A 55932-nucleotide genomic window follows, 5' to 3' on the forward strand; every position below is an offset into this window, starting at 1 on the left:
ACGGCGACCGGGAACATCTGCGTGATGAGCAGGGTCCACAGCAGCGGGCGCATGCCGGGGAAGCGGAAGCGGCTGAGCGCGTAGCCGGTGGTGGCGGCGATGAACACGCCGAGGATGACGGTCAGGGTCACCACGAGGACGGAGTTGCCGAACCAGGTGAGGAAGGCCGTCTCGCCGAGGACGTGGGTGTAGTTCTCGGTGGTGAAGTCCTTGACGAGGTCCAGGCTGAAAGCCTCGTTGCGCGGCTTGAACGAGGTCACGAGCAGCCAGAACGGCGGGAAGACGGCCACGAGGACGGCGGCCAGCAGCCCCAGGTGGAGGGCGGCGGAGGCGGCCGGGCCGCGCTCGCCGCGCCGGCGGACGCGGCCGCGCGATGCCACGGGACCGGCCGGCGTGCCCGGGGCGTCCTGGGCGTCCTGGGCGTCCTGGGTCTTCTCGGGTGCGCGGTTGGTCATGTCCGTCACCACTCCTCTCCCTGCTTGCGGAGGGCGCGGCGGTAGAACACCGCGAAGATCATGAGGATGAGCAGGATGAGCACGCCCCAGGTGGCCGACCCCGCGAAGTCGCGTGGGCTGCGGACGAAGGCGAGGTTGAAGGCCTCCGTCACCAGGATCTCGGACGAGCCGTAGGGGCCGCCCTGGGTGAGCAGGAAGATCACCGGGAACATGTTGAACGTCCAGATGGTGCTCAGCAGGATGACCGTGGAGCTGACCGAGCGGATGCTGGGCAGCGTGATGTTGGTGAAGCGCTGCCAGGGCCCGGCGCCGTCCATCTCGGCGGCCTCGTACAGCTCGCCGGGGATGGACTGGAGGGCGCCGAGGGTGGCGACGAGCATGAAGGGCACGCCGAGCCAGACGTTGACCGCGATGACGGCGACCTTGGCCCAGGTGGGGTCCTCGAGCCAGGTGACGCCCTCGATGCCGCCGCCGGACAGGACGTTGTTGAAGACGCCGTCGCCGTTGAACAGCAGCCGCCAGGCGAAGACGGAGACGAACGCGGGCACGCCCCAGGGCAGGATGAGCAGCACGCGGTACAGGGCGCGGCCGCGCAGCTTGCGGTTGAGCATGTTGGCCAGGGTCAGGCCGAGGGTGAAGGTGATGCTGACGCAGGCGACCGTCCACACGACCGTCCAGCCCAGCCGGCTCCAGAAGACGTCGCCGGTGAGGACCTCGATGTAGTTGTCGAGGCCGACGAACTCGTAGCTGGCCTCCAGGGTCCGGGCGCCGATGGTCCGTTCGACGTTGCGCTCGTCGGCGTCCGTCATGGACAGGTAGACGCCGCGTGCCAGCGGGTACCCGATGATCACGCCGATGACGATCACCACCGGGGCGACCATCGTCCACGCGTACCAGTGCTTGGCGAGGGCGCGCCGGATGCGTGCCGGTGTGCTCGCGTCAGCCCCGCGGCGAGGGCCGCGAACGGTGGTGTCACCGTCCGCGGCCTTCGTCACCGGCTGACCGGTGTCGACAGCCATGATCCTCCGTCAGCCTTCTCTTCCCGTCCGGGCCCTGTCCGTTACTTCCAGCCCTCGAGGAGCTTGCGGTACTCCTTGGCGGTGGACTCGGCGGCGCCCTTCGGGGAGGCGGCGTCCTTGATCACCTTGGCCAGTTCCTTGTTGAGCGGGTCGAACAGGGAGGCGGCCTGCGGAATCCAGGCGCGCTGCACGGCCTTGTCGACGGCGGGCTTGAAGAACTGGACCATCTGGTTGTTCTTGACCGAGTCCACCTCGTAGACGGAGGTGCGGGTGGGCAGGAGGCTCAGCTCCTCCGTGGTGCGCTGCTGCACCTCGGGCGAGGACATGTAGGCGGCGAAGGCCTTGGCCGCGTCCATGTTCTCGGGCGCGGTGCCGGCGTAGACCGAGAGGTTCCACCCGCCCTGCGGGGCGCCCTGGCCCTCGCTGCCCGCGAACACCGGGGCCACACCCAGGTTGTCGGGGTTGTCCTTGAACTGCTCGCCGGCGAGGGTGCCCGCGATGGCCCAGGGGCCGTTGACCATCATGGCGACGTCGCCGTTGTTGAAGGCCCGCTCCTGGTTGGCGTAGCCGTCGGTGAGGTCCGTCTCGGCGACGCCGGAGTCCAGCAGGTCCTTGACGGTCTCGAAGGCCGCGACGCCGGCGGGGTCGCCGATCGTCACCTTCTCGGCGCCGGCGTCCACCAGGTCGCCGCCCTCGCCGTAGAGGTAGGGGAGGAACCAGTAGGAGTCGTCGCCGCGCAGGTAGAGCGGGGTGACCCCGGCCTCGTCCTTGATGGCGTCGGCGGAGTTCTTCAGCTCCTCGATCGAGGTCGGCACCTCGACGCCCGCCTTCTTCAGCAGCTCCTTGTTGTAGAAGAGCGCCAGGGTGTCGGTGACCTGGGGCAGGGCGTAGGTCTCACCCTCGTACTGGGTGGAGCCCCAGGCCTGCGGCAGGTAGTCGTCCTCGTCCTCGACGACGTCACCCAGCGGCTCGATGAGCTGGAGGCTGGCGAAGTCCGAGACCCAGGCCACCTCGGTGCGCATGACCTCGGGCGCCTCGCCCGCGTTGGCGGCGTTCTTGAACTTGTTCTGGGCGTCGTCGAAGCCGATGTTGACGTACTTCACGTCGACCTTGGGGTGCTTCTTCTCGAAGTCCTCGGCGAGCGTCTCGAAGACGCCCTTCTCCGCCTCGTTCGAGGTGTCCCAGAAGGTGACGGTGCCGGACAGCTCGCCGGAGGCGTCCTTGCCGGAGCCGTTGCCGCCGTCGCCGTCGTCGCTTCCGCAAGCCGTTGCCGCAAGAGCGATGGCCGCCACGAGGGCGGTGGTGCCTATGCCACGCCGCATGATGAAAGTCCTCCAAGAGTGGTGAGCCCGATCGGAAGCCAGGACCGCTTCCTTTCGGCCGCGCCCCGGGCGGCTGCGGGCCGAGCAGGAACGTAACAGGGCTGCAAGCTTTGCGAAAGACCTTGCGGCAACTTTCCGAAACTCTGGTTTCAGCCACTTACGCAAGAGCTTGCAGCCCTGCTAGGTTCCTCCGAGCCCAGCGAACGAACGGGCAAAGGGGAGATATCGATGAGGCGACGAAGAGGTCACAGCGGCCCGGGCAGTGCCGCCGCGGCGGCACTCACCACACTGGCGCTGGCGGCCGGGGTGGCGGGGTGCGGCACGGCCCCTGGCCCGGACCCGGCGGACGTGACGGGCAGTATCACCTGGTGGGACACGTCGGGGCCGACCGAGGCGCCCGCCGTCCACCGGCTCGTCGCGGAGTTCGAGAAGGAGCACCCGGGGATCGACGTCAGCTACGTGAACGTCGACTTCTTCGAAGCCCAGCAGAAGTACCGGGACGCGGTGCGCGACGGCGGCGAGGTCCCGGACGTGCTGCGGGCCGACGTCGGCTGGATGGCCGGTTTCGTCCAGGACGGACTGCTGGCCGACCTCACCGGCACCCCGGCCGTCCCGGAACCCGAGGGCTTCCTGGAGACGACCACGGCCTCGGTCGTATACGACGGCCGCACCTTCGGCGCGCCGCAGGTCACCGACCCCCTCGCCCTCCTCTACAACAAGGAGCTGTTCGCCGAGGCCGGGCTCACCCGTCCCCCGGACACCTGGGAGGCCCTGCGGGACGCGGCCCTCGAGATCAAGGAGGTCACGGGGGTCGACGGCGTCGCCCTCAACACCGACCCCTACTACGCCCTGCCCTTCCTCTACGGCGAGGGGAGCGACCTCCTCGACCCGGACCGGTCGCGCATCACCATCGCCGACGAGGCGTCCGTGCGGGCCGCGACCACCGCCGCCGAGCTCGTCACCTCCGGTGCGGCGCGCAAGCCCCCGGCCGAGGACGCGTACGGCGCCATGCAGTCCGCGTTCCGCAGCGGCGAGGTCGCGATGATCCTCGACGGGCCGTGGGCGACGACGGGCATCTTCGAGGGCGAGGCCTTCACCGACCGCGCGAACCTGGGCATAGCGCCCATCCCCGCCGGCTCGACGGGCGAGCGCGGCTCCCCCACCGGCGGCCACAACCTCGTCGTCTCCGCCGGCACCCGGTACCCGGAGGCCGCGCAGCTCTTCGTCGGGTTCATGACGGCCGCCGAGCAACAGGAGCGGCTGGCGCTGGAGCTGGGGCTGCTGCCGACGCGCAAGGCCGCCTACACGCGCGCGGTGCTCTCCGACCCGGTGCGCAACTCGTTCTACTTCGCCAGCACCAAGTGCGTGCCGCGGCTGTCCGTGCCGGAGGGCGCGGAGCTGTTCGCGCGCTTCGGGCCCCGCTGGGAAGCGGTCCTGCGCGGGGACGAGCCGCCGGCGAAGGCCCTCTCGGAGACCGCGTACGACTGGCAGAGCTCGCTCCTGCCCGGCTGGTCGGTCACCCGCTGACGCACCCGGCACGGCTGACGAAGGCTCACACCCCGCACCACCCCTGACCGTCCCCTGTGGGACGGGGGCGGTGCGGGGTGCGGGGCATGGCCGGTACAGTCCATGAGCGTGACCGCACGGCTAGCCGACATCGCAGCCCAGGCGGGGGTCAGCGAAGCGACGGTGAGCCGGGTACTCAACGGCAAGCCGGGCGTCGCGGCGGCCACCCGCGAATCCGTCCTCGCCGCACTCGACCTGCTCGGGTACGAACGCCCCGCCCGCCTGCGGCAGCGCAGCGCCGGGCTCGTGGGGCTCATCACCCCGGAGCTGGAGAACCCGATATTCCCCGCCTTCGCGCAGGTCATCGCGCAGGCACTGACCCGGCAGGGCTACACGCCCGTCCTGGCCACCCAGACCCCCGGCGGCTCCACCGAGGACGAGCTGACCGAGATGCTCGTCGAGCGCGGGGTGGCCGGCATCATCTTCGTCTCCGGCCTGCACGCGGACACCACGGCCGACGTGCGGCGCTACGAGAGGCTGCGCGGGCAGGGCGTCCCGTACGTCCTGGTCAACGGCTTCTCCCCCAAGCTGCGGGCCGCCTTCGTCTCCCCGGACGACCGGGCGGCCATGCGGCTGGCGGTGACGCACCTGGTGTCCCTCGGCCACGAGCGGATCGGGCTCGCGCTCGGCCCGGCCCGGTTCGTTCCGGTGCAGCGCAAGATCGAGGGCTTCCGCCAGTCCGTCGCGGAACAACTCGGGCTGATCGGGCCGGAGGCGGACGTCCTCGTACAGCACTCCCTCTACACCCTGGAGGGCGGGCAGGCGGCCGGTGCCGCACTGCTGGAGCGCGGCTGCACCGCCGTCGTCTGCGCGAGCGACATGATGGCCCTGGGCGTGATCCGGGCCGCCCGGCAGCACGGGCTCGCGGTCCCCTCCGACGTCTCCGTCATCGGCTTCGACGACTCGCCGCTCATCGCCTTCACCGATCCCCCGCTGACGACGATCCGGCAGCCGGTGACCGCCATGGGGCAGGCGGCGGTGCGGGCGCTGCTGGAGGAGATCGGCGGCACCCCGGCCCCGCACGGCGAGTTCGTCTTCCTCCCCGAGTTGGTCGTTCGCGGTTCAACCGCCGCGGCCCCCGCGGCTGCGCGCGGCGCGGCGGGCTGAGAAACTGGACGGCGTGGACCCGCACGGCGCGGGCCCCCGCGGGGTGTGACACCCCGACGACTGTGGGGCGGGCGGCTCAGCCCTGGGGATGACGGTCGGTTGCCAGAACCCGACCGGCGTAGGATCCGGGCCCATGACCCGTCTGGCAGACTGACCTGTCATGGGGGTACCGACAACGCGACACGAGGGTGACGACGGGGTGGCGACGGCGACAGCGCTCCAGGCAGGCGGCTCGCCGGAAGGGTCCCGCTGGGCCCGGGGGCGGCGCACTCCACGGCGGCCGGTCATCTGGTTCGAGCTGGGGCTGATCGCCGTCAGCTACGTCGTGTACTCCATGATCCGCAACGCGGTGCCCGAGCACGAGACGGTCGCCATGGAGCACGCCCACTGGATCTGGGACGTCGAACGCAGCATGGGGCTGGCGTTCGAGGAGAGCTGGAACCACGCGATCAACGGCGTCACCTGGCTGATCGTCTCGATGAACTACTACTACGCGACGCTGCACTTCGTCGTGACGATCGGCGTGCTCGTGTGGCTCTACCGTCGCCATCCCGGCCGGTACGCCGCCGCGCGGAGCGTGCTGTTCGCGACGACGGCCGTCGCGCTGCTCGGCTACTACCTGTACCCCCTGGCCCCGCCGCGCCTGATGACCGGCGAGAACTTCATCGACACCGTCATCGTCCACGGCACCTGGGGCTCGATGGCCTCGGGTGACATGGCCGACGTCTCCAACCAGTACGCGGCGATGCCGTCGATGCACATCGGCTGGTCCGCCTGGTGCGGTGTGCTGATCGTGCTGCTGGCCCGGAGTCTGTGGATACGGGCGCTCGGCGCGCTGTACCCGGTGGCGACGCTCGTGGTGATCGTCGCCACCGCCAACCACTTCTGGCTGGACGCGGTGGGCGGGCTCCTGTGCCTCGCCTTCGGCTTCGCGGTGGCCTACCTCTGGTACGGACGGCTCCCGCACCGGATGCCGCGGCTCGCGGGCGCGCCCTCACCGGCGGCCCCGGACGCCTCCGCCCCGGACGCCTCCGCCCCTGCCGGAGCCCGGCGGCCCGGAGCCGCCCCGCTGCCCGTCCCGGCACCGGCTCCCGCCCAGGCGCCGGTGCCCGTCCGGGCCCAGGCCGGGCAGGCGCGGCCGGGCGCTCAGGCCTCGGCCTCGGCGCCGTCCTCGCCGTCCTCGTAGAACAGCCGGTCCACGACGGCCCTGGCGCGGCGCGTCGTGCGCCGGTAGTCCTCCAGGAGCTCGCCCACGTGCCCCGGCTCGTACCCGAGGTAACGGCCGACGGCGGCGAGCTCGCGCGGCTCCGAGGGGAAGGTGTCGCCCGGGCGTCCGCGCACGAGCATCACCGCGTTGCGCACCCGGGTGGCCAGCAGCCACGCCTCGTCCAGGTGGACGGCGTCGTCGGCGGAGATCAGCCCCGCCTCCAGGGCCGCGGCCAGGGCCTCCCGGGTGCGGGTCGTGCGCAGCCCCGGCACCGCGTGGGCGTGCCGGAGCTGGATGAGCTGCACCGTCCACTCGACGTCGGACAGGCCGCCGCGGCCGAGCTTGGCGTGCGTCGTCGGATCGGCGCCGCGCGGGAGCCGTTCGGACTCCATGCGGGCCTTGAGCCGCCGGATCTCCCGCACGGCCTCGGCGGACAGCCCGCCGGCCGGGTAGCGCAGCGGGTCGATCAGCGCGAGGAAGCGGCGGCCCAGCTCCTCGTCCCCGGCGACGGGCTCGGCCCGCAGCAGCGCCTGGCTCTCCCACACCCGTGACCAGCGCCGGTAGTACGCCTCGTAGGAGGCCAGGCTGCGCACCAGCGGGCCGGACTTGCCCTCGGGGCGCAGATCGGCGTCCACGATCAGCGGCGGGTCGGTCGTGGGGAGCTGGAGCAGCCGCCGCATCTCGTTGGCGACGGCGAACGCCGCCTCGGAGGCCTCGCGCTCGCTCACGCCCTCCCGCGGCTCGTGGACGAACATGACGTCCGCGTCCGAGCCGTACCCCTGCTCGAACCCGCCGAAGCGGCCCATGCCGATCACGGCGAACCGGGTGGGCAACGTCGGGCCCCAGCGGGCCCGGGTCGCGGCCCGCAGGGCGCCGGCGAGCGTGGCGGCGTTGAGGTCCGAGACGGCGCGGCCCACCCGGTCCACGCCCGGCGCCGGATCGGTGTGCGCCGGGGAGCCCTCGGTGCCGTAGGCGCCGATGATGTCGGCGGCGGCGGTGCGGAACAGCTCGCGGCGCCGCACGCCCCGGGCGGCGGCGACGGCCTGCTCGGCGGTGTCGGCCCGGCCGACCGCCGCCAGCACCTCCTGCGTCAGGGCCGCCCGGCTGCGCGGCGCCAGCTGGTCGACGCTGCCGAGCAGGGCGACGGCCTCGGGCGCGCGCAGCAGCAGGTCGGGGGCCAGCCGGCCCGCCGACAGGACGCGGGCCAGGTTCTCCGCGGCGGCCCCCTCGTCCCGCAGGAGCCTCAGGTACCACGGCGTCTTGCCCAGGGCGTCGGAGACCTGCCGGAAGCCGAGGAGCCCCGCGTCCGGGTCGGCCGAGTCGGCGAACCAGCCGAGCAGCACCGGCAGGAGCGTGCGCTGGATCGCCGACTTGCGGCTCACCCCCGAGGCCAGCGCCTCCAGGTGCCGCAGCGCCCCGGCGGGATCGGCGTAGCCGAGGGCCTCCAGCCGCTCCCGGGCGGCCACGGCGCTCAGCCGGATCTCCCCCGGCGCGAGCTGGGCGACGGCGTCCAGCAGCGGGCGGTAGAACAGCTTCTCGTGCAGCCGCCGCACCGCCGCGGCGTGCCGCTTCCACGCCTGGTTCAGCTCGACGACGGGCTCCGACCGGAAGCCCAGCACGCGGCCGAGGCGGCGCAGGTCGCGCTCGTCCTCGGGCATGAGGTGGGTGCGGCGCATCCGCTGGAGCTGGATGTGGTGCTCGACGGTGCGCAGGAAGCGGTAGGCGGCCTCCAGGTCGGCGGCGTCCCGGCGGCCCACGTAGCCGCCCGCGGCCAGCGCCTCCAGCGCGTCCAGCGTCGTCGGGCTGCGCAGGGTGGTGTCGCTGCGCCCGTGCACGAGCTGGAGGAGCTGGACGGCGAACTCCACGTCCCGCAGCCCGCCGGGGCCGAGCTTCAGCTCGCGCTCGACGTGTGCGGCCGGGATGCCCGCGACGACGCGGCGCCGCATCTGCTGGACGTCGGTGACGAAGTTCTCCCGCTCGGCGGCCTCCCACACCAGCGGGGAGACGGCGGCACGGTAGGCCTCGCCCAGCTCCGCGTCCCCGGCGACGGGCCGGGCCTTCAGCAGCGCCTGGAACTCCCAGGTCTTGGCCCAGCGCTGGTAGTAGGCGAGATGGCTGGCGAGGGTGCGCACGAGCGGGCCGTTGCGGCCCTCGGGGCGCAGGTTGGCGTCGACGGGCCAGATCGTGCCCTCGGCGGTGGTGTCCGAGCAGATCCGCGTCAGGTGCGCCGCGAGCCGCGTCGCGGCCTGCATGGCCGGGGCCTCGTCCGCGCCCTCGGGAGCGCCGTGCGGGGGCTCGGCGACGAAGATGACGTCCACGTCGGAGACGTAGTTCAGCTCCCGGCCGCCGCACTTGCCCATGCCGATCACGGCCAGCCGGCAGGCGGCGGCGTCCTCGGGGGCCGCCGCCTGCGCGATGGCGAGCGCCGCGCGCAGGGTGGCGGTGGCCAGGTCGGCCAGCTCGGCGGCCGTCGCGGCGATGTCGCTGGTCCCGCACACGTCGCGGGCCGCGATCGTCAGCAGGGCCCGGCGGTAGGCGACGCGCAGGGCGTCGGGGGTGTCGGCCCCGTCGAGGGCGGCCTCGAACTCCTCGACGCCGGGGTTGAGGTCGGCCGTCTCGTAGGTGACCAGGGACTGCCAGTCCCCGGGGTGGGTGGCCAGGTGGTCGCCCAGCGCCTCCGAGGCGCCCAGGACGCCGAGCAGCCGGTCCCGCAGCGGCTTGGCGGCCAGCAGCGTGTCCAGGAGCCGCTGGGCGCCGTCCTCCTCCTGGGCCTCCAGCAGCCGCAGCAGGCCGCGGAGCGCCTGGTCCGGTTCGGCCGTGCCGCCGAGGGCGTCGAGCAGCACCGGGTCGTCGCGCCACGCGGCCAGTTCGGGCGCGGAGAGCAGCTCCGCCGCCTCCACGGGGTCGGTGAACCCGTACTTCAGCAGCCGCCCGAAGGCGCTCCGGCGCCGCCCGCCGCCCGCGCCCCGCCCGTCGTCCCTCACAGGACGGGCAGGGACTTGCGCAGCTCGAACGCGGTGACCTCGGAGCGGTACTCCTCCCACTCCTGGCGCTTGTTGCGCAGGAAGAAGTCGAAGACGTGCTCCCCGAGGGTCTCGGCGACGAGTTCGCTGCGCTCCATCAGGTCGATGGCCTCGCCCAGGTTCTGCGGGAGGGGCTTGATGCCCATGGCGCGGCGCTCGGCGTCGGAGAGCGCCCACACGTCGTCCTCGGCGCCGGCCGGGAGCTCGTAGCCCTCCTCGATGCCCCTGAGCCCGGCGGCCAGCAGGACGGCGTAGGCGAGGTAGGGGTTGGCTCCGGAGTCGAGCGAGCGGACCTCGATGCGGGTGGAGCCCGTCTTGCCCGGCTTGTACATCGGCACCCGGATGAGCGCGGAGCGGTTGTTGTGGCCCCAGCAGATGTAGGACGGTGCCTCGCCGCCCGCGCCCGCGGTGCGCTGGGTGCCGCCCCAGATGCGCTTGTAGGAGTTGACCCACTGGTTGGTGACGGCGGAGATCTCCCCGGCGTGCCGCAGCAGTCCGGCGATGAAGGAGCGGCCGACCTTGGAGAGCTGGTACTCGGCGCCCGACTCGTGGAAGGCGTTGCGGTCGCCCTCGAAGAGGGAGAGGTGCGTGTGCATGCCGGAGCCGGGGTACTCGGAGAACGGCTTGGGCATGAACGTCGCCTGCACGCCCTGTTCGAGCGCGACCTGCTTCATGACCAGACGGAACGTCATGATGTTGTCCGCGGTGGTCAGGGCGTCGGCGTAGCGCAGGTCGATCTCCTGCTGGCCGGGGGCGCCCTCGTGGTGGGAGAACTCCACCGAGATGCCCATGGACTCCAGCATGGTGATGGCCTGGCGCCGGAAGTCCATGCCGACGTTCTGCGGGGTGTGGTCGAAGTACCCGGAGGAGTCGGCGGGGGTGGGCCGGCTGCCGTCCACCGGCTTGTTCTTGAGCAGGAAGAACTCGATCTCGGGGTGGGTGTAGAAGGTGAAGCCGAGGTCGGAGGTGCGCGACAGGATGCGCTTGAGGACGTACCGCGGATCGGCGTAGGAGGGCGAGCCGTCGGGCATCAGGATGTCGCAGAACATCCGGGCGGTGCCGGGGGCTTCGGCCCGCCAGGGCAGGATCTGGAAGGTGCTGGGGGCGGGCTTGGCGATCATGTCCGACTCGTAGACCCGGGCGAACCCCTCGATGGCCGAGCCGTCGAAGCCGATGCCCTCGTCAAACGCCTGTTCCAGCTCGGCGGGCGCGACGGCCACGGACTTCAGAAAGCCCAGCACATCGGTGAACCAGAGGCGCACGAACCGGATGTCGCGCTCTTCCAACGTACGGAGAACGAACTCCTGCTGCTTGTCCATATCCACCCATCCTCGCTGGTCAGGCCGCCCCACTGGCGGATTCGAGGGCCGGATTCGGCGCCGTCGAGCATGCCATTGCGCGGTTTCGGCCGCGTTACCGCCAGGGGCCTTGAGGGCCCACGTCTCATTGTGCGCCACACCCCCGATCTTGGTCGATCTGCCCCGTCCGGCGGGCGCTCCGGGTGGGGGCGGCGCCGTCGCGTCCGACTGGCCCCACGCGCCACGGGTCCTAGGCTGGAAGAGCGGGCTGGGCGGGGCTCTCTTGTCAGGAGTGGTGACGCCATGGCAGTCAATGGGGTGACGAGTACGGCGCTGGACCGCCTGCGCGCCCGTGTCACGGGGGATGTGCTGCTTCCGGGCGCCGAGGGTTACGACGCGGCCCGGACGCTGTTCAACAGCATGTACGACCGCCGGCCCGCGGTGATCGTGCAGTGCGCCCAGCCGTCCGACGTGGTGACCGCGCTGCGCTTCGGCCGCGAGCTGGGGCTGCCGATCGCGGTGCGCGGCGGCGGGCACGGCGTCGCCGGCAAGGCGATGGTGGACGGCGGACTCGTGCTCGACCTGCGGCGGATGCACGAAGTCGAGATCGACCCGGGGGCCCGCACGGCGCGGGTGGGGGGCGGGGCGACGATGAGTCACCTCGACCGGGCGGCCGAGCCGTACGGCCTGGTGACGACGGGTGGACGGGTGTCGACGACGGGCGTGGGCGGCTTCCTGCTGGGCGGCGGCACCGGCTGGCTGGACCGGAAGTTCGGGCTGGCCTGCGACAACCTGCTGTCCGTCGACCTCGTGACGGCGGACGGGACGCGGGTGACGGCGAGTGAGAGCGAGCATCCCGAGCTGTTCTGGGCGCTGCACGGCGGCGGCGGCAACTTCGGGGTGGCCACGTCGTTCACGCTGCAGCTGTACCCGCTGCCGGTGCTGACGGTCATCCTCGGGCTGTGGCCGCCCGACCGGGGACCGCAGGTGGTGCGCGCCTTCCGCGACCTCATGGCGGAGGCGGGCGACGACGTGTCCGGCGGCGTCATCTACCTGACCGCCCCGCCCGAGCCCTTCGTCCCGGAGGAGCTCGTGGACCGGCTCGCCTGCGGGGTGCTGGTCGTCTACACGGGCCGCGAGGAGGCGGCCCGGCGGGCGGCGGCCCCGCTGCTGGAGCTGGAGCCCGCGGGCTCGATGATCGAGGAGATGCCCAACGCGGAACTCGAGTCCATGATCGACGACCCGCCCGGCTACCGGAACTACTGGTCGGTCGAGCACCTGGACTCGCTGCCCGACGACGCCGTGCGGCGCTTCTGCGCCCGGGCCGACGACATGCTCGTGCCCTCTCCCACGCAGCACGCGCTGTTCCCGCAGGGCGGGGCGGCCGGGCGCAGCACCGCCGACTACCCGCTGCCGTGGCGGCACGCCCGGTGGGCCGTCCACCCCTTCTGCCTGTGGGAGGATCCGGCCGACGACGAGCGGTCCCGGCGCTGGGCGCACGCCGTGCGCGAGGACGTCAGGCCGTGGGCGAGCGGCGCCGTCTATCTGAACTTCGTCGGGGACGAGGGCCGGGACCGGATCGTCGCCGGGCTGGGCGAGCGCAACTACCGCAGGCTGGCCGCGGTGAAGGCGCACTGGGACCCGGAGAACGTCTTCCGGCTCAACCACAACATCCAGCCCGCCGCCGCCGACGGAGCTCCCGGTTCCGGCCCGGGGCATCAGGGGACGCGGAGGACCGCGGCGTAGGAGCCGATGCTGACGAGCGCGGTGCCGGGGTACTGGTCGTCGGCGGTGCGGAGGGTCAGGACGGCGCCCGAGTCGGCCGCGAAGTCGATGTCGACGAGCTGGCCCACATCCGTCCCGGCCTCGGTGAGAAGCCGCTTCCCGACGAGGTCCTCGCTGGCCTCGGCGAGCGGCTTCAGCTCGCCGTCCGGGCGGCGGAGGGCGTCTCGGTCGGTGGCCATGACGGCGTCCTCCCCGACGGCCCGGATACCGGACCAGGGCAGCAGGTTCGCCGAGCCGCCCGTCTTACGCAGGCGCAGGGCGGCGACGCGGGCACGGTCAGGGGCGAGCACGAGGCCGTCCACGACGCCGAGGGTGGTGGCCTCGGCGGCGCTCATGACGGTTCGGCCGGAGATCTCGGAGAACAGCATCAGGCCCCCGTCGGTCGGTCGGCCGGGGAGTCGTCGCCTTGGCCCCGGTCCTGGTCCTGGTCCTGGCCCTGGTCCCCTGCGTCCCCCTGCGCCGAATCGCCGCCCATGCGCTCGCGGAAGCCGCGCACGAGGTCCTCGAAGCCCGGCAGGTCGTCGGCGACGTACTCGGCGGCCTTCGCGGGGACGACGAGGGCCTCGCCGGAGACGGCGACCGTCTCGGCGAGCGGCAGGTAGACGGTGCGCTCGGGGTGGCCGAGCGCCTCGGTGGCGGCGATCTGGTAGCCGACGACGACGGCGGTGGTGCGGGTCGTCTGGAGCACGACGTCGGTGACCCGGCCCAGCTCGACGCCGCTGTCGGACAGGACCCGCGCCCCGAGCACGTCGCCGCCCACCCCCGCGCCGGAGCGCTCGGCGAGCTGCTTGCGGCTCTCGAAGACGTGCTCGTCGCGGATCATCACCGCATCCGGGCCGAGCCCGGTGACGCCGTCCATGGGCAGTGCCTGCTTCATGGGCCCGGCGAGCAGTCCGCGCCCGCTGAGGGTGAACCCGGCCACCCGGCCGCCGGCCTCGAAGACGACATCCTTGACCTGGCCGACGTCCTCCCCCGCCAGGGTGACCACCGGGCGCTTGGCCAGCTCGGTCGCGAGCATCAGCACGTCATCCGCCGCCCTTCCGGGAAGACCGCTTCGGGGACCGCCTCCGGGACGGCCGTTCCCCGACGACGACGGCCCCGCCTCCGCGCCGCCGCCGGGCCTGGACCCACAGGGCGGCCAGGCAGAGGACCACGAGGACGGCCGCGACAAGGACGATCCAGAGCCACAAGTCCACCGCGCACCTCCGGGGAGTGGAATGTCCTGGTCTCAGCCTCCCTCCGACGCCGGTGGCTGTCCAACGGTCCGGCCCGGTCGGTGGCCCGATGCCTCCGACAGGAGGAATCGCGTCAAAGTGACGGTTACTCTTGGCGTGTGCCTCAGATTCGCATCGCCCTGAACCAGATCGACTCCACCGTCGGGGACCTCGCCCGCAACGCCGAGGCGGTCGTGCACTGGACCCGCCACGCGGCGGATCAGGGCGCGCACCTCGTCGCCTTCCCCGAGATGATGCTGACCGGCTACCCCGTCGAGGACCTGGCCCTGCGCCCGTCGTTCGTCGAGGCCAGCCGGAACGCGCTGACCGCGCTCGCCGCCCGGCTGGCCGACGAGGGGCTGGGCGAGGTGCCCGTCGTCGTCGGTTACCTGGACCGCGCCGAGCACCACAGCACCCGCTACGGCCAGCCCGCCGGCGCCCCGCAGAACGCCGCGGCGGTGCTGTACCGGGGTGAGCCGGTGCTCAGCTTCGCCAAGCACCACCTGCCCAACTACGGGGTCTTCGACGAGTTCCGGTACTTCGTGCCGGGCGACACCCTGCCCGTCGTACGGGTGCACGGCGTGGACGTGGCCCTCGCCATCTGCGAGGACCTCTGGCAGGACGGGGGCCGGGTGCCGGCGGCCCGCAGCGCGGGCGCCGGGCTGCTGCTGGCCGTCAACGCCTCCCCCTACGAGCGGGACAAGGACGACACCCGGCTCGACCTGGTGCGCAAGCGCGCCCAGGAGGCGGGCTGCACGACGGCGTACCTGGCCATGATCGGCGGCCAGGACGAGCTGGTCTTCGACGGCGACTCGATCGTCGTCGACGCGGGCGGGGAGGTGCTGGCACGGGCCCCGCAGTTCGCGGAGGGCTGCGTCCTGCTCGACCTGGACCTGCCGGCCGCGGCCGCCGAGGCGCCCTCGGGCACGGTGGACGACGGGCTGCGCATCGAGCACCGCACGCTGAGCGCCGAGCCGCTGCCCGCCTACGCGCCGGAGGTCACCGGGGAGATCGCCGAGCGGCTCGGGGACGAGGAGGAGGTCTACACGGCCCTCGTCGTGGGGCTGCGGGCCTACGTCGCCAAGAACGGCTTCCGCTCGGTCCTCATCGGGCTGTCCGGCGGCATCGACTCGGCGCTGACGGCCGCCATCGCCTGCGACGCGGTCGGGGCCGAGCACGTGTACGGCGTCTCGATGCCCTCGCGGTACTCCTCGCAGCACTCCCGGGACGACGCCGCCGAGCTGGCCCGGCGCACCGGGCTGAACTTCCGCACGGTGCCGATCGGGCCGATGTTCGACGCGTACAAGGCATCCGCCGAGCTGACCGGGCTGGCGGAGGAGAACCTCCAGGCCCGGCTGCGCGGAACGCTGCTCATGGGCCTGTCCAACCAGGAGGGCCACATCGTCCTGGCTCCCGGCAACAAGTCCGAGCTGGCCTGCGGCTACTCCACGCTGTACGGCGACTCCGTGGGCGCCTACGGGCCCATCAAGGACGTCTACAAGTCGACCGTCTTCCGGCTGGCGCGGTGGCGCAACCAGGCGGCGGAGGAACGCGGCGAGACCCCGCCCATCCCGGAGAACTCCATCGCCAAGCCGCCCAGCGCGGAGCTGCGCCCCGGGCAGGTGGACGCCGACTCCCTGCCGGACTACGAGGTGCTGGACGCCGTCCTGGAGCTGTACGTCGACGGCGACCAGGGCGCCGCGGAGATCGTCGCGCGCGGTCACGACCCAAAGCTGGTGACCCGGGTGCTGCGGATGACGGACACCGCCGAGTACAAGCGCCGCCAGTACCCCCCGGGCACGAAGATCTCCCCGAAGGGCTTCGGCAAGGACCGGCGGCTTCCCATCACCAACGCCTGGCGCGAGTCCGCGGCCGGCGCCCGGCCGTCGTCCGGCGGTCCCCGGGTGACGTGACGCGGGGCTGCCGGGCCCGGCCGGCCCGGCCTCCGGCGCCCACCGGCCTCACGGTGGGCGCCGGAGGCGTCACAGACGCACCGAGGCGGCGACGGGCAGATGGTCGCTTCCGGTCGAGGGCAGCGACCAGGAGGCCACGGGCTCCAGGCCGCGCACCATGATCTGGTCGATCCGGGCCATCGGGAACGACGCGGGCCAGGAGAAGCCGAAGCCGTCCCCGGCGGCGCCCTGGGTCGAGCGCATCTGCGCCGTCACCGGGGCCAGCGCCCGGTCGTTCATCGTGCCGTTGAGGTCCCCGAGCAGCACCACGTGCTCCAGCGGTTCCCGGGCGATCGCCCGGCCCAGCTGCTCGGCCGCGTCGTCCCGCTGCCCCGCGGTGAACCCGGCCCTCAGCTTCACCCGCACCGAGGGCAGATGGGCCGCGAACACCGCGACCTTCCCGTCGGGGGTGTCCACCGTCGTCCGCAGGGCCCGCGTCCAGCCGATCTTGATGTCCACCGGAGCGGTGTCCGAGAGCGGATAGCGGCTCCACACCCCGATCGTGCCCTTCACGACGTGGTACGGATACGCCTCGGCGAGCGCCCGCTCGTAGACGTCGGTGGATCTGGCGGGCAGCTCCTCCAGCGCGAGGACGTCCACCTCGCTCGCCACCAGGGCCTCGGCGGTGCCCTGCGGGTCCGCGTTGCCCGCGTCCACGTTGTGGGTCAGGACGGTCAGGTCGGCGTCGCCGCTCGTGCTGGACTTGGCGGTCAGCAGCCCCCCGAACAGCCCGGTCCACACGACGGCGGGCAGCAGGAGCGCCGCCAGCGCCGTCATCGAGCGCCGCAGAAGGGCGCAGCCGAACAGGACGGGCACGCCGAGACCGAACCAGGGCAGGAAGGTCTCCACGAGCGAACCGAGGTTGCCGACGGCGTTCGGAACCCGTGCGTGCAGGGCGAGCACGACCCCGAGCAGCACGGCCAGGACGGCCAGGACCAGGCCGCGGCGCCAGATTCCCGGGCCGCGCCAGTCCCGCCAGTCGCGCCAGCCTCCGCGGGAACGGCGTTCCGCGGCGCCGGGACGCTCGGCGGCCGGCTCACCCTCGTCCGCCGCGGCGTCCGTGTGCGCCGTGTCCGCCCGTGCCATGCGTCGTCCTCACTGCCGGTGGTCCAGATCTCTTCCGTTCCCGCCGTCGTCGGAGCTCGCACCCTAGGCGATCATCGCTCCCCGGTGGGAACCGCCGTACGGCCGACCTTCGGTGACCGTACTGCCAGAAGGACGACCACGTACACACGAGCAGTTCCGCAGGTCGGGAACCAGCCGGATTCCGTCGCTCCGCCTCACGCGTCCCGCCTCCCGGGCACCGGGCCGCTGTGACGCTCGCCCCGCTCCCCTTCCCCGTGCCGGTGACAGGTGCCACTATGGACAGCGATCCGGAGACGCCGTCAGGGCGCTTCGAGACGACACCTTCAGGAGCCCATGCCATGACGCATGCCCACACGGCTGCCGACAACGGTCAGGCCGTCAAAGCGCTGTACGGCGGCAGCCAGAACCGCCGCCTCACCGTTCGGGACCTCGCGACCGCCAAGGAGCGCGGCGAGAAGTGGCCCATGCTCACCGCCTACGACGCGGTCACGGCCTCCGTCTTCGACGAGGCGGGCATCCCCGTCCTGCTGGTCGGGGACTCGGCCGGGAACTGCCACCTCGGCTACGACACCACGGTCCCCGTCACGCTGGACCAGATGGCCCTGCTGTCCGCCGCCGTCGTGCGCGGCACACGGCGCGCCCTCGTCGTCGGCGACCTGCCCTTCGGCTCCTACCAGGAGGGCCCCACGCAGGCGCTGCGCAGCGCGACCCGGCTGGTCAAGGAGGCCGGCGTCGGGGCGGTGAAGCTGGAGGGCGGCGAGCGCTCGCTGCCGCAGACGGAGCTGCTGGTCTCGGCCGGCATCCCCGTCATGTCACACCTGGGCCTGACCCCGCAGTCCGTGAACACCATGGGCTACCGCGTCCAGGGGCGCGGGGACGAGGACGCCCACCGGCTCCTGCGGGACGCCAAGGCCGCCCAGGACGCCGGCGCCTTCGCCCTCGTCCTGGAGATGGTGCCCGCCGAGCTGGCGGCCGAGGTCACCCGCTCCCTGCAGATCCCGACGGTCGGCATCGGCGCGGGCCCCGAGTGCGACGCCCAGGTCCTGGTGTGGACGGACATGGCGGGCATGACGGGCGGCCGGGTGCCGCGGTTCGTCAAGCAGTACGCACAGCTGCGCGAGACCCTCGGCGGCGCCGCGAAGGCCTTCGCCGAGGACGTGGCGGGCGGCGCGTTCCCGCAGGAGGAGCACACCTTCCACTGACGCGCGCGTCCGCAGGACCTGTCGGACCCTTCCGGCACACCGCCCGGCCCGTCGGCGGCGGCCCCTCCCCCAGGCCGCCCGCCGACGGGCCGCGGCCTGTCGGCGGGCTCGCGCGGGGCCCGGTGGGCCTGGGCTCAGTGGGCCGCGCCGGGGATCAGCGGGCCTGGGCGGGGGCGGGGCTCAGTGGGCCTGCGCAGCGGCCTCGCGCTCCATGCGGGCCTTGCGCCAGTAGAAGTAGGCCATGTTCGAGGACGCGCCCGCCATCAGCAGCCACACGACGCCGAGGAAGCTGCCGTGGACGAACGACAGCACCGCGGCGGCCGTGGTGAGCACGAAGACGAGCACGGCGAACAGGGCGATGCGGGGCATGGGGCGGAACTCCAGGTTCAGGGGGTCGGGACGGCGGGCACGGCCCCCATTGTCCCCCATGCCCCGGCGCGCTCAGATGTCGGTGAGCCGGACGCCCGCGTGGGCCTTGTAGCGGCGGTTGACCGAGATCAGGTTGGCGACCAGGGACTCGACCTGATGGGCGTTGCGCAGCCGCCCCGCGAAGACTCCGCGCATGCCGGGGACGCGGGAGGCCAGGGCCTGGACGATCTCGCAGTCCGCCCGCACCTCACCCAGGACCATCACGTCCGTCTCGATCCGCTCGACGGCCGGGTCCTGGAGCAGGACGGCCGACAGGTGGTGGAACGCCGCCGTCACCCGCGACTCGGGCAGCAGCGCCGCCGCCTGCTCCGCCGCGCTGCCCTCCTCAGGGACCAGCGCGTAGGCGCCCTTCTTGTCGAAGCCCAGCGGGTTCACGCAGTCCACGACGAGCTTTCCGGCCAGCTCGGCGCGCAGGGACGTCAGCGTCTCCGCGTGCCCCTCCCAGGGCACGGCGACGATCACCACGTCGCTGCGGCGGGCGCACTCGGCGTTGTCGGCGCCGTCCACGCCGGGCCCCAGCTCCCCGGCGGCGGAGGCGGCGCGTTCGGCCGAGCGGGAGCCGATGACGACCTTCAGCCCGGCCCGCGCGAACCGGTAGGCCAGGCCGCGCCCCTGGTCGCCCGTGCCGCCCAGCACACCGACGGTGAGCGCGCTGACGTCCGGGAGCTCCCAGGGGTCCTTCCTGGCGGTGGGCTGTGCTGCGGGCGGGCCTGCGGGCTTGGCTGCGGGTTCAGTCATGCCCCGATCCTGCCAGGCGCCGCGGCGCGTCCGCCTACCGGTCGGTAGGCCGGTGCGGCGCGGCCGGGACCGAAATCGCTTGCCGAGAGCCGGAGAACCGGCGGAGCATGGCTGCTCGTGCCGTCGTTCCCGAAGTCCGCCCTGCCCGACCTCGCCCCCTGGCGCGACTCCCGCGACTTCCGCGTCCTGTGGTGGTCGGGGCTGAGCGCAGGGCTCGGGCACGGGCTCACCGCCGTCGCCCTGCCGTTCCAGCTCGCGCAGCTCACCGGCTCACCGGTCGCCGTGGGGCTCATCGGCGTCGTCCAGCTCGTACCGCTCGTCGTGTTCGGGCTCTACGGCGGGGCGCTCGCCGACGCCGTCGACCAGCGGCGACTCATCCTCTGGGCCGAGGCCGGGCTCGCCGCCGTGGCGAGCCTCCTCGTGATCAACGCCCTGCTCCCGGCGCCGCCCGTCTGGCCGCTCTACGCGGCGGCGGCGCTGGGCAGCGCGCTGGCCGGGCTGCAGCGGCCCGCCACCAGCGCCCTCGTCCCCCGCGTCGTGGCCCACCGGCACCTCCCGGCCGCCGCGGCGCTCACCTCGCTGCGCTGGCAGTGCGGCGCCATCGTCGGCCCCTCGATCGCCGGCCTCGTCGTCGCCTGGGCCGACGTGAGCGCCGCCTACGCCCTCAACGCCCTCGCCTGCGTGCTCGCGGTGCTGACGGCCCGCCGCCTCGCGCCCTCGCCCGCGCGACACGACGCCCAGCCGGTGTCGCTGCGCGGCATCGCGGAGGGCGCGGGCTACGCATGGCGGCGCAAGGAGCTCCTGGGCACCTACGCGGTGGACGTGCTGGCCACCTTCTTCGCGTTCCCGATCATCCTCTACCCGTTCCTGGCCGAGGACCTCGGAGCGACCTGGGCGCTCGGGCTGATGTACGCGGCCCTCCCGGCGGGCTCGGCCCTCGTGGGGCTCAGCAGCGGCTGGACGGCCCGCGTCCACCGGCACGGCCGGGCCGTGGCCTGGGCCGCCGCGGCCACCGGCGCCGCCATCGCGCTCGCCGGCTGGGCGGCGGGCACCGGCCAGGTGTGGCTGGTGCTCCTCTTCCTCACGCTGACGGGCTGCTGCGACATGGTCAGCGGCATCTTCCGCCGCACCATCTGGGACCAGTCCGTTCCCGACGCGCTGCGCGGCCGGCTCGCCGGGATCGAGCTGCTGTCGTACTCGGGCGGCCCGCAGCTCGGCCAGCTCCGGGCCGGGACGATGGCCGGGCTGACCTCGGTGCGCACCTCCGTCTGGGCGGGCGGGCTGCTGTGCGTCGCGGGCGTCGGCCTGCTCGTCCTGTGCCTGCCGAAGCTGCTGGCCTACGACGCCCGGACCAACGCCCACACCCGGGCCGTACGCGAGGAACGGGCCGTGGCGGCGGGCCCGAAGGAGGCGGACACCGTGGCCTGACCCGGCGCGTGGCCGGATGCCGGGCCGCCCGCCGGCCCGTGGGCCGACGGAGGGTCAGGCGGAGCCGGGCGGGCCGTCCCGGCCGGGGCCACCCCCGGGGCCCTCACCCCCGGCGTCCCCGTCCGTACCCGGCTCCTCGTCCTCGTTCCAGCGCGGGTCGGTGCGCCACTCCTCGTTGCGCTCCCGGGCCGTCTCCATGGCGTGGGCCGCCGCCTCCCGGCTCGGGTAGGGCCCGAACCGGTCGAGCGCCCCGCACTGCGGGCCTTCCTCAACCGTGCGGTGCTTGAGGCAGTAGTACCACTCGCCGGGTTTGCCCGGTGTGCCGCGCTTGAAGAGAGCCATACCAGCATGCTGCCCCACCTGGGCCGGGGTCACCACGCCCGGCACGGCTAGACTCGTCCGCATGTCCAGCCAGTCGCTCCTCGTCCCCGGCACCCTCTCCCCCCGGCGTACCGTTCCGGCGTCGATCCCGCGCCCCGAGTACGTGGGCAAGGAGGCGCCGACGCCCTACTCCGGCCCCGAGGTCCAGGACGCCGAGACGATCGAGCGGATGCGCGTCGCGGGGCGCATCGCGGCGGGCGCGCTGGTGGAGGCCGCCCGGCACATCGCCCCCGGCACCACCACCGACACGCTGGACGAGGTCGTGCACACCTATCTGTGCGACCACGGCGCCTACCCGTCCACGCTGGGCTACCGCGCCTTCCCCAAGTCGCTGTGCACCAGCGTCAACGAGGTCATCTGCCACGGCATCCCCGACTCGACGGTCCTGCGCGACGGGGACATCGTCAACCTCGACGTCACCGCGTACATCGGCGGCGTCCACGGCGACAACAACAAGACGTACCTCGTCGGGGACGTGGACGAGACCTCGCGACTGCTCGTCGAGCGCACCGAGGAAGCGCTGAACCGGGCCGTCAAGGCGGTGCGCCCCGGCCGGCAGATCAACATCATCGGCCGCGTCATCGAGTCCTACGCACAGCGCTTCGGCTACGGCGTCGTGCGGGACTTCACCGGCCACGGCATCAACAGCTCGTTCCACTCCGGGCTGATCATCCCGCACTACGACGACCCGCGGGCCACCACCGTGATGCAGCCGGGCATGACGTTCACCATCGAGCCGATGCTGACGCTGGGCAGCCACGAGTGGGACATGTGGGAGGACGGCTGGACGGTCGTCACCAAGGACCGCAAGCGCACCGCCCAGTTCGAGCACACCCTCGTCGTCACGCCGACCGGCGCGGAGATCCTCACCCTCCCCTGACGGCCCCGGGGCGAGGGCTCACCCCGTAGCGCCCTCGCGCGATCCTCGCCCGCGGCGGCCTCGTTCGGCCGGGTGAAGGCCGAGAAGCGGGCGCGGGCGAGGCCGACCCCGCGCCGAGGTGGCGGGCGCGGGCGGGTAGGGTGCCGCCTGCGAGGACGGAACCGGGGGCTCGGGGAGGGCACGGGCACATGTGGGCGTGGGTGCGTGCGGCGGCGGTCACGACCGCGCTGGCCGGCATGCTGGTGGGACTGACCGGCTGCATGACGGTGCACGGTGAGACGGCGCTCGTGCCGGCCACCACCAAGGCCGAGGCCGAGAAGGTGCTGGAGAACTTCGTCGGCGTCCGGAACACGGCGCACCGCTCGTTCGACGCCGACCTGAGCACGACCGTCCAGCACGGTCCCCTGGGCGACAGCGAGCGGGCCGCGCTGACCGCGCTGAAGGCCGTGCACCCCGAGGGGGACAAGGAGTTCAAGCCGCTCGAACTGCGGGACGCGGAGTTCCACATCCCGCGGCAGGCGGGCTGGCCGAAGTACTTCCTCGCCTCCGCCCCCGGGCAGGTCGGCGACGTCAGGGCGCACTGGCTGGTGATGTTCTCGCGGGACGGCATCGACGCGGACTGGAAGGCGTCGTACCTGTCCGTGGTCGAGCCGGGCGCCGCCCCCGCGTTCGCCACGGACAAGGACGGCTACGCCCGGCCCCTGCGCAAGGACGCCACGGACCCGCTGGCGGTCGAGCCCGCCCAACTCGGCACGGAGTACACGGAGTTCCTCCAGAAGGGCGAGGGTGAGGTCTTCGCACCCGGCCGCTTCACCACCGAGCGGCGCGAGACGCGTGCCGAGTCCGCCAACCGGCCGGCGGCCCGCAACGAGTGGGCGGACACCCCGGCCGACCCGGAGCGGTACCCGGTGATGGGCCTGTACACGGAGGACGGGGGCGCGGTCGCGTTCTTCGCCGTCCACCAGCACACCAAGCAGACCGTGGCCGAGGGCTACACCCCGACCGTCGACCCGCTCGTCGAACCGCTGCTCAAGGGCGAGGCCCGGCAGACGCTGACCAAGGCGTACCTGTACCAGCAGCTCGTCACCGTGCCCGAGGCCGAGGACGCCCGGGTGGAGTTCCTGGACCAGCGCGCCGGCCTCATCTCCGCCGAGGGGTCGTAGGCCCTGTCCTCGACGGGGCGTCTCTTCGGCGCCCCTCGGGCCGCGCCGCGACGCGCGGAGACGGGCACGGGCACGGTCAGCCCCCGGGGACCACGAGCCCCGTCTCGTAGGCGAGCACCACGGCCTGGGCCCGGCTGGCCAGGTTCAGCTTCGTCATCGCGCGGTTGAGATGCGTCTTGACCGTGGCCTCGGATATGACCAGGCGCTGAGCGATCTGCGGATTGGACAGCCCCCGCCCGGTCAGCCGCAGCACCTCCGTCTCGCGGGCCGTGAGCTGGTCCAGCTCCGGGTGCCCGCCGACGGGCTGCGTGGCCGGGGCCGTGCTCGTGAACGCCTCCACGAGTCGCCGCGTCACGCTCGGCGCGAAGAGGGTGTCGCCGCCGGCCACCGCGGCCACCGCCGTGAGCAGGCGTTCGGGGCCGGTGTCCTTGAGCATGAAGCCGGAGGCTCCGGCACGCAGCGCCCGGTAGACGTAGTCGTCGAGGTCGAACGTGGTCAGGATGAGGATGCGCGGTGCCGGATCCGGCGCGGCGGCCAGGATGCGCCGGGTCGCCTCGATGCCGTTCATCCCGGGCATCCTGATGTCCATGAGGATGACGTCCGGGCGGCACCTCGCGGCCTGGAGCACCGCCTCGGGGCCGTCCGCCGCCTGGCCGACGACCTCGGTGCCGTCCGCCGCCTCCAGCAGCCCCACGATGCCCGCCCGGACGAGGAACTGGTCGTCGGCCACAAGGACTCGGGTCGTCATGGTCCGCGCCAGTCCCCTTCAGCCTTCGGCCCTCTCCTCCGGTGCCGGTGTGGCGGAGGTCGGCAGCGCAAGACTCACCTGGAAACCCCCCTCCGGGCGGGGGCCGATGGTCACGGTGCCACCGTAGAGCTTGGCGCGTTCGCGCATGCCGATCAAGCCGTGGCCCTCGCCGGTCCCGGTTCTGGCCGAATCCGTCCGCTGTCCGTCGTCGGTGACGCTGACGTGCAGGCTGTGCGGCCGGTAGCGGACGCGTACCTCCGCACGGGCGGGGCGTGCGTGCTTCAGCACGTTGGTGAGGGCCTCCTGCACCACGCGGTACGCGCACAGCTCCACGCCGGGCGGCAGCGGCCTGGCTTCGCCCTCGACGATCAGGTCCACGGGCACTCCCCCGGCACGCACCCGCTGGGCCGCCTCCGCCAGCGAGCTCAGCCGCGGCATCGGGGCGTACGACTCGGGGTCCTCGGAGCCCCGACGCAGCAGGGTCAGCATCCGGCGCATCTCCTCGAGCGCCTCGCTCGAGGTGTCCGCGATGGTGTCGAGTGCCCGGCGGGCGGTGGCGGGATCGGTGCGGTAGACGTACCGGGCCAGGCCGGACTGGACGGAGATCACCGACATGTGATGGGCGATCACGTCGTGCAGCTCGCGCGCCATGCGTGCCTGCTCGTCGGCGACCGCCCGGCGCGCCTTCTCGTCCCGCTCCGCCCTGAGGTGCGCGGCGAGCTCCGCCAGCCGCTCGCCGCGCCGCTCGGCCTGGTGCGCCGAGCGGCCGAACCGCACCAGGACCGCCGGGACGACGACGCCCATCGCCCCGGCGGCCGGGACCGAGCCGTGGGGTGAGACGAACGCGGAGTACGTCCAGATCGTGCCGAGTGCCGCGGCGACGGCCGCGGCGACGGCCAGCCGGCGGGCGGCGGCGACGGTGTACAGGGCGAGCAGCGCGGCGAGGCTGTTGACCGCCGGCCAGTATCCGAGCGCGATGTACGCCGTCCACAGGGCGAGGACGCCGGCGGCCACCGCGACCGGGGCACGGCGCCGGAGACACAGCAGCAGGCCGACGGCGGTGGTGAGCGTGTAGCCGACCGGGTCGAGCGGCGGATATCCCTCACGGGTGTCCTGTTGGCCCATCAGCAGCGCACAGCCCAGCATGGCCAACGCGATGCCGATGTCGAGGGCCAGGGGGTGCCTGCGCATCGAAATCCGCGGCAACTGCATCGCCGCAGCGTATCCGGGGTCGGCCGGGCGCGGCGTCACACTTTCGCGGTACCGCCGAAGTCGTGGGGTCCGGGCCGATACCGCGAGTCTCACGCCCCGGCTCCACCCCGTGCCGGACGCGGTGCCGCGCGCCGCGCCCTAGTGTCAGGGCTGTTCACGGGGGCGGCTGCCATAACGGGAGCGGGGGACAGCCGCCCCCGTGACGAGCCGCGGGCGCTTCGGGCGTCCCAGGTGGGTGGGGGCACTCGCCCGCGGCCCGCCTCGTCGTCGGCGGTCGCGTGGGCGCGTGGGCCTGACCTCGCGGCCCGCCCGGAGTCCTCGTCAGGCGGGCCGCCCCCACGTGCCGGGCAGGTGGGGGCGGTGAGGGGGGAGGACGGCTCAGCGGACGGGCCAGGCGGCGGAGCCGTGGGTGTCCTGCCCGGCGGTGGAGTCGGCGTAGGCGGAGCACGCGTCGGTCAGCGCCTCCAGCAGGGTCAGCGGATCGGGCAGGGGACGTTCGGGGGCCCGTACCCAGGCGACCTCGGGGGAGGTGACGCCCGGCAGCCTGGACGGCGGGAGGAGGACGTAACTCCCGCGGCAGTGCCAGCGCATGCCGGGATGCTCGTCCATCGTCTCCGGGTGGCAGTCCAGCTCGCAGGGCCACCACTCGTCCTCGTCCTCGGGGGTGCCGCGGGTGGCGGTGAAGAAGAGCATCCGCTCCTCCCCGAGCACGGCCACCGGGCCCGTCTCCACGCCCTCGCGGTCGAGTCGCTCCAGGGCGGCGCGCCCGGCCTCGTGGGGGACGTCCAGCACGTCGTGGGTGATCCCGGTCGCGGTGATGACGTTGGCCTGGGGTCGGCTGCGGGCCCAGCGCAGAACGGTCTCCGGGTCGCTGCTGGCCTGCGTCAGCCAGGCGAAGGAGACGGGGTGCCGGGCGGGGGTGGGGCAGCCGATGCGTTCGCACGAGCAGCCGTAGCCCTCGGGGTGGGCGGCGACGGCGAGCGGGAACCCGGCGGCGGCGGCGGCGAGCAGCAGGGCCTCCCGGGCGCGGGCCGCCTCTTCGGCCCGGCTCTCGGCGCCGCGCGACCGGCGGCGCAGCCACCCGGAGAGTTTGCTTTCCCGTTCCATCCGCTCTCCTTCGCTGCCGTGGCGCCCACATCCCGCTGAGTCCCGCGAGGACCACTGAATCCTCCGAGGATACGGAACGTCGGGCCATGTCCGGGCATCCGGGGCCATGACCACCGGTTCCATCGGGTCCCGCACCGGATGCGCCCGGGCCCCGCGGTGACCTCGGTCAGGCGTCGCGCGGGCGCAGCCCGGCGAGGACGGTGTCGACGAGCCCGTCAGCGAAGGCGTGGGTGAGCGGGCCGCCGCGGGTGAGCCAGCGCTGGAAGAAGGGGCCGGTCAGCAGGGCGACGGCGAGGTCCAGGTCGACGTCGGAAGCGAGCTCTCCGGCCTCCCGGGCGGCGCGCAGCCGGTCGCGGTAGGCGGCCAGACCCGGATCGGTGAGACGCTCCGCGAACTGCCGGGAGAGTTCGGCGTCGGCGGCCCCGGCGACGGCCAGGGCGCGGTAGGGGGCCTCGAAGTCGGGGTCGTTGAACTCGTCGGCGGTGGCCCGCAGAACGGTCTTGAGGTCGGCGGCGAGGTCGCCGGTGTCGGGCAGGCCCGCGGCGTACTCCGGGTCCTCCACGCGGGCGGTGAAGGCGTCCAGCAGGATCGCCGCCTTGGAGGGCCACCAGCGGTAGATGGTCTGCTTGCCGACGCCCGCCCGGGTGGCGATGGCCTCGATGGTCAGCTTCTGGAACCCGACCTCGCCGACGAGCTCGAGGCTGGCTTCGAGGATGGCGCGCCGCGAGCGCTCGCTGCGGCGGCTGGCGTCGGGGGTGCGCGGGGCTGGCGTCGGAGGCATGGGAACACCGTAGCAACGAAGGAGACGAGACGAACCGTCTTGACGAGACGGACCGTCTCGTCTCATAGTGGATCGCGTCCGGAACACACCGAGTCCCGGACCGGAACGAACGACAACAGCGGCACGAACGGACGACGATCAGGAGGCCCGGATGAGCAAGGGACGCGACGGAAAACTGCTCGGCGTCGGAGGCCGGCGCACCCACCTCTCCCGCAAGGCCCTGTCGGGCGCCGGCGGCACCGGCGGGCCGGGCGGACCGCCGGGGACGCGGGACGTCATGGCGGCCCGGCGGGAACTGCTGCGCAAACTCCGGGAGGAACGCGGGTGACCGCCTGGGGCGCCAGCCACCCGGGGGGTTCCCCGGGGCGGCTGTGAATCCCCCGGAAGGATCATGCGCAACCGGTGCCCCACGGTGGACGATGTGGCCACCAGTCCACGGCGACCCCGTGAGGAGCTCTCGTGTACGCAGCCAGACGCTATCTGATGTGCCGACCCGTGCACTTCCGAGTCACCTACTCCATCAACCCCTGGATGGACCCCGGCAAGCCCGTCGACCTCCCGCTCGCGATCGCCCAGTGGGAGGCCCTGCGGGACCGCTACCGCGAGCTCGGCCACACCGTCGAGGAGCTGGAGCCGGACCCCGCGCTGCCGGACATGGTCTACTCGGCCAACGGTGCGACGGTGGTGGACGGCCGGGTGCTCGGCGCCCGGTTCGCCCACCCCGAGCGGGCCGCCGAGGCCGCCGCGCACCGCGCCTGGTACCGGGAGCGGGGCTTCACCGAGATCCACGAGCCCGAGCACGTCAACGAGGGCGAGGGCGACTTCGCGGTGACCAGGTCGTGGCTGCTGGCGGGCCGCGGCTTCCGGAGCAGCCCGCTGTCCCACCCGGAGGCCCAGGAGTTCTTCGGCCGCCCGGTCGTCGGCCTCGACCTGGTGGACCCGCGCTACTACCACCTGGACACGGCGCTGAGCGTGCTGGACGACGGGTCGGACAGCGAGGTCATGTACTACCCTCCGGCCTTCTCGCCCGGCAGCCGGGCCGTGCTCGCCCGGCTGTTCCCCGACGCGATCATCGCCGAGAAGGCCGACGCCCTCGCGTTCGGGCTCAACGCCGTCAGCGACGGCCACCACGTGCTGCTCCCCCAGGCCGCTTCCGGGCTGTTCGAGCCGCTGCGGAAGCGCGGCTACGAGCCCGTCCCGGTCGATCTGACGGAGCTGCTCAAGGGTGGTGGCAGCGTCAAGTGCTGCACGGCGGAGCTGCGCGGGTAGGGCTCCGCGCGGCGGGGCCCGGCGCACCTCCCGTGCCGCCGGGTCCCGGCCCCGGCCCCGCCCCCGGCCTCGGCCCCGGCCCCGGCCCCGGGCAGGTCAGTCCGCCGGTGGCCAGGTGTCGCCCCAGTCGGTGTCGCGGGCCGCGCGGTAGGCGTCCCGGTCCCGTTTGGTGACCGTCGTCCGGCCGAGCCCGTCGGCGGGCGTGCACAGCTCCAGCAGCACCTGCCCCTTGCGGATCTGTGGCCGGCGGACGACACGGGAGTGCCCGGCCCCGCCCTCGGGGGCCAGCTCCGGCCGCACCGCGGCGACATAGCTGAACTTCTCGTCCTCGTACGGCAGCGTCCCGCCCTTGACCCGGCGGTGCAGGGAGGAGCGGCTGACCCGGGCGGCGAAGTGGCACCAGTCCTCGCCCGGCACGATCGGGCACTCCGCGCTGTGCGGGCAGGGCGCGACGACCCGCAGCCCCGCCTCCACGAGCCGCTCGCGGGCGGCCCTGATCCGCAGGTACCCCTCCGGCGTGCCCGGCTCCACGACCACCACGACGCGTCCGGCCCGGGCCGCGGACGCGACCACCGCCGCCCGGTCGGCCTCCGTCAGCTCACCCAGCACGTAGGAGACGGTGACGAGGTCGGTTTCCGCCCGCTCGCCGTCACCGCCCAGCCTGCCCCGCCGCCAGCGCACGTCGGGCAGCGCGGCGCGGGCGAGTTCGGCCCCGAGTTCGAGGGCGGGCTCGGCCCAGTCGAGCACGGTGCTCGCGCACGTCCCCGGCCAGGTTCCGGCCACCGCCCAGGTCGCGGCGCCGGTGCCGCCGCCCAGGTCGGTGTGGGTGGCGGGGGCCCAGCCGGGCAGCCGGGCGGCCGTGGCGGCCAGCGCGGCGGCCGCGGCACCGTGGGTGGCCGGCATCCGGTAGGCCGCGTAGGCGACGGCGTCGGCCCGGTTCCGCAGGACGGGGGCGTGGGTCTGGGTGGTGCCGCGGTAGCTGGCGATGAGCCGCTCGACGGCCGCCGTGGCCTGCCGGGGCGGCAGACCGGTCAGCAGCGCGTCCAGCGCGGCGCGGAGGTTCTGCTCGTACACGCTGTAAGGGTAGGCCGGACGGGTGGGGCCGACGGCGCCGGTCAGCGCACGGCACGGGCCAGGTGGCTCGCGGCCACGGCCCGGGGCCCGCTGTCGGGGTGCCGCGGCCGGACGGGGTGGACGGTGGTGGCGAGGAGGACGAGGAACGTGTCCGTCGCGCGGTCCAGCACGAGGCTCGTGCCGGTGAATCCGGTGTGCCCGGCGGCGCCGCGTCCGGCCAGCCCGCCCATGAACCAGGGCTGGTCGACGACGAAGCCGAGCCCGGGGGCGTCCAGCAGCAGCCCCACCGACTCGGGGGCGAGCAGCCGGACGCCGTCGACGGTCCCGCCGGCCAGCAGGGCCCGGCACAGCGTCGCGAGGTCGCGGGCGGTGGAGAACAGGCCCGCGTGCCCGGTGACGCCGCCGAGCGCGTGGGCGTTCTCGTCGTGGACGACGCCACGCAGCATCCCCCGGTCGGCCTTGGCAACGGGACGTCGCTGGTCCTCGGTGGCGGCGGCCCCCGGTACCGGGCCGAAGCGGGTCGAGGTCAGGCCGAGCGGGCCGGTGACCCCGTCCCGGATCAGGGTGTCGAGCCGCTGTCCGCTCGTGCGCTCCAGCACGGCCTGGAGGGCGAGCAGGTTGAGGTCGGAGTAGCAGTAGCCGCCGCGGGTGGGCGGTTCGGCCCACAGCAGGTCCAGGCCGTGTCCGTCGTGGAAGGGCAGCTCGGGACGGAGGCCGGAGGTGTGGGTGAGCAGCTGCCGCGGGGTGATGTGCCGCTTGCCCGCGGCGCCGAACTCGGGCACGTGCGCGGCCACGGGCTCGTCCAGCGCGAAGGCGCCGCGCTCGAGGTGCTGGACGGCGACGATCGCGGTGAACAGCTTGGTGAGGGAGGCGAGGTCGAACGGGGTGTCCGGGGTGGCCGGCACCGGGTGGGCGGCCGGTTCCGTGGCGGACGCCCAGCGCACCGCCCAGCCCGTCGCGTGCTCGACCACCAGGTGCGGGCCGCGCCCGGCGGCCACGACGGCCCCGCCGCACCAGCCGCGGGCGGGCAGGGCGTCCACGGCGGCGACGAGGCCGGCGAGCTCCCCGGCGTCCAGGCCGGCCTGCTCGGGCGTGCCGGGCGTCAGCGGTCGGCGCGCCACGGGCGGCACATCCCCACGAAGCAGGCGGCGGCGAGGGTCAGGGTGGCGACCTGGACGACGGCCATCGGCACCGCCGTGTCCTCGCCGGCGACGCCCACGAGCGGCGAGGCGACGGCGCCGACGAGGAACTGCGCGGTCCCGAGCAGCGCGGAGGCGGAACCGGCGGCGTGCGGGGCCCGCTGAAGGCCCTGCGAGTTGGCGTTGGGCAGCACGAGCGCCATGCCGGACATCAGCACGAACAGACCGGTGGCGATGGCGGGCAGCCCCGGCTCGCCGAACATCCCGGACGTCATCAGCAGCAGGGCGAGGGCCGCGGCGCCGGTGACGCCGAGGCCGAGCAGCAGGACGCGGTCGAGGTCGAAGCGGCCGACGAGCACCTTGCCGTTGAGCTGGCCCACGGCGACGAGTCCGATGGAGTTCACCATGAACAGCAGGCTGAACGCCTGCGGGGAGGCGCCGTAGATCTCCTGGACGACGAAGGGCGAGGCCGCGATGTAGGCGAACAGCCCGGCGAAGGCCAGCGAGCCCGTGAGCAGGTAGCCGCTGAACACCCGGTCGGCGAGGAGGCCGCGCATGGCCCGCAGCGCCGTGGGCAGGCCGCCGCTGTGCCGCCGGTCCGGGGGCAGGGTCTCGGGGAGGAGGTTCGCGGTGACGACGGTGAGCGCGAGGCCGAGGACGGCGAGGACGAGGAAGACGCCGCGCCAGTCGGTGACGCGCAGGAGCTGGCCGCCGAAGACGGGTGCGAGGACCGGGGCCGTGCCGGAGATGAGCATGAGGGTGGAGAAGAACCGGGCCATGGCCAGCCCGTCGAACAGGTCGCGGACGACGGCGCGGGCGATCACTATCCCGGCGGCACCGGCCAGCCCCTGGAGGAGGCGGAAGAGTGTCAGCGTCCCGATGGTGGGGGCCACGGCGCAGGCGACGCTGGCGACGACGTAGCAGACCATGCCCACGAGCAGCGGGCGGCGGCGCCCGAACTGGTCGCTCATCGGGCCGACGACGACCTGACCGAGGGCCAGCCCGAGCAGGCAGGTGGTGAGGGTCAGCTGCACGCCCGCCGCGCTGCTGCCCAGGGCCTCGCCGACCTGGGGCAGTGCCGGGAGGTACAGGTCCATGGAGAGCGGCGGCAGCGCGGTGAGGCTGCCGAGGATCAGGGTGAGGAGGAGACCGGCCCGCTGGTTGCGGGTGAGCCGCGGCCCCTCGGCGGCGCTCGGGGAGACAGGTGTGGCTGGGGTGCTCGGGGCGGTCGGGGTGCTCGCGGCGGCTGGCGGGCTCGGGGCGGTCGGGTGGTCGGGGCTCGTGGGGGCGGGGGCAGCCGGGCAGGACGGGCCGGGTTCGGACATGCACCTCTCCGGAGATCGTTGACGGCTCACGCATTCTCCCAGGCGCCCGGCCCGGCTCCGGCCGCCCACGCGCATGCCGCCGCTCACATCGGCGCCCGCCGCCGGTGCGCCGATGTGAGCCGGGGCCTCCCGGCGACGCCGGACCGTCAGGCCGGGCGCAGGCCCGGATCCCCGACGGCCGAGACGAGGGACGCCGCCGTCGTGACGGGCGCGCCGGGCCTGGTGACGTGTGGGACCACGCGGTAGTCGGCCCGCAGCCGCCGCTCGTCCAGCCTGAGGACGACGTAGCCGCGCCGCCCGTCGTACAGCCTCAGGTGGGGGTTGGCGCCGGTCAGACGGTCCCAGTTGCCGGGGCGTTCCGCGCCGTCACCGCCGCTGGATACGGAGGACGTGACCACTTCCACACCGGCGGTGCGGGAGGCCGGGTCGTCGGCGTCCCGCTTGATGTCCAGGCCGTAGTGCACGTGGACGTCGCCCGTCAGCACGGCGAGGTTCTCGATCCCGGCCGCGTCCGCCGCCCGCAGGACCCGCTCCCGGGCCGCGGGGTAGCCGTCCCAGGCGTCCATCGACAGCGGCGAGGTGCTCTCGGCTCGGCTGCGGCGCCGGGAGAAGACGACCTGCTGGGCGAGGACGTTCCACACCGCGTCCGAGGCGTGCCAGCCCTCGGTGAGCCAGCGCTCCTGGGTCGCGCCGAGGAGCTGCCGCGCGGGGTCCTCGGACTCGGGGGTGGGCGGCTTCCAGCCGTCGCCGTTCGCCTGGTCGTCGCGGTACTGCCGGGTGTCGAGGACGTCGATCTGGGCCAGCCGCCCGTAGTGCAGCCGCCGGTAGAGGGCGAGGTCGGGGCCCTCGGGACGCTGCGGACGGCGCAGCGGCATGTTCTCCCAGTACGCGCGGTAGGCGGCGGCCCGGCGCAGGAGGAACTCCTCGGGCGGGACGCCGTTCTCCGGGATCGCGTCGGCGTAGTTGTTCTCCGTCTCGTGGTCGTCCCAGGTGACGATCCACGGGGCGGCGGCGTGCGCGGCCTGGAGGTCCTCGTCGCCCTTGTAGAGCGAGTAGCGCAGCCGGTAGTCCTCCAGCGTGACCGTCTCGCGGTGGAAGAGTTCGGGCAGCCGCGCCTCGCCGGTGTAACCGCGGGCTCCCGCGGCGGCGTTCACCGCGTACTCGTACAGGTAGTCGCCGAGGTGCAGGACGGCGTCGAGGTCCGGCTCGGCGGCCAGGTGCCGGTAGGCCGTGTAGTAGCCCTGGTCGTAGCGCTGGCAGGAGGCCAGGGCGAAGCGCACCGCCCCGGGGGCGGAGCCGGCCGCCGGGGCCGTGCGGGTGCGGCCGACGGCGCTGAGGTGGCGCCCGGCGCGGAAGCGGAACCAGTAGTCGGTGCCGGCTTCCAGACCGCGCGGCTCGGCGTGGACGGCGTGGTGGTACTCGGGGTGGGCGACGACGGTGCCGCGGTGGGCGACGCGGCGGAAGTCCGCGTCGTACGCCAGCTCCCAGTGGACCGGCACGGGCCGGGCCGGCATGCCGCTGTCGGGCTCGAAGGGCTGTGGCGCGAGACGGGTCCACAGGACGACGGAGTCGGGCAGGGGGTCGCCGGAGCCCACGCCGAGAGTGAAGGGCTCCCGGGTGAATCGCGGCTCGCGGGCGGCGGCCGCCGCCCGCGCGGTGTCGGGGAGGTTGGTGCCGAAGGCGAGTGCGGTGGCGGCACCCGTGACCGTCAGAAACCGGCGGCGGCCCAGGTGTCGGGCAGCGGCCCTCAGTTCGCTGTCTGCGCTCCCAGAGTGCGTCATGAGGACGAGTGCAGCGGACCAGGGCGGCGACGTGTTGGCACGTACGCGTCACCGGGGTGGCCATCGGGTGACGCCCGGAACCGCTCAGCGCATCGCGTACGCTGCGGACATGACGGACATCAACGAAACGTTGAAGAGTGGCGGACGAGAGCCGGACGCGGATGGACCGCGCAGCGCCGTGGTGACGGGAGCCGGTTCCGGGATCGGCCGTGCCGTGGCTCTCGCCCTGGCCGAGGACGGCTGGTCGGTGACGCTGGCCGGGCGCCGGGCCGCCGCCCTGGAGGAGACGGCCGCCCTGGGCTCCGCCGAGGCCGCCGGACGCATGACGGTCACCGCCACCGACGTCACCGACCCCGCGGCCGTGACCGCGCTGTTCGACACCGCCCTCGCCCGCCGGGGCCGCGTCGACCTGCTGTTCAACAACGCCGGCACCTTCGGTCCCGCCGTCCCGCCCGACGAACTCTCCTACGCCGACTGGCAGTCCGTCGTCGACGTCAACCTCACGGGTGCGTTTCTCTGCGCCCAGGCCGCGTTCCGCGTCATGAAGCGCCAGCGCCCCCAGGGCGGGCGCATCATCAACAACGGCTCCATCTCCGCCCAGACCCCCCGCCCGCACTCCCTCGCCTACACGGCGACCAAGCACGCGATGACGGGACTGACGAAGTCGCTCTCCCTGGACGGGCGCCCCCACCGCATCGCCTGCGGACAGATCGACATCGGCAACGCCGCCACCGAGATGACCGAGCGCATGCGCAGCGGCATCCTCCAGGCCAACGGCACGACGGCCGTCGAGCCCGTCATGGACGCCGCCGACGTCGCGCGCACCGTCGTGCACATGGCGGACCTCCCCCTGGAGGCGAACGTCCAGTTCGCCACCGTGCTGGCGACGACGATGCCGTTCATCGGCCGCGGCTGAGCGCGGGGCGGACCCGTCGGGCCGGACGGATTCCCGGCAGGTGGGCGGATTCCGGCGGGCGGACGGGCTCCGGCGGGCGGACGGCGCGCGAAGTTTGTCACGAACAAGTCTTGATGGCCCGTCAGGCGGGCTGATGAGATCTCCGGCACCGAGGAACCACCGTACCGACGTACCGGAGGTCCGCCCGTGTACCGACGCCTGCTCGCCGCCCTCGCCGCGCTCCTGTGCTGCGTCGTACTCGGCGCCGGGACCGCACCCGCGACCGCCGCCGGCCAGGACCCCGGGCCGCCGGGGCCGCCCCGCCTCACCGACGACCGCGGCCGCGTGCTCACCCTGCGCGGCTGGAACGTCGAGGACAAGGCGAACCGGGGCGAACAGGCGCTCTCCGCCATCACCGAGCGCCACTTCAGGGACCTGCGCGACCGGGGCTTCAACTTCGCCCGGCTGCTGGTCTTCTGAGACGACCTGGAGCCCCGGCGCGGCCACTACAGCGAGGACTACCTGGACAGGATCGAGCGCGTGCTGGACTGGGCGCACCGCTATCGGATCCATGTGCTCATCGACGCGCACCAGGACGTCTTCGGGCCCGCCTTCGGACACCGCGGCATCCCCGAGTGGGCGACCAGGACCGACGGCCTGCCCTTCGAACCGAACCCCGACGACTGGTTCTCCGAGTACTTCGAGCCCGCCGTACAGCGCGCGTTCACCCACCTCTACACGGACCCCGACCTCCAGCGGGCCCAGGCCGGCATGTGGCGGGCCCTGGCCGAGCGGTTCGCCGCCCATCCGGCCGTCCTCGGCTACGACCTGATCAACGAGCCCATGGGCGAGATCCGGCCGGGCGAGGACCTGCCGAGAGCGGCCCGGCGCATCGAGGCCGAGTACCTCACCCCGATGTACAACCGTCTCGCGGACGCGATCCGCTCCGTCGACGAGGACAACTGGATCTTCTTCGAGCCGACCCCGATCGTGGGCGAGGGCGTGCCCACGGGGCTGGGCCGCGTCCACGACCCCAGGGCCGTCTACGCGCCGCACTTCTACAACACCGCGATGGAGGCGGGCGCCGACTACGACCCCGAGGCCGGCTGGGTCGAGGCCTACGAGGCGGCCGTGACCGTCTACCCCGAGCGGTACGGCGTGCCCGTCGTCGTCGGCGAGTGGGGGCCGCTCAACAACGCCCTGCCCAACATGGGCCTCTTCTACCGCGACGCGCTCGCCTCGCTGAACCGCTACAGCTCGGGCTGGGCGGGCTACGTCTGGTGCTACGGGGGCGGCTACTGCGCCGTGGACGAGGAGGGCCGTTTCCGCACCAACAAGGAGCAGACGGCGGCCCCCTACGCCCCGGCGGTGGACGGCACCATCAGCGCGGAGGAGCAGGTGCCGGACACCGGCGCCTACCGGCTGGTGTACCGGGCGGGGCACGGCCTCACCGAGGTGCGCGTGCCGCCGCGCCGGGGCGGCTGGCGGGTCCGGGTGACGGGCCACGCGGGCACGCCGACGCCCCGGCTCCCCTCGGACCGGGCGGCGACGGCGCGGGTGCACGCCCGGCCGGGCGCGACGGTGACGGTGGTCGTCACCCCCCGGAACGCGTGCCGAGCCGGGTGACGGGCGGGCCGTGCCCGCCACGATCGGCGGCGTCCGGCATGCGCGGAGCGGTGAAGCGTGCTCACAGTGGACCCATGGACACGGAACGCCCGGACGAGCCGCGCTACCGGGTCGTGGTCGGGTCGTTCGGCGACGGCGACCGCGGCTACCGGCTCGTCTGGCTGCGCGGCGTCGGCTGGGAACCCGTGGCCGAGAAGGACCTGGAACGCCGCGTCCGCGAGGTCTTCCCCGACATCGACCTCAGCGACCCGGAGCAGGTGCACTGGGTCGGCGAGGACGAGGCCTGGCCTGCCGCCCCCCGCCCGGAGGACGAGGCCTGACCCACGGCCGGCCGGAAACCGCCCGGCGGCGGGCTCCCCGCGCCGCGTGCGGCGCTCAGGGTATGCGCACGGCCGGGCCCGAGACGTGGACGCGGGTGTCCCCGTGCCGCAGTTCCACCGTCAGCACGCCCGGACGGCCCAGCTCCGCGCCCTGGTGCAGGGTCAGCACCGCGCTGTCCGGCGAGAGGCCCAGCTCCCGCAGATAGCCGCCCAGCGCCGCCGCCGCGGCCCCCGTGGCCGGGTCCTCCACGACACCGCCGACGGGGAACGGGTCCCGGACGTGGAAGACCGTGGCGTTCTCCGGATCGCGCCACACCAACTGGAGCGTCACCAGGTCCAGCCGGAGCATGAGGGCCCCCAGCCGCTCGAAGTCGTACTCCAGGTGGGCGAGGCGGTCACGGGTGCCGGCGGCCAGCACCAGGTGGCGCGCTCCCGCGTAGGCGATGCGCGGGGGCAGCGCGGCATCCAGCTCCTCGGCCCGCCAGTCGAGCGCGGCGAGCGCCTCCTCCAGGTGCTCCCGCGCTATCTCCTCCGTGTGCGGAGGCACGCTCGTCAGCGTGGCACGCAGCTCCCCCGACGGCGTCCGGACCACCCCCACCGGCACGGCGCCCGCCCGCGTCTCGAACAGCAGCTCCCCCGGGCCGGCCCGCTCGGCGACGGCCACCGCCGCGGCCACGGTGGCGTGGCCGCAGAACGGCACCTCCGCCAGCGGGCTGAAGTACCGGACGGTGAACGTCCGGCCCGACCCGCCCGCCTCCGGTGCGCGGGTCAGGAAGGCCGTCTCCGAGTAGCCGACCTCGGCGGCGACGGCGAGCATCGCCGCGTCGTCGAGCCCTGCCGCGTCGAGCACGACGCCCGCGGGGTTGCCTCCCTCCGGGTCGGCGGAGAAGGCGGCGTAACGCAGGACTTCGGTCTCTTGCCGTTGCGGCTGTGCGAGGTTCCCCATGCCCTTCGCAACCGTCCGGCACGGCCCCCTATTCCGCTCGCGCGGCCCACCCCTTCGGGTGACGTGCGCGTGAACAGAGAATGAACAATCAACCCAGGTGTCCACCAGGCGAGTTACTGCCCGGTTGGCATGGAATCCGCGTCACCCTTCGGGTACGTTCCGTGACGCCGTCGCCACACCCGGGGCACGGGGCCCCGCTGGGACTAGTGACGGCGAGAAGGACCCGAACTTCCTGTGACCACAGCAGTCGAACTCTTCACGGTCCGGCCGTACACCCCGCAGTGCCAGGTCATCCACGACGAGGGAGAGCACGCCGTCATCGGCATCTCCCCGGGGAACTCCTACTTCTCCGCGCAACGCGTCACCGACCTCGCACGCTGGGGCGCCGACCACTTCCGGCGCGTCGACCTGATCTACACCGACCTGCACGTCGCCGACATGTACGAGGCCCTCGGCTACGACCCGGACGACGCACGCCGCAAGGCCGTCAAGAACCTCCGCGGCGTCCGCGCCAAGGTCACCAACGCCGCCGCCGAGGTCGACCCCACGGGAACCCGCGTCCGGGCCCGGCCCATGTCCGCCCTCACGGCCAACGGCGCCTACCGCGCACTGCGCACGCACCTGGGCGAACTGCTCGCCACCGACGCCGAGTTCCGCTCGACCTGCGAAACCCTCGTGGACACCTTCCTGACGACGAGGGTGCTCGACCACGGTGGCAGCACCGAGCGGCAGCGCGAGGTCTGCCTCCAGTACATCGCCGCCGAGGTGCCGCTGTTCCTCGACACCCCCGCCATCCTCGGCGTCTCGTCCTCCCTGAACTGCTATCACCAGGCGCTGCCACTGGCCGACCTGCTCTACTCCCGTGGCTCCGGGCTGCGCGCCTCGCGCAACCAGGGGCACGCCATCGTCGCCCCGGCCGAAGGAGACCACCGATGACCACCGGCACGCTGCTCGACTTCCCGTTCTCCGCCCGCGGCGACCGCCTGCCCGCGGAGATCGAGCCCCTCCTGCGCGACGAGCCGGTCCGGCGCGTGCGCACCATCGCCGGGGACGAGGCGTGGCTCGTCTCCTCCCACGCCCTGTGCAGACAGGTCCTCGAGGACCCGCGGTTCTCCCTCAAGGACACCTCCGCCCCCGGCGTGCCCCGGCAGTACGCGCTGACCATCCCGCCCGAGGTGGTCAACAACATGGGCAACATCACCGGCGCGGGGCTGCGCAAGGCCGTGCTCAAGGCGATCAACCCCAAGGCACCCGGCCGCGTCGCGTGGATGCGCTCCCACTCCGCGACCCTGCTCGACGGCCTCCTCGCCGAGGGCGCCCCCGCCGACCTGCGGGACCGGTTCACGGTGCCGTACTCCACCGCCCTGCACTGCCACCTCCTCGGCATACCCCTCGACGACGCGGACCGCCTCTACCGCAGCCTCGACATCGCGTTCATGAACTCCGCCTGCCCCATCACCGGGGCCCGGCTCAACTGGGACCGCGACATCGGCTACATGGTCGAGCGGCTGGACGACCCGGCCACCGGCGGGCTCATAGCCGAACTCGCGGCCCTGCGCGGCCGGCCGGAGTACGAGCACCTCACCGACGAGATGCTCGCCACCGTCGGCGTCACCATGTTCGGCGCCGGCGTCGTGTCCACCATGGGCGCCCTGACCATGATGGTCTTCTCCCTGATCCAGCGCCCCGAGGTGTGGGAACTCCTGCGCGAGCGGCCGGAGAAGATCCCGGCCGCGGTGAACGAGCTGCTCCGGATCAACCTCTCCATCGCCGACGGGCTGCCCCGCCTGGCCCTGGAGGACATGCGGCTCGGCGACACCACCGTGCGCAGGGGCGAGCTCGTCCTCGTCCTGGTCGAGGCCGCCAACCACGACCCGGCCGTCTTCCCCGACCCGCACATCTTCGACGTCGACCGGCCCAACGCCGCCGAGCACCTCTCCTTCGGCGGAGGCGGCCACTACTGCCCGGCCACCGCCCTCGGCAAGAAGCACGCCGAGATCGCGATCGAGGCCCTCCTCGACCGCATGCCGGGGCTGGGCCTCGCCGTCCCCGTCGAGCAGCTCGTCTGGCGCACCGGCTTCATGAAGCGCGTCCCGGAACGCCTGCCCGTCCTCTGGTGACGCCCCGGCCCGGGCCCGGCCACCAGCCGGCCCCGGGCCGCCCCCACCAAGGCGGTGCGGGGCAGCGTCCTCAGTGCACGTCGGTGACGATCACGTCCAGCCGGGCCGAGCGGCCCGCCCGCTCCGGCGACTCCAGCTCCACCCGGTGTCCGAGATCCCCCAGAGCCTCCGCCAGCCCGGCCGCCGAGGCGGGCTCGACGCCCTCGGTGAGCAGCGAGCGCACCAGACGCCCCTTCGTCGCCTTGTTGAAGTGGCTCACCACCGAGCGCTTCTCCACCCCGTCCACCAGCCTCGACTGGAGCACCCGCACCGCGACCGTCCGCTCGGCCAGCTCTCCCTTCGGCTTCCACATGGCCGCGTACGCCGACGAGCGCAGGTCCAGCACCAGCCCGTCCCCCGCAGCCTCCGGCAGCACCTCGGCCAGCGGACCGCGCCAGAACGCCCCCAGACCGCCGAGGCCCGGCAGCTTCACCCCGCCCGAGCACCGGTACGACGGGATCGGGTCGTCCACCCCGACGGCGCCCCACAGCCCGGAGAACACCAGCAGCGCCCGTCCCGCCCGCCGCCGCGCCGCGGCGTCGAGCGAACCCAGGCCCAGCGCGTCGTAGAGCACCCCGGTGTAGATCTCCCCCGCGGGACGCGCCGGCGCCTCGCGCAGCCCGGCGTTCTTGGCGATCTCCCCGCGCAGTCCCTCGCTCAGCCCCAGCACCTCGCGGGCCTTGGCGTCATCGCCGTCCACCGCCTCCGCGCACAGGGCCACCAGCTCGGCCAGCACCCGCTCCCGCGCCTCCGTCAGCCCCGGCAGGGACAGCGCCTCCAGCCGTAGCGGCTCCCCGGCCCCACCGGGCGCGGGCGGGGCCTTCCCCTCGGACGGCGGCAGCAGCACGAGCACGGTCTCTTCTCCTCACGGTCTGACAAAAGCGGCGACGAGCAGCCTACGGCCCTACGCTCGCCGTATGCCCAGCCGCCAGCTCCAGGTCACCGGCGGTGACGGTGCCGCCCTGCGCAGCGCACTGGACGACCTGCGCCACCGGACCGGCGTCCCGCACGCCTTCCCCGCCTCCGTCCTCGCCGACGCCGTGCGGTCCGCCCGCAGCCCCCGGCTGCCCGCCGAGGACGCCACCCACCTGCCGTTCTTCACCCTCGACCCGACCGGCGCCCGGGACCCGGACCACGCCCTGTACCTCACCCACCGCCCGCACGGCGGCTACCGCGTCCGCCACGCCGTCGCCGACATCGCCGCCTTCGTCACCCCCGGCCGCCCCCTGGACGCCGAGGCCCACCGCCGCGTCACCACCCTGGCCTACCCCGACCTGCGCGTCCCCCTGTTCCCCCACCGGATCGGCGAGGACGCCGCCGCCCTGCTCCCCGACGTGCCCCGCCCCGCCCTCCTGTGGACCCACGACCTCGACACCGACGGCGTCCCCACCGCCACCCACGTCCGCCGCGCCCTCGTCCGCTCCCACGCCCGGCTCGACCACGCCACCGCACAGCAGCGGATCGAGGACGGCACCGCCGAGGAGTCCCTCGCCCTGCTGCGCGTCGTCGGACGGCTGAGGGAGGAGCAGGAGCGCGCCCGCGGCGGCGTCTCCCTGTCCGTGCCCGAGCAGCAGGCCGTCCCGCACGGCGACGCCTACCGGCTCGCCTTCCGCGCCCCGGCCCCGACCGAGGTGTGGGCCGCCCAGCTCTCCCTGCTCACCGGGATGGCCGCCGCCGAGCTGATGCTGCGCTCCGGCACCGGCCTCCTGCGCACCCTCCCCAGCGCCCCGCACGGCGCCGTGGCCCGGCTCCACCGGGTCGCCCGTGCCCTGGACGTCCCCTGGCCCCGGCACACGTCCTACGCCGAGCTCCTCCGCTCGCTCGACCCGCGCGACCCCCGGCACGCCGCCTTCCTCCAGGAGTGCACGGCGCTGCTGCGCGGCGGGGGCTACACCGTGCTCGGGGCCGGGGCCCCACCCCCGGACCACACCGTGCACGCCGCCGTCGCCGGGCCGTACACGCACTGCACCGCCCCCCTGCGCCGCCTCGTGGACCGCTACACCGGCGAGCTGTGCCTGGCCGCCGACGCCGGACGCGAGGCCCCCGAGTGGGTGACCGCCCACCTGTCGGCCCTGCCCGCCACGATGGCGGCCGGGGAGCGCCGCGCGGCGGCCGTCGAGCGGGACTGCGCGGAGCTGCTGGACGCCGCCGTCCTGTGGGACCACGTCGGCGAGGTCTTCGACGGCCACGTCGTCGACGTCGACGAGGACCACCCGCACGAGGGCACGGTCCACCTCGCGTCCCCACCCGTCCCCGGCCGCGTCTCCGCCCCGCCCGACGGGCCGCCCCTCCCCCTCGGCGAGCCCCTGCGCGTCCGCCTCCTGCACGCCGATCCCGGCAGGTCACCCGTGCGCTTCGCCCCGGCGTGACCGCGTAGGATGGCGGCACGGCAGACGAGCCGTGCGGGCGGTCGCGGTGTGGCCTCACAGCCACGTCGAGGAACGTCCGGACTCCGCAGAGCAGGGTGGTAGGTAACGCCTACCTGGGGCGACCCACGGGAAAGTGCCACAGAAAGCAGACCGCCGGAGCCGGCGACGGCATCCGGTAAGGGTGAAACGGTGGTGTAAGAGACCACCAGCGCCCAGGGTGACCTGGGCGGCTCGGTAAACCCCACCCGGAGCAAGGTCAAGAGGGGCCGCCGCGAGGCGGCCCTGCGCGGACGCACGAGGGCTGCTCGCCCGAGTCCGCGGGTAGACCGCACCGAGGTCGATGGCGACATCGGCCCCAGATGGATGACCGCCTCCCGAGGGCCCGCGAGGACCCCCGGAGACAGAATCCGGCGTACAGCACGACTCGTCTGCCACGCCCTCGCTGCGCGGAAGTCGTCGTCACAGCGCCTGGCGCACCCGGCTGATCACCCGCTGTGCCTCGGCTCCGAACACGGCCGACTCGCGGAGCAGCTTCCACACACGCGTGTACGTCATCACACTGTCCCGGTCGTCCAGCCACATCTCCGCGTGCCAGTCCTCGGTGATGACCAGCCTGTCGTCCATGACCCAGAATCCGTTCGCGGCCGGGATCTTCAGCGGTACGGCGAGCGGGACGATCCCCAGTTCCACGGTGTCCATACCAACGATCCCCGTGAGCCGGTCGAGCTGGGCGGCCAGGGCGGACGGCGGACACACAAGGGCGTGCAGTGCCGCCTCCCACACGAGAACACGGAACATCCTGCCCGGCTCGTACAGCCATGACTGACGCTTGAGCCGGGCTCGTACCGCTTCTTCGGTGTCACGCTTCGTGCCGTGCAGGTCCGCGTACCGCAGAAACAGGTGCCGCGCGTACTCGGCGGTCTGCAACATGCCGGGGACGACAGCCTCTTCCCAGGCATGGATGACCCTCGACCTGGCAACCTCCATGTTCCAGTTCTCCTGAACAGGTAGGTGCCCTACGGCCAACTGTCTCCGCCATGAGCGGATATGAGACTCGAAACCTCTCAGGCGGCCTTCCAACTCGGCGTAGGCGTCCGGCTGCTTCACCCCGTCCGCCCAGGCCCGCAGGTCTTCCGGTGTCGCTGTCTGCTGACCGTTCTCCAGCTTGTAGACCTTCGAGTGCGCCCAGCCGAGACGCCGGGCAAGCTGTGTACCGGTGAGCCGACCTTCGGGACACCCGAGCCGAAGTGCTCGCAGTCGTGCTCCGAGGGCTTCCCGCGCCTGCTGATAGTCCGTGCTCACCGGTCCACGTTCACTGGTCGGCCACCAGGGCGGCGAACTGGTCGTAGGGAACGGCGTGGTGCGTCACCGCGTCGCGCACCTGGCAGTAGCGCAGCACCTCAGCGGGATCCGTGACCACCTCGACGTTGACCAGTACGTCGGATGCGTCGAAACGGAGGATCGCGACCAGGCGGGAGTCGAACAGCCACCAGTCCTCGGCGGGCACATTCAGCCGGTCGAAGTCCGCTCGCCACAGGCTTCGCACGTCTTCGCCAGTGGCCGCGTTGCACTTCGCGTAGTCCAGCAGGAACAACTGCCCCTCGGTGGGCGGATTATCGACGACGCGAACCCGGCCCACCGTCTTCCCGGCCGCGGTCTGGCGGCGGATGTTCGTGCACCACTCGCTGTCGAGGTCGCAGGGGGCCGAGCCGGTCTGAGTGAAGACGCGGTAGCCGTCGTCGTCACGGTCGGACGCGTAGCCCCGCCGCGTCTCCAGATGCCACGCCGTGTGCTCGAACGTCTTGAACAGCTTGCCGAACTCTTCCAGGCCGATCAGCTCGGGCACGCGGTTGACCTCCTTGGGGCCGTGGTTCACGAGAAGTTCGCGCGGTACGGCCACTGCGGCATCGCCGGTACCCAGGTGCCGCAACTGAGCGATGTCCTCCGGATCGTTGACCGGCACCCTGCACGATGATCTCGCCTGAGTCGATGTCTTCGTGCACGGCGGGACACGTGCCGTTCTTGCTGTCCGTCCCGATGAAGCGCAGGCGTCGCGGCATGACCATCTCTCCTTGTTCCGCGATTGGGCCTCCAGCATCACCGGGCTCCGAAGGCTCGCACCACACCCCACGGAGACCCACGTGAGAACTTACGCGAACAGGACGACCGGAGGTGCGAACACTCGAGAACATCGCATCGCGGCGGCCAACTCCCGCTCCCTACGGTCGTGTCCGGAGTCATACGAGCCGGAGGGGCATCCATGACCACACACCACTTGACGACGGACGGCCCGTCCCCCGTCCACTTGCCGGACCCGTTCCCCGCCCCCGAACCGCCCCCCGCGCCGGGCTGCGATGTCTGCCGCGCACTGGCCGCACAGCGGCTGGAAGCACGGAACCGAGGCGACCTGTCTGCCGCGACCGACTGCAACGTCGAGATCCGCAACCACCCGCACCGCACCCGAGGACGACGGTGACCCGCGCCGTGCTCCGCTACGTGCGGCACACCATCCGGCACGAGCCCCTCGGTGGCATCACATTCGAATCATTCTGCGTGACTCCCGGCTGCGGTGAGGACTCCGGCCCTCAGGAAGCCCAGGAGCAGGCCCAGGACTGGTGCCTTCGCCACACCGGCCGCACCGGACACGCCCTCTTCCGCCGCATCGCCACCGATCACGCCCGCGTCACCCGCGAGGAGTAAGCCCGCGCTGCCGCCTCCGTGCGCCACCAGCGCTATCGCGACCGGCGAACCACCTGGCCCCCAGTCGGGGCGGGGTTTCGAAACACGATCAGTAGAGAAAGGAGTTGCCGCACATGACCGGTCTGGCAGTGGAGACGTACGAAACTCGTACGCCCGACACTGAGGGTTGGCGTGGTGTGCCGTTCGCGCACCCGCTGATGGACGGCGGCAAGCACGACGGGGGACCGATGCCCCCGGAGGCCCCGCGTCCGCCTGAGCCGAAGCCCTCTGACAGCAAGTAGCCACACGCCGCCCCGCCCATGCGTCGCCCCGTGTGGCGCATGGGCAGGGCGGCGGCATGCCACGGCCTGGCCGACTGCGAGGGCGGCCTACGGCTGGGGGCTGGGGCGGCGGGTGCGGAGGTCGCGGTAGACGTACGTGGCGATGGCCAGCGCCGTCGTCAGGTAGAAGAGCGACAGGCCGTAGTGGAGCTCGTCGGAGTGGTCGTCGTAGTGGGGCGGGGAGGACGTCGCCTGCCAGCCGAGGCAGAACACCGTGAGCAGAACGCCCCCGTAGCCCGCCAGCCGCTGCGGGAGCCGGGCGTGTGGGGCGAGTGCCGCGGCCATGGCCAGGACCGTCACCACTCCGACGCACGCTCCGAGCGTGGTGACGACTCCCCAGGCGGAGTCGTTCCACAGGATGGCGTCATCCTCTTCGGGTTCGAGGATCTGGATGGCGAAGAACCGCAAGACGGGCCTGCTCCAGCCCGCGTCTCCGTAGCCGGGCAGGAACAGGACGATCGCGTACAGCGACAGCAGCACCGCGAGCGGGACGAACCGTTCACGCCGCTCCTGTCGTGTCGTCGGCGTGCTCCGCGACGTCGTGGGCCTGGCGGACGCGCGCAGCCGTTCGGCGCACTCGGCGGCCGTGGGCCGCTGCTCGGGCTGTGCCGAGGTCATCCGGGCGAGCAGGGAGCGCAGGGGCTCGCCGATGGCGGACCGGACCTGGGGCATGAGCTGGGCGACGGGCAGGCGGTGGCCGGTGAGCTTCTCGACCAGGACGATGCCCAGCGCGTAGACGTCGGAGGCGGGTGTCGCGGCACGGCCCTGCAACTGTTCGGGGGCCATGTAGGCGGGCGTGCCGAAGTACCTCCCGGTGACGGTGGCGGTACGGGTGAGGGAGTCGTCGTCACGGGCTATGCCGAAGTCCATCAGCACGGCGCGCCCGTCCGAGCAGATCATGATGTTGGCGGGCTTGACGTCCCGGTGCACGATCCTGGCCTCGTGGACGTGCGCGAGAACCTCCGCCACGCGCGCCCCGGTCTCCACGACCGACTCCACGTGGGCGTACTCCCAGGTGATCCCGTCCAGCAGCTCCATGACGAGGTAGGGCAGGGGCTGTTCGTCAAGCTCGGCCGTTCCGGCGTCGTGGACGGTGACGATGCTGCCGTGGCGCAGCGCGGCGAGCGTCCGGGCCTCCCGGGCGAACCGCCTGGCCGCCTCCGGGTACTGCCGGACGCCGGTGACGAACTTGACGGCGACGCGTCGACCGAGGGTGGCGTCCACCGCCTCCCAGACCTCGCCCAACCCACCCCTTCCCAGCAGGCGTTCAACCCGGTAGCGCCCCCCGACGGTCATGCCCTCACGCACCCGGTCCCCCTGTCTCCCCCAGGTCGGCTACGCCGCCACCCTAGAGCAGACAGCCGCGTCCGGCGTAGGGCGCTGCGCCCGCGGGCTCAGCTGAGGTGGGAGGTGTCGTTGAGGAGGCGGAGGGAGGCGTTGCCGTCGGCGTAGTAGGCGACGGCCGACAGGGACGCGGCGGACAGCTCCATGCGGAACAGCGACTCGGGCGGGGCGCCCAGGGCCAGCCGCACCAGGGTTTTGACGGGGGTGACGTGGGTGACCAGCAGAACCGTGCGGCCGGCGTAGCGGGCGATGAGCTTGTCACGGGCGACCGCGACGCGGCGGGCCACCTCGGCGAAGGACTCGCCGCCGCCGGTGGGGGCGGCGGTGTCGGAGGCCAGCCAGGCGTCGAGGTCGGCGGGGTGGCGCTCCTTGACCTCGGCGAAGGTGAGGCCCTCCCAGGCGCCGAAGTCCGTCTCGCGCAGCCCGTTCTCGGTGCGGACGTCGAGGCCGAGCCGGGCGGCGACGGCGGCGGCCGTCTCCTGGCAACGGCGCAGCGGGGAGCTGACGACGGCCTGGACGGTGCCGCGGGTGGCGAGGGCGGTGGCTGCGGCCTCGGCCTGGCGGCGCCCGGCCTCGGAGAGCTCCGGGTCATCGCCGCCGCTGCCTGAGAACCGTTTCTGCGGGGTCAGGGCGGTCTCCCCGTGCCGCAGCAGCACGAACGTCGTGGGGGTGCCCAGGTCCGCCGACCAGCCGGGCGGGGGCGCGGCGGGGGCGGTGGCGCCGACGTCCTCCTGGGAGGGGGCCGCGGCGGGCTCGGGGACGCCGGAGGGGCGCCACTGCTCGCCGCGCCGCCCGGCGTCCATGGCCTCGTTGGCCAGCCGGTCGGCGTGGCTGTTGCGGGCGCGCGGCACCCACTCGTAGCGCACGGCGTCGGGCGGGAAGATCTCACGGGCCTCGGCCGCGAGCGGGCGCATGGCCGGGTGCTTGATCTTCCAGCGCCCCGACATCTGCTCGACGACGAGCTTGGAGTCCATGAGGACGTGCACCGAGGCCTCGGGGTCGAGCTCGCGTGCGGCGTGGAGCCCGGCGACCAGGCCCCGGTACTCGGCCACGTTGTTGGTGGCGTGGCCGATGAACTCCGCCGTCTCGGCCAGCACTTCACCGGTGGCGGCGTCCTTGACCACCGCGCCGTAACCGGCGGGGCCCGGGTTGCCCCGGGAACCGCCGTCGGCCTCGATGACGAAGCGTCGTCCCATCGCCCGTGTCACAGCCCCGACTCGGGGGTGCGCACCAGGATGCGGCGGCAGTTCTCGCACCGCACGACGGTGTCGGGCGCGGCCTCGCGCACCTCGTTCAGTTCGGTGATGTTGAGCTCCAGCCGGCAGCCCTCGCAGCGGCGCTGGTAGAGCCTGGCGGCGCCCACGCCGCCCTGCTGCCCGCGCAGCTTGTCGTAGAGCCCGAGCAGGTCGGCCGGCACGGCGGCGGCCACGACCTCGCGCTCCTTGCGGACGGCGGCGATCTCGCCGTCGATCTCCTCGCTGGCGGCGGCGCGGCGGGCCTTGGCGTCCTCGGCCTTCTCCTGGACCGCGGCGACACGCTCGGTCAGCTCGGCGACCCGCCCCGCCGCGGCCTCGTTGCGCTCCATGACCTCCAGGACGACGTCCTCCAGCGTGCTCTGCCGCCGGGCCAGGGAGGCGATCTCGCTCTGCAGGCTCTCCAGGTCCTTGGGGTTGGTGACCATGCCCGAGTCCAGCCGCTCCTGGTCGCGGGCGGCGCGCTTGCGCACCTGGTCGACGTCCTGCTCGGCCTTGGTCTGCTCGCGTGCGGTGTCGCTCTCCTCGGTCTGGGCGGCCACCAGCAGGTCCCGAAGCTGCGTCAGCTCCTCTTCCCGGGTGCGGACTTCGCCGTGCTCGGGAAGGGTCTCGCGGCGGTGGGCGAGCTGCGTGAGCCGGATGTCCAGGGCCTGGACGTCGAGGAGGCGGATCTGGTCGGCGGGCGCGGCGTTCAGTTGGGGGCTCCTGAGTGGTCGGGGTGGACCCCGGAGGCCGCGTGGGCCGTCCAGGGATCGGTGACGGCGTGCGAGACGTGCGTGCGTAGATCCCAGCCGTTGCGCTGCGAGACGGCGTCGAGCTGGGCCGCGGCCTGCTCGCACCAGGGCCACTCGGTGGCCCAGTGGGCGGCGTCCAGCAGGGCGAGGCGCGAGTGCTCGCGGGCCTCGGAGGCGGGGTGGTGGCGCAGGTCGGCGGTGAGGTAGGCGTCGACGCCGGCCGCCCGTACGGCGTCGAAGAGGCTGTCCCCGGAGCCGCCGCACACGGCGACGGTACGCACGACGGCGTCCGGGTCGCCGGCGGCGCGGACGCCCTGCGCGGTGGCGGGGAGCCGCTCGGCGGCGTACTGGGCGAAGGCGGCGACGGAGAGCGGCGTGGGCAGTTCGCACAGGCGGCCCAGGCCGCGGCGGCCGGCCGGGTCGTCCGGATCGGGCACCAGCGGGCCGGTGATGCGCAGGTCGAGCGCCTCGGCGAGCGCGTCGGAGACGCCCGGGTCGGCGCGGTCGGCGTTGGTGTGGGCCACGTGCAGCGCGACGTCGTGCTTGATGAGCGTGTGCACGACCCGGCCCTTGAAGGTGTGGGCGCCGACGGTCGTGGTGCCGCGCAGGTAGAGCGGGTGGTGGGTGAGGAGAAGGTCGGCGCCGAGGGCCACCGCCTCGTCGGCCACCTCCTGCACCGGGTCGACGGCCACCAGGACCCGGGACACCTCGGCGTCCGGGTCTCCGCAGACCGTGCCGACGGCGTCCCACGACTCCGCCCCGGCGGGTGGCCAGAGGGTCTCGAGCGCGGCGATGACTTCGGATAGTGCGGGCACGGGAAAAGGCTACCGTCCGCACCCGGGCCTCCGACCAGGGCGCTGCCCCGGCTCCGGACGGGCGGCGGGCCGGAGCCGGGGGCGGGACAGGACATGGACGGGGACGGGACAGCCGTCGGCAGCACATAACGCCGCGGCGAGTGTGGCAAACCCCGCCATAGCCACCCGAACGAATGAAGCCGGACACCTCTCCCCGTTCGGAACGACGTTCTATCCCTAGCGTCGGGACCCGGAGGTGATCGCAGTTGACAGCCTGCGCAGTCGGGTCCGGAACGGTGGAGGAACGCGGCGAGGTCGCGGAGGGCGACGACGCACCGGGCGGTGCAGCGCCGCGTGGCGGCTTGGCAGACACCCCGACGACCGACACCCCGACGACCGACACCGCGACGACGGACACCCCGGCGATCCCCCCGCCGCCGCCCTACCGCCCCCTGGCCTGTGTGCTCTCGGCGGACGGCGGCTACGCGGCGCGGCTCGCCGCGCCGGGCGGGGCCGGGCGCTGGTGCCCGGAGCGGTGGACACTGGACGGCCCCGAGCCGTACGCCGTCTCCCTTCCGGGCAGCCAGCCGGAGGACCCGCACAGCCAGCTCCTGCCGCTGGCCGACGGGCGGGTCCTGATCCTGCGCCGGGCGGACGGACGGTACCGCCCCTCGCTCCTGTACCCCACGGGCCCCGGCACCGGTGAGGTGCCGCTGGGCGCCGTGGCGGCGGAACAGCTCGCCCTGCTGCCCCCGGCTCCGGACGGGTCGAGCGCGTGGGCGCTGGCGGCCGGCGCCGAGACGACCGCGGTGTGGCGGCTGACGGGCGGTGCCGACGGGCCGCAGCGCGTGGCCGTGGTGCCGGGGCACTGCGCGGACGGCGTCTGGCTGGGCCGGGACGGGCGGCTGCTGGCGCTCAACCGGCGGGGCGCGGACGGGCTGGTGAAGGCCGTCGTGGTGGACCTCGGGCGCGGCGGGGCGGTCTCACCGCTGCTGGAGATCGCGGAGGGCAGCAACGACCGGCTGCTGCTGGCCGATCCGGACAGCGGGCTGCTGCTCCTGCGATCCGACGCGCCCGGGGCCGACCGGGTCGGCTGGGGCGTGCTGGACAGCCACCGGCCGGTCCGCTTCCCCGAGGCCCTGCACCAGCCGGACGTCACCGTCACGCCGTTCGCCGTCCAGCCCGGGCAGGCACTTCTGCCGGAGCGGTGCGCGGTGGCGCTGCGGGTCGAGAGCGCCCCCCGCCCGGGTGAGCCGTGCGGGGCCGAGCTGCCGTGGGTCGCGGTGTGGCGGCCGGGGTGGCGGGGGCTGAGCTACGTACCGGCGCCGAACGGCTGGCTGCGCACGGGCCGGTTCACCGCCGGCGGCGAGCTGCTCCTGCCCTACGCCACGGGGGGCGTGCGCTGCGGGCTGGCCAGGCTGCGGCCGGAGGAGCACGAGGACGGGCCGCGCCGCGAGACGACGCCCGGCGCCGGGAGGCACAGGGCGGCCGGGGCCCGGCCGAAGTCGGAACCCGGGCCGGGGCCGAAGCCGGGGCCAGGGTCGGGGCCGGGGCCGGACCCGGCACAGGAGCAGAAGGCACCGGAGCCGGATGCGCAAGTGAGGTGTAAACCCGTTCCGTTGGGGAAGGCACCGTTGGCCATGGCGGCACGCTGAGGTGCCCGCCGTCGTCCGCCCCGGCGGACAGGACCGGCCCTCCGGTCCGACGCGACGACTAAGATCATCTCAGCCGCGAACGATCAACCCAGCACTTCGGAGCCCAACCAGCATGTCCGACCAGCACACCGACACAGGCGGCGAGCAGAGCGCGGCACCGGGCCGTCACCGGGGCCGGGCCGCGACCGCCGAGGACTCCGGGACGCCGCCGCACGGGCGGCACCGCAGGCCCGGCAACGACGCGGACGGGTCCTCGGCGAACTGAGACCCACGGGCGGCCCGGTGGCCGGGCGTCAGGTGTGCTCGATCACGGTGTCCGTCAGGGCGGGCGCGTCGTCACGCTCCGCCGTCGTGACGGAGACCTGGATGCGCCCGGCGTCCAGCCGCCAGGCCCGCACCCGCAGCGTCTCGCCGGGGAAGACGACCCCGGCGAACCGGGTGCCGTAGCCCGTCACCCGGGAGACGTCGCCGTCCAGGGCGGCGTCCACCACGGCCTTGAGCGTCATCCCGTAGGTGCACAGGCCGTGCAGGATCGGCCGGTCGAAGCCGGCCAGCTTGGCGAAGTCCGGGTCGGCGTGGAGGGGGTTCCAGTCCCCGCTGAGCCGGTAGAGGAGGCCCTGCTCCTCCCGGACGACACGGTCCAGCGTGAGGTCGGGGGCCCGCTCCGGCAGCGGGAGGCGTTCGCTCGCGCCGCGCTCCCCGCCGAACCCGCCCGCGCCGCGCACGAAGAGGCTCGTGTCGCAGGACCACAGCGGCCCCGCGTCGTCCTCCACGTCCATGCGCAGGACGACGACGGCCGCTTTGCCCTCGCCCTTGTCGTGGAGGGCGGCGACGTGGGAGCGCTGGGTGGCCGTGCCCCGGACGGGGACGGGCCGGTGGAGCTCGATGCGCTGCCCGCCGTGCAGGATGCCGGTGAGGTCGACGTCGATGCCGGGCGCGTCGATGCCGTCGACGAAGGCCATGCCGCCGCCCGCCACGGTGACGAAGCTGGGCAGGACGTGCAGCCTGCTCTCCAGCGTGTAGCGCAGCTCGGCCGGGTCCGTCGCGGGGATCCCGGCCCCCAGACCGAGGTGGTAGAGCAGGACGTCCTTGTGGTCCCAGGCCAGCTCGGTGACCTTGGGCGGGGCGGCGAGCGCGGTGGCGGCGTCGATGGACATCTGGCGTGTCTCCCTTGGGGCGGACCCGGGGCGTGTGGACGCACAGGAACGTGTTTCAGTTTCTTGTCGACTCCCTGTATAACGCACCCGGTTCCCCCTTGGGAACAGCCCGTCACCGGCGGCCGTCCGGCGAGCGCGCGGCCGGCGGCACCCGGGCCCGCGGCGCACACGGTCATGCGGCAGCATGGGCGGCATGACGACACCCAAGCCGGAGATCATCGCCGCGTTCGAGGCAGCGCAGGGTTTCATGCCCCGGGACGAGGGCCTCGCGCTCTACGCGGCGGCCGCCGACGCGGCCCGGCTCGGGCACCCGCTGCTGGAGGTCGGCACGTACTGCGGACGGTCCACGATCCTGCTCGCCGACGCGGCCCGGCAGGCCGGGGTCACCGCCGTCACCGTCGACCACCACCGGGGCAGCGAGGAGCAGCAGCCCGGATGGGAGTACCACGACCCGGAGCTGGTGGACCCGCGGGTGGGCCGCATGGACACGCTGCCCGCCTTCCGCAGGACCCTGCACGCCGCCGGGCTGGAGGACCACGTCCTCGCCCTCGTCGGCCGCTCCCCGCAGGCGGCGGCCCTGTGGCGCACGCCGCTCGGCCTCGTCTTCGTCGACGGCGGCCACACCGACGAGCACGCCAACGCCGACTACACAGGCTGGGCCCCGCACCTGGTACGGGACGGCCTCCTGGTGATCCACGACGTCTTCCCCGATCCGGCCGACGGCGGGCAGGCGCCGTACCGGGTGTACCGGAGGGCGCTGGAGTCGGGCGAGTACACGGAGGAGCCCGGCACCGGTTCGCTGCGCGTGCTGCGCCGCACCGCACCCGGGAGCTGAGGTGTCCCCGGGCCGCCGTGCCCTGCTCGTCGCCGCCGTCCTGGTGCCCTGCTGCCTGCTCGGCCTCGTGGCCTGGCTGGTGGCCCGGCCCGCAGCCGGGGGCGCCGGAAGCGACGCCGAGCCCCGCGAACGGCCCGGCAAGGCGGCCTCCGAGGCGGCGGGGACGCCGAGCGGGCCGTCGGCGTCGGAGCCGCCGACGGACGGCGGCCCGCTGGCCGGCACCGTCGTCCTGATCGACCCCGGCCACAACCCCGGCAACCGGAACCACCCGGAGGCCATCGGGCGCCAGGTCGACGTCGGCACGCACCGCAAGGACTGCGACGCCGTGGGCGCCGAGACGAACGCCGGTTACCCCGAGGCCGAGTTCACCCTCGACCTGGCCCGCAGGGTGCGCGACCGGCTGGAGGCCGGCGGAGCGACCGTCGTCCTCACCCACGACGGCGACCGGCCCCACGGACCGTGCATCGACGAGCGGGCCCGCATCGGGAACGAGGCCGGAGCCGACGCCGCCGTCTCGCTGCACGCGGACGGGGCGGCCGAGGGCGACCGCGGTTTCCACGTGATCCTCCCGGCGAACGTGACCGCGGGCGCGGCGGACACGCGGGGCATCACCGGGCCCTCCCGGCGCCTCGGCACCCACCTGGTGGAGCACTTCGCCGAGGCCACCGGCACCCGCCCCGCGACGTATCTGGGCCCGGACACGGCCGAGTCGGGGCTCGACGTGCGCGCCGATCTCGGCGGACTGAACCTCTCCGCGGTACCCAAGGTCTTCCTCGAGTGTGGCAACATGCGGGACACCGACGACGCCGCCCTGCTGACCGACGACGGTTGGCGGGCCCGCGCGGCCGACGGCATCGCCCGGGGCCTCACCGCCTTCCTCACCGATCGTGACGCGGAAGCCCCGTAGCAACTGGCAAGGGGGAACAGGCTTTTGAAGCCGCCGCGAGGGCACCGCGGGCGGCTGCGGCATCCGGACTCCGCCCATCCCCGAATTCGGGGGGTCGTCCGCACGCTGACCAGAGTGTCCGTACGATGGGGGCCGCCCCCGTGATGACCGGACCATGACGACGAGATCGACAAGGGATCTGACGTGAACAACCGCTCGCTCCAGCGAGGCGATGCAGTGGTGATCGGAGCAGCGGTCCTGCTGTTCATCGCCTCATTCCTCGACTTCTATAGCTTCCCCGGCGGCTTCGGGCAGGACGACGACAGCCGCAACGGCTGGTCGAACTTCTTCTGGCCGGTCATGCCGACCATCTTCCTGGGCGGCCTCCTCGCGACGGTCTTCATCGTCGTCTCCCGCTTCGTGAACCCGGAGCTGCGGGTCGCGGGGCTGAAGCTCGACCAGTGGGGCATCGCTTTCAGCGTCATGGCCGTCTGGGCCGGCTTCTGGACGCTGCTCGCCAACCCGATGGGCGCCGAAGAGGCGCTGGACGTCGGCGCCGGGCAGGTCATGGGCTTCATCGCGGTGATCATCATGGCGGCCGGCGCCATCGCCACCGTCTACCTGCCGCCGCTGCAGGTCGCGCTCATCCCGGCCGGCGGTATGAAGCAGCCGCAGCCCTACGGCCAGCAGGGCGCCTACGGCTACACCGGCGCCCCGCAGCAGGCCGGTCAGCCGCAGGCCGGCTACGGCTACCCTGGCGGCCCGCAGCCGGGCCCCCAGGACCAGTCCTTCGGCGGCCAGCCCGGCGCCCAGCCGCAGCCTCAGCCCGCCCAGCCGCAGCCCCAGCAGGGCGCGGCCGACCCGAACTTCCAGCCGTTCTGGTTCGCTGTTCCGGTCGCCCGCCCGCTGACCGGTGAGGACGGCTCGCCGACCCCGATCGCCGAACTGGCTCCGGGTACCTGGTACCTGGCGGTCGAGCAGCGCGGTCAGGCGCTCATCGCGCAGACGCAGGACGGCCGTCGCGGTCTCCTGGCCGACACCTCCGGCATCCAGCGCGGCTGACGGTCCCGCTCCACGACGAGACCCCCGCCACCGTGGCCTCAAGCCCGGTGGCGGGGGTCTCGTCGTCCCGTGGGACGGTGTCAGCGGAGGTCAGCAGCAGGAGGCGGTCAGGCCGACGGGGGTCGCCGGGGCGGTGAAGACCTCGACGGTGGCCGGATCCCCGCCCAGGGCCGCGACGGCCAGCAGCAGCGCACCGGCGGTCCAGGCCGTCTGCTCCCGGGGCCACACGGCCTCGTCGGCGAAGACGTACCCCGTCCAGTACATGCCGCTGGGAGCCCGCAGGTGGGCGATCGAGCGGAGGATCTCCACGGCGCGGCCGGACTCCCCCATCACCCACAGGGCCAGGGCCAGTTCGGCACTCTCGCCGCCCGTCACCCAGGGGTTGGGCGTCACGCAGCGCACGCCCAGGCCGGGGACGACGAAGCGGTCCCACTCGGCCTCGATGCGCTCCTTGGCCGCCGTGCCCGTGACCGCCCCGGTGAGCACCGGGTAGTACCAGTCCATCGAGTAGCGGGACTTGTCCGCGAAGCGCTCGGGGTGGTGCGCGATCGCGTGGCCGAGCCGTCCGAAGGCCAGCTCCCAGTCGGGCTGCGGCTCCTCGCGGTGCTCGGCGATGGCCAGGGCGCAGCGCAGCGCCTGGTACACGGAGGAGCAGCCGGTGAGGAGTGCGTCGGTGAGCACGGTGCCGTCCGGCTCGCGCTTCCAGGCGACGGTGCCGTCGGGCTGCTGGAGGGAGAGGACGAACCCCATCGCGGCGGCCACGACGGGCCACATGCGCTCCAGGAACGTGTCGTCGCCGGTGGACAGGTAGTGGTGCCAGACGCCGACGGCGACATAGGCGCAGAAGTTGGACTCCCGGCCGGTGTCGGTGGGTTCGCGGGCGTCGCCGTCGGCGTAGGCGGCGTACCAGGAGCCGTCGGGCAGCTGGTGCTCGGCGAGCCACCCGTAGGCCGCCGCGGCGCGGGCGTGTTCGCCCGCGGTGTCGAGGGCCATGGCGGCCTCCACGTGGTCCCACGGGTCCAGGTGGTGGCCGCGGAACCAGGGGATGGCGCCGTCGGGGCGCTGCTCGGCGGCGATGCCGGCGACCGTGGCGGCCGCCTGCTCCGCGGTGAGGACGCCCGGCAGGACGAGGAGTTCGGTGCGCTCCGGGCTGGTCACGCAGTCGTCTCCGGGGTGCGGGGGAGGT

General features: G+C 73.6%; 52 protein-coding genes, 1 other RNA gene and 2 pseudogenes (2 of these 55 running past the window's edge). 25 read left to right on the forward strand and 30 right to left on the reverse strand.

Features of this window, described 5'->3' with window-relative positions; all coding sequences use genetic code 11:
* The 3 genes in view from HPT28_RS05420 to HPT28_RS05430 are tightly spaced (at most 41 nt apart) and all read right to left on the reverse strand, a layout consistent with a single transcriptional unit that may run on beyond the window.
* Nucleotides 1–455 carry the 5' end (the start) of a sugar ABC transporter permease gene (locus tag HPT28_RS05420; protein ID WP_219089763.1) on the reverse strand. It extends 472 nt beyond the left edge of the window, so the window shows 455 of its 927 coding nt (coding positions 1–455); the start codon lies at nucleotides 453–455; its stop codon lies beyond the left edge, outside the window.
* A gap of 5 nt (nucleotides 456–460) precedes the next feature.
* Nucleotides 461–1474, reverse strand: a complete 1014-nt coding sequence (locus tag HPT28_RS05425) for a carbohydrate ABC transporter permease (protein ID WP_219089764.1) — start codon at nucleotides 1472–1474, stop codon at nucleotides 461–463.
* Between the two features lie 41 nt (nucleotides 1475–1515).
* Nucleotides 1516–2796, reverse strand: a complete 1281-nt coding sequence (locus HPT28_RS05430; protein ID WP_219089765.1) for an extracellular solute-binding protein — start codon at nucleotides 2794–2796, stop codon at nucleotides 1516–1518.
* Between the two features lie 228 nt (nucleotides 2797–3024).
* Here HPT28_RS05430 and HPT28_RS05435 point away from each other — a divergent pair, with 228 nt between their 5' ends.
* The 3 genes from HPT28_RS05435 to HPT28_RS05445 all read left to right on the forward strand — a co-directional run bounded on the left by HPT28_RS05435 (nucleotide 3025) and on the right by HPT28_RS05445 (nucleotide 6655).
* Nucleotides 3025–4323 (forward strand): extracellular solute-binding protein, encoded by a 1299-nt coding sequence (locus HPT28_RS05435; RefSeq protein ID WP_219089766.1) that lies wholly within the window; start codon nucleotides 3025–3027, stop codon nucleotides 4321–4323.
* Between the two features lie 108 nt (nucleotides 4324–4431).
* Nucleotides 4432–5469, forward strand: a complete 1038-nt coding sequence (locus tag HPT28_RS05440; protein WP_308119089.1) for a LacI family DNA-binding transcriptional regulator — start codon at nucleotides 4432–4434, stop codon at nucleotides 5467–5469.
* Between the two features lie 160 nt (nucleotides 5470–5629).
* On the forward strand, nucleotides 5630–6655 hold the full coding sequence (locus HPT28_RS05445; protein WP_219089768.1) for a phosphatase PAP2 family protein: 1026 nt from the start codon (nucleotides 5630–5632) through the stop codon (nucleotides 6653–6655).
* Here the strand turns inward: HPT28_RS05445 and HPT28_RS05450 are convergent.
* Together HPT28_RS05450 and glnA are read right to left on the reverse strand one after the other, a co-directional pair.
* Entirely contained in the window at nucleotides 6616–9660 is a 3045-nt protein-coding gene (locus HPT28_RS05450; RefSeq protein ID WP_219089769.1) for a bifunctional [glutamine synthetase] adenylyltransferase/[glutamine synthetase]-adenylyl-L-tyrosine phosphorylase, read from the reverse strand. The genes HPT28_RS05445 and HPT28_RS05450 overlap by 40 nt on opposite strands.
* Nucleotides 9657–11018 carry a type I glutamate--ammonia ligase gene (gene glnA / locus HPT28_RS05455; RefSeq protein ID WP_219089770.1) on the reverse strand — a complete coding sequence of 454 codons (1362 nt, stop codon included), beginning with the start codon at nucleotides 11016–11018 and terminating at the stop codon, nucleotides 9657–9659. Before glnA ends, HPT28_RS05450 begins: the two co-directional genes overlap by 4 nt.
* Nucleotides 11019–11300: 282 nt before the next feature.
* On the opposite strand from glnA, the gene HPT28_RS05460 reads away from it, so the two are divergent.
* The gene (locus HPT28_RS05460; protein WP_219089771.1) at nucleotides 11301–12743 is read left to right on the forward strand and encodes an FAD-binding oxidoreductase; all 1443 of its coding nucleotides are present in this window, start codon (nucleotides 11301–11303) and stop codon (nucleotides 12741–12743) included.
* On the opposite strand, the gene HPT28_RS05465 is transcribed toward HPT28_RS05460, so the two are convergent.
* Complete coding sequence (locus HPT28_RS05465) at nucleotides 12716–13150, reverse strand: hypothetical protein (RefSeq protein WP_219089772.1); 435 nt, start codon at nucleotides 13148–13150, stop codon at nucleotides 12716–12718. The two genes, HPT28_RS05460 and HPT28_RS05465, sit on opposite strands and share 28 nt — an antisense overlap.
* Nucleotides 13150–13800 carry a PRC-barrel domain-containing protein gene (locus HPT28_RS05470; protein ID WP_219089773.1) on the reverse strand — a complete coding sequence of 217 codons (651 nt, stop codon included), beginning with the start codon at nucleotides 13798–13800 and terminating at the stop codon, nucleotides 13150–13152. Before HPT28_RS05470 ends, HPT28_RS05465 begins: the two co-directional genes overlap by 1 nt.
* Before the next feature lie 315 nt (nucleotides 13801–14115).
* Here HPT28_RS05470 and HPT28_RS05475 point away from each other — a divergent pair, with 315 nt between their 5' ends.
* Complete coding sequence (locus HPT28_RS05475; protein WP_219089774.1) at nucleotides 14116–15909, forward strand: NAD+ synthase; 1794 nt, start codon at nucleotides 14116–14118, stop codon at nucleotides 15907–15909.
* A 69-nt stretch (nucleotides 15910–15978) separates the two neighbouring features.
* On the opposite strand, the gene HPT28_RS05480 is transcribed toward HPT28_RS05475, so the two are convergent.
* Nucleotides 15979–17034 carry an endonuclease/exonuclease/phosphatase family protein gene (locus HPT28_RS05480; protein WP_219089775.1) on the reverse strand — a complete coding sequence of 352 codons (1056 nt, stop codon included), beginning with the start codon at nucleotides 17032–17034 and terminating at the stop codon, nucleotides 15979–15981.
* 338 nt (nucleotides 17035–17372) lie between these two features.
* Between HPT28_RS05480 and panB the strand changes: the two genes are divergently transcribed.
* Nucleotides 17373–18236: a 3-methyl-2-oxobutanoate hydroxymethyltransferase gene (gene panB / locus HPT28_RS05485; protein ID WP_219089776.1), complete on the forward strand. Its 864-nt coding sequence runs from the start codon at nucleotides 17373–17375 to the stop codon at nucleotides 18234–18236.
* Between the two features lie 180 nt (nucleotides 18237–18416).
* On the opposite strand, the gene HPT28_RS05490 is transcribed toward panB, so the two are convergent.
* Both HPT28_RS05490 and npdG read right to left on the reverse strand, forming a co-directional pair.
* Nucleotides 18417–18605, reverse strand: coding sequence for a hypothetical protein (locus HPT28_RS05490; protein WP_219089777.1), 189 nt, complete (start codon nucleotides 18603–18605; stop codon nucleotides 18417–18419).
* Between the two features lie 72 nt (nucleotides 18606–18677).
* On the reverse strand, nucleotides 18678–19403 hold the full coding sequence (gene npdG / locus HPT28_RS05495) for an NADPH-dependent F420 reductase (RefSeq protein WP_219089778.1): 726 nt from the start codon (nucleotides 19401–19403) through the stop codon (nucleotides 18678–18680).
* A 117-nt stretch (nucleotides 19404–19520) separates the two neighbouring features.
* Here npdG and HPT28_RS05500 point away from each other — a divergent pair, with 117 nt between their 5' ends.
* The gene (locus HPT28_RS05500) at nucleotides 19521–20831 is read left to right on the forward strand and encodes an MFS transporter (protein ID WP_219089779.1); all 1311 of its coding nucleotides are present in this window, start codon (nucleotides 19521–19523) and stop codon (nucleotides 20829–20831) included.
* Nucleotides 20832–20885: 54 nt separating this feature from the next.
* Here HPT28_RS05500 and HPT28_RS05505 read toward each other — a convergent pair whose 3' ends face one another.
* Nucleotides 20886–21173: a hypothetical protein gene (locus HPT28_RS05505; RefSeq protein WP_219089780.1), complete on the reverse strand. Its 288-nt coding sequence runs from the start codon at nucleotides 21171–21173 to the stop codon at nucleotides 20886–20888.
* 61 nt (nucleotides 21174–21234) lie between these two features.
* Here HPT28_RS05505 and map point away from each other — a divergent pair, with 61 nt between their 5' ends.
* A complete protein-coding gene (gene map, locus HPT28_RS05510) occupies nucleotides 21235–22092 on the forward strand; it encodes a type I methionyl aminopeptidase (RefSeq protein WP_219089781.1) in 858 nt (285 codons plus the stop codon).
* Between the two features lie 188 nt (nucleotides 22093–22280).
* Nucleotides 22281–23255, forward strand: coding sequence for a hypothetical protein (locus HPT28_RS05515; RefSeq protein WP_219089782.1), 975 nt, complete (start codon nucleotides 22281–22283; stop codon nucleotides 23253–23255).
* A gap of 76 nt (nucleotides 23256–23331) precedes the next feature.
* On the opposite strand, the gene HPT28_RS05520 is transcribed toward HPT28_RS05515, so the two are convergent.
* From HPT28_RS05520 to HPT28_RS05535, 4 genes are all read right to left on the reverse strand, one after another.
* On the reverse strand, nucleotides 23332–24003 hold the full coding sequence (locus HPT28_RS05520) for a response regulator transcription factor (RefSeq protein WP_219089783.1): 672 nt from the start codon (nucleotides 24001–24003) through the stop codon (nucleotides 23332–23334).
* 18 nt (nucleotides 24004–24021) lie between these two features.
* Entirely contained in the window at nucleotides 24022–25215 is a 1194-nt protein-coding gene (locus HPT28_RS05525; RefSeq protein ID WP_257578074.1) for a sensor histidine kinase, read from the reverse strand.
* Nucleotides 25216–25593: 378 nt separating this feature from the next.
* Complete coding sequence (locus HPT28_RS05530; protein ID WP_219089784.1) at nucleotides 25594–26322, reverse strand: bifunctional DNA primase/polymerase; 729 nt, start codon at nucleotides 26320–26322, stop codon at nucleotides 25594–25596.
* 166 nt (nucleotides 26323–26488) lie between these two features.
* The gene (locus HPT28_RS05535; protein ID WP_219089785.1) at nucleotides 26489–27103 is read right to left on the reverse strand and encodes a TetR/AcrR family transcriptional regulator; all 615 of its coding nucleotides are present in this window, start codon (nucleotides 27101–27103) and stop codon (nucleotides 26489–26491) included.
* A gap of 151 nt (nucleotides 27104–27254) precedes the next feature.
* Here HPT28_RS05535 and HPT28_RS05540 point away from each other — a divergent pair, with 151 nt between their 5' ends.
* Together HPT28_RS05540 and ddaH are read left to right on the forward strand one after the other, a co-directional pair.
* Entirely contained in the window at nucleotides 27255–27431 is a 177-nt protein-coding gene (locus HPT28_RS05540) for a DUF6243 family protein (protein ID WP_219089786.1), read from the forward strand.
* A gap of 131 nt (nucleotides 27432–27562) precedes the next feature.
* A complete protein-coding gene (gene ddaH, locus HPT28_RS05545; RefSeq protein WP_374226921.1) occupies nucleotides 27563–28372 on the forward strand; it encodes a dimethylargininase in 810 nt (269 codons plus the stop codon).
* Nucleotides 28373–28468: 96 nt separating this feature from the next.
* Here the strand turns inward: ddaH and HPT28_RS05550 are convergent, their stop codons facing one another.
* From HPT28_RS05550 to HPT28_RS05565, 4 genes are all read right to left on the reverse strand, one after another.
* A complete protein-coding gene (locus HPT28_RS05550; RefSeq protein ID WP_308119090.1) occupies nucleotides 28469–29446 on the reverse strand; it encodes a small ribosomal subunit Rsm22 family protein in 978 nt (325 codons plus the stop codon).
* A gap of 41 nt (nucleotides 29447–29487) precedes the next feature.
* Nucleotides 29488–30567, reverse strand: coding sequence for a serine hydrolase domain-containing protein (locus HPT28_RS05555; protein ID WP_308119091.1), 1080 nt, complete (start codon nucleotides 30565–30567; stop codon nucleotides 29488–29490).
* On the reverse strand, nucleotides 30549–31910 hold the full coding sequence (locus HPT28_RS05560) for a multidrug effflux MFS transporter (RefSeq protein WP_219089787.1): 1362 nt from the start codon (nucleotides 31908–31910) through the stop codon (nucleotides 30549–30551). Before HPT28_RS05560 ends, HPT28_RS05555 begins: the two co-directional genes overlap by 19 nt.
* A gap of 146 nt (nucleotides 31911–32056) precedes the next feature.
* Nucleotides 32057–33691 carry an alkaline phosphatase gene (locus tag HPT28_RS05565; RefSeq protein WP_219089788.1) on the reverse strand — a complete coding sequence of 545 codons (1635 nt, stop codon included), beginning with the start codon at nucleotides 33689–33691 and terminating at the stop codon, nucleotides 32057–32059.
* Between the two features lie 109 nt (nucleotides 33692–33800).
* On the opposite strand from HPT28_RS05565, the gene HPT28_RS05570 reads away from it, so the two are divergent.
* The 3 genes and pseudogenes from HPT28_RS05570 to HPT28_RS05580 all read left to right on the forward strand — a co-directional run bounded on the left by HPT28_RS05570 (nucleotide 33801) and on the right by HPT28_RS05580 (nucleotide 36532).
* On the forward strand, nucleotides 33801–34607 hold the full coding sequence (locus tag HPT28_RS05570) for an SDR family oxidoreductase (RefSeq protein ID WP_219089789.1): 807 nt from the start codon (nucleotides 33801–33803) through the stop codon (nucleotides 34605–34607).
* Between the two features lie 186 nt (nucleotides 34608–34793).
* Nucleotides 34794–36212, forward strand: a pseudogene (locus HPT28_RS05575) (glycoside hydrolase family 5 protein).
* 74 nt (nucleotides 36213–36286) lie between these two features.
* On the forward strand, nucleotides 36287–36532 hold the full coding sequence (locus tag HPT28_RS05580; protein ID WP_219089790.1) for a hypothetical protein: 246 nt from the start codon (nucleotides 36287–36289) through the stop codon (nucleotides 36530–36532).
* Between the two features lie 55 nt (nucleotides 36533–36587).
* Here HPT28_RS05580 and HPT28_RS05585 read toward each other — a convergent pair whose 3' ends face one another.
* Nucleotides 36588–37478 (reverse strand): PhzF family phenazine biosynthesis protein, encoded by an 891-nt coding sequence (locus tag HPT28_RS05585; RefSeq protein ID WP_219089791.1) that lies wholly within the window; start codon nucleotides 37476–37478, stop codon nucleotides 36588–36590.
* 234 nt (nucleotides 37479–37712) lie between these two features.
* On the opposite strand from HPT28_RS05585, the gene HPT28_RS05590 reads away from it, so the two are divergent.
* Complete coding sequence (locus HPT28_RS05590; protein ID WP_219089792.1) at nucleotides 37713–38414, forward strand: tRNA-dependent cyclodipeptide synthase; 702 nt, start codon at nucleotides 37713–37715, stop codon at nucleotides 38412–38414.
* A complete protein-coding gene (locus HPT28_RS05595) occupies nucleotides 38411–39598 on the forward strand; it encodes a cytochrome P450 (RefSeq protein WP_219089793.1) in 1188 nt (395 codons plus the stop codon). The genes HPT28_RS05590 and HPT28_RS05595 overlap by 4 nt, the downstream gene beginning before the upstream one ends.
* A gap of 70 nt (nucleotides 39599–39668) precedes the next feature.
* Here the strand turns inward: HPT28_RS05595 and yaaA are convergent, their stop codons facing one another.
* Nucleotides 39669–40490 (reverse strand): peroxide stress protein YaaA, encoded by an 822-nt coding sequence (yaaA, locus tag HPT28_RS05600; protein WP_219089794.1) that lies wholly within the window; start codon nucleotides 40488–40490, stop codon nucleotides 39669–39671.
* A 64-nt stretch (nucleotides 40491–40554) separates the two neighbouring features.
* On the opposite strand from yaaA, the gene HPT28_RS05605 reads away from it, so the two are divergent.
* Nucleotides 40555–42006, forward strand: coding sequence for an RNB domain-containing ribonuclease (locus HPT28_RS05605; protein WP_219089795.1), 1452 nt, complete (start codon nucleotides 40555–40557; stop codon nucleotides 42004–42006).
* 25 nt (nucleotides 42007–42031) lie between these two features.
* An RNA gene (rnpB, locus tag HPT28_RS05610) (RNase P RNA component class A) lies at nucleotides 42032–42437 on the forward strand.
* Nucleotides 42438–42465: 28 nt separating this feature from the next.
* On the opposite strand, the gene HPT28_RS05615 is transcribed toward rnpB, so the two are convergent.
* The gene (locus tag HPT28_RS05615) at nucleotides 42466–43308 is read right to left on the reverse strand and encodes a helix-turn-helix transcriptional regulator (protein WP_219089796.1); all 843 of its coding nucleotides are present in this window, start codon (nucleotides 43306–43308) and stop codon (nucleotides 42466–42468) included.
* 10 nt (nucleotides 43309–43318) lie between these two features.
* Nucleotides 43319–44066, reverse strand: a pseudogene (locus tag HPT28_RS05620) (DUF6879 family protein).
* 200 nt (nucleotides 44067–44266) lie between these two features.
* Here HPT28_RS05620 and HPT28_RS05625 point away from each other — a divergent pair.
* Entirely contained in the window at nucleotides 44267–44482 is a 216-nt protein-coding gene (locus HPT28_RS05625) for a hypothetical protein (protein ID WP_219089797.1), read from the forward strand.
* Nucleotides 44479–44706, forward strand: coding sequence for a hypothetical protein (locus HPT28_RS05630; protein ID WP_219089798.1), 228 nt, complete (start codon nucleotides 44479–44481; stop codon nucleotides 44704–44706). The genes HPT28_RS05625 and HPT28_RS05630 overlap by 4 nt, the downstream gene beginning before the upstream one ends.
* Before the next feature lie 368 nt (nucleotides 44707–45074).
* Here HPT28_RS05630 and HPT28_RS05635 read toward each other — a convergent pair whose 3' ends face one another.
* From HPT28_RS05635 to HPT28_RS05650, 4 genes are all read right to left on the reverse strand, one after another.
* Complete coding sequence (locus tag HPT28_RS05635) at nucleotides 45075–46322, reverse strand: serine/threonine-protein kinase (protein ID WP_219089799.1); 1248 nt, start codon at nucleotides 46320–46322, stop codon at nucleotides 45075–45077.
* Between the two features lie 98 nt (nucleotides 46323–46420).
* Complete coding sequence (locus tag HPT28_RS05640) at nucleotides 46421–47566, reverse strand: bifunctional RNase H/acid phosphatase (protein WP_219089800.1); 1146 nt, start codon at nucleotides 47564–47566, stop codon at nucleotides 46421–46423.
* Nucleotides 47567–47574: 8 nt separating this feature from the next.
* The gene (locus HPT28_RS05645; protein WP_219089822.1) at nucleotides 47575–48318 is read right to left on the reverse strand and encodes a zinc ribbon domain-containing protein; all 744 of its coding nucleotides are present in this window, start codon (nucleotides 48316–48318) and stop codon (nucleotides 47575–47577) included.
* Nucleotides 48315–49172 carry a Nif3-like dinuclear metal center hexameric protein gene (locus HPT28_RS05650; protein ID WP_219089801.1) on the reverse strand — a complete coding sequence of 286 codons (858 nt, stop codon included), beginning with the start codon at nucleotides 49170–49172 and terminating at the stop codon, nucleotides 48315–48317. The genes HPT28_RS05645 and HPT28_RS05650 overlap by 4 nt, the downstream gene beginning before the upstream one ends.
* 341 nt (nucleotides 49173–49513) lie before the next feature.
* Between HPT28_RS05650 and HPT28_RS05655 the strand changes: the two genes are divergently transcribed.
* The gene (locus HPT28_RS05655) at nucleotides 49514–50806 is read left to right on the forward strand and encodes a hypothetical protein (RefSeq protein WP_219089802.1); all 1293 of its coding nucleotides are present in this window, start codon (nucleotides 49514–49516) and stop codon (nucleotides 50804–50806) included.
* Between the two features lie 112 nt (nucleotides 50807–50918).
* The gene (locus HPT28_RS05660) at nucleotides 50919–51071 is read left to right on the forward strand and encodes a hypothetical protein (RefSeq protein ID WP_219089803.1); all 153 of its coding nucleotides are present in this window, start codon (nucleotides 50919–50921) and stop codon (nucleotides 51069–51071) included.
* Nucleotides 51072–51099: 28 nt separating this feature from the next.
* Here the strand turns inward: HPT28_RS05660 and HPT28_RS05665 are convergent, their stop codons facing one another.
* Nucleotides 51100–51963: a MaoC/PaaZ C-terminal domain-containing protein gene (locus HPT28_RS05665; RefSeq protein ID WP_219089804.1), complete on the reverse strand. Its 864-nt coding sequence runs from the start codon at nucleotides 51961–51963 to the stop codon at nucleotides 51100–51102.
* A gap of 193 nt (nucleotides 51964–52156) precedes the next feature.
* Between HPT28_RS05665 and HPT28_RS05670 the strand changes: the two genes are divergently transcribed.
* From HPT28_RS05670 to HPT28_RS05680, 3 genes are all read left to right on the forward strand, one after another.
* The gene (locus HPT28_RS05670) at nucleotides 52157–52798 is read left to right on the forward strand and encodes a class I SAM-dependent methyltransferase (RefSeq protein ID WP_219089805.1); all 642 of its coding nucleotides are present in this window, start codon (nucleotides 52157–52159) and stop codon (nucleotides 52796–52798) included.
* A gap of 1 nt (nucleotide 52799) precedes the next feature.
* Nucleotides 52800–53705, forward strand: coding sequence for an N-acetylmuramoyl-L-alanine amidase (locus tag HPT28_RS05675; protein WP_219089806.1), 906 nt, complete (start codon nucleotides 52800–52802; stop codon nucleotides 53703–53705).
* A 183-nt stretch (nucleotides 53706–53888) separates the two neighbouring features.
* Complete coding sequence (locus HPT28_RS05680) at nucleotides 53889–54746, forward strand: hypothetical protein (protein ID WP_219089807.1); 858 nt, start codon at nucleotides 53889–53891, stop codon at nucleotides 54744–54746.
* 90 nt (nucleotides 54747–54836) lie between these two features.
* Here the strand turns inward: HPT28_RS05680 and HPT28_RS05685 are convergent, their stop codons facing one another.
* Complete coding sequence (locus tag HPT28_RS05685; RefSeq protein ID WP_219089808.1) at nucleotides 54837–55904, reverse strand: prenyltransferase; 1068 nt, start codon at nucleotides 55902–55904, stop codon at nucleotides 54837–54839.
* Nucleotides 55901–55932 carry the end of a class I SAM-dependent methyltransferase gene (locus tag HPT28_RS05690; RefSeq protein ID WP_219089809.1) on the reverse strand. 709 nt of this gene lie beyond the right edge of the window, so only the last 32 of its 741 coding nucleotides appear in the window; the start codon falls outside the window, past its right edge; the stop codon is at nucleotides 55901–55903. Before HPT28_RS05690 ends, HPT28_RS05685 begins: the two co-directional genes overlap by 4 nt.

It is taken from the genome of Streptomyces sp. JJ38, assembly GCF_019303475.1.
In the GTDB taxonomy this organism is placed as follows: domain Bacteria; phylum Actinomycetota; class Actinomycetes; order Streptomycetales; family Streptomycetaceae; genus Streptomyces.

Bases quoted from the DNA above. Each gene is read 5' to 3' on its own strand.
- npdG (WP_219089778.1), bottom strand. From the start codon at position 19,403: ATGACTGAACCCGCAGCCAAGCCCGCAGGCCCGCCCGCAGCACAGCCC.
- HPT28_RS05530 (WP_219089784.1), bottom strand. From the start codon at position 26,322: ATGGAACGGGAAAGCAAACTCTCCGGGTGGCTGCGCCGCCGGTCGCGC.
- HPT28_RS05430 (WP_219089765.1), bottom strand. From the start codon at position 2,796: ATGCGGCGTGGCATAGGCACCACCGCCCTCGTGGCGGCCATCGCTCTT.
- HPT28_RS05520 (WP_219089783.1), bottom strand. From the start codon at position 24,003: ATGACGACCCGAGTCCTTGTGGCCGACGACCAGTTCCTCGTCCGGGCG.
- HPT28_RS05460 (WP_219089771.1), top strand. From the start codon at position 11,301: ATGGCAGTCAATGGGGTGACGAGTACGGCGCTGGACCGCCTGCGCGCC.
- HPT28_RS05580 (WP_219089790.1), top strand. From the start codon at position 36,287: ATGGACACGGAACGCCCGGACGAGCCGCGCTACCGGGTCGTGGTCGGG.
- HPT28_RS05625 (WP_219089797.1), top strand. From the start codon at position 44,267: ATGACCACACACCACTTGACGACGGACGGCCCGTCCCCCGTCCACTTG.
- HPT28_RS05465 (WP_219089772.1), bottom strand. From the start codon at position 13,150: ATGCTGTTCTCCGAGATCTCCGGCCGAACCGTCATGAGCGCCGCCGAG.
- HPT28_RS05660 (WP_219089803.1), top strand. From the start codon at position 50,919: ATGTCCGACCAGCACACCGACACAGGCGGCGAGCAGAGCGCGGCACCG.
- HPT28_RS05585 (WP_219089791.1), bottom strand. From the start codon at position 37,478: ATGGGGAACCTCGCACAGCCGCAACGGCAAGAGACCGAAGTCCTGCGT.
- HPT28_RS05565 (WP_219089788.1), bottom strand. From the start codon at position 33,691: ATGACGCACTCTGGGAGCGCAGACAGCGAACTGAGGGCCGCTGCCCGA.
- map (WP_219089781.1), top strand. From the start codon at position 21,235: ATGTCCAGCCAGTCGCTCCTCGTCCCCGGCACCCTCTCCCCCCGGCGT.
- panB (WP_219089776.1), top strand. From the start codon at position 17,373: ATGACGCATGCCCACACGGCTGCCGACAACGGTCAGGCCGTCAAAGCG.
- HPT28_RS05525 (WP_257578074.1), bottom strand. From the start codon at position 25,215: ATGCAGTTGCCGCGGATTTCGATGCGCAGGCACCCCCTGGCCCTCGAC.
- HPT28_RS05490 (WP_219089777.1), bottom strand. From the start codon at position 18,605: ATGCCCCGCATCGCCCTGTTCGCCGTGCTCGTCTTCGTGCTCACCACG.
- HPT28_RS05635 (WP_219089799.1), bottom strand. From the start codon at position 46,322: ATGACCGTCGGGGGGCGCTACCGGGTTGAACGCCTGCTGGGAAGGGGT.
- HPT28_RS05605 (WP_219089795.1), top strand. From the start codon at position 40,555: ATGCCCAGCCGCCAGCTCCAGGTCACCGGCGGTGACGGTGCCGCCCTG.
- HPT28_RS05560 (WP_219089787.1), bottom strand. From the start codon at position 31,910: ATGTCCGAACCCGGCCCGTCCTGCCCGGCTGCCCCCGCCCCCACGAGC.
- HPT28_RS05425 (WP_219089764.1), bottom strand. From the start codon at position 1,474: ATGGCTGTCGACACCGGTCAGCCGGTGACGAAGGCCGCGGACGGTGAC.
- HPT28_RS05670 (WP_219089805.1), top strand. From the start codon at position 52,157: ATGACGACACCCAAGCCGGAGATCATCGCCGCGTTCGAGGCAGCGCAG.
- HPT28_RS05480 (WP_219089775.1), bottom strand. From the start codon at position 17,034: ATGGCACGGGCGGACACGGCGCACACGGACGCCGCGGCGGACGAGGGT.
- HPT28_RS05640 (WP_219089800.1), bottom strand. From the start codon at position 47,566: ATGGGACGACGCTTCGTCATCGAGGCCGACGGCGGTTCCCGGGGCAAC.
- HPT28_RS05505 (WP_219089780.1), bottom strand. From the start codon at position 21,173: ATGGCTCTCTTCAAGCGCGGCACACCGGGCAAACCCGGCGAGTGGTAC.
- HPT28_RS05595 (WP_219089793.1), top strand. From the start codon at position 38,411: ATGACCACCGGCACGCTGCTCGACTTCCCGTTCTCCGCCCGCGGCGAC.
- HPT28_RS05445 (WP_219089768.1), top strand. From the start codon at position 5,630: ATGGGGGTACCGACAACGCGACACGAGGGTGACGACGGGGTGGCGACG.
- HPT28_RS05540 (WP_219089786.1), top strand. From the start codon at position 27,255: ATGAGCAAGGGACGCGACGGAAAACTGCTCGGCGTCGGAGGCCGGCGC.
- glnA (WP_219089770.1), bottom strand. From the start codon at position 11,018: ATGGACAAGCAGCAGGAGTTCGTTCTCCGTACGTTGGAAGAGCGCGAC.
- HPT28_RS05515 (WP_219089782.1), top strand. From the start codon at position 22,281: ATGTGGGCGTGGGTGCGTGCGGCGGCGGTCACGACCGCGCTGGCCGGC.
- HPT28_RS05665 (WP_219089804.1), bottom strand. From the start codon at position 51,963: ATGTCCATCGACGCCGCCACCGCGCTCGCCGCCCCGCCCAAGGTCACC.
- HPT28_RS05570 (WP_219089789.1), top strand. From the start codon at position 33,801: ATGACGGACATCAACGAAACGTTGAAGAGTGGCGGACGAGAGCCGGAC.
- HPT28_RS05470 (WP_219089773.1), bottom strand. From the start codon at position 13,800: ATGCTCGCGACCGAGCTGGCCAAGCGCCCGGTGGTCACCCTGGCGGGG.
- HPT28_RS05435 (WP_219089766.1), top strand. From the start codon at position 3,025: ATGAGGCGACGAAGAGGTCACAGCGGCCCGGGCAGTGCCGCCGCGGCG.
- HPT28_RS05535 (WP_219089785.1), bottom strand. From the start codon at position 27,103: ATGCCTCCGACGCCAGCCCCGCGCACCCCCGACGCCAGCCGCCGCAGC.